The sequence below is a fragment of the Dialister succinatiphilus YIT 11850 genome (assembly GCF_000242435.1).
Taxonomy (GTDB): domain Bacteria; phylum Bacillota; class Negativicutes; order Veillonellales; family Dialisteraceae; genus Dialister; species Dialister succinatiphilus.
On sequence record NZ_JH591187.1, the window covers coordinates 805512 to 863182 of the forward strand.

Here is a 57671-nt window from a genome sequence, read left to right on the forward strand (position 1 = left end):
GCTGCGCCGGACTTCTCCACGGGAAAGCGTGTCACACGATTCTCAGGTCGCTTCGCTTCCTTACGAATCGTGTTCCCTTGCCACCCCTATTCAGGGGGCAGAATAAAGCTCTGAAAAGCAGTTCTTTCATAAGCAGCTCACAGCATAGCGGAGCTTTATAGTGCCCCCTGAACAGGGGGAAAGGTGGTGGCGCCAGCCACCAAAGGGGGAATGCATTTCCTCGCCCGCAGGGCGGTTGTTAAGGTTTTATACAAACTGGCGCCTTCTATAATTTAGAGGCGCCCTACAACAACCCTCGCGCCAAAGGCGCGTCAAACTTAAGCCCCTTAAGAACCTTCGGCCCGAAGGGCCGTCAACCCTCAAGCCCCATAGGGGCTTGCCCATAAAGCGCCGCAGGCGTGTCCTATTTCATCATTTTAGCTATATCTTCAAAAAATTTATTCTTCTGACGATAGCCGATGATTCTTCCCAGTTCTTTTCCGTCTTTATAGAAAATGAAGGTGGGAATCCCCTCCGGGGCAAAGCGGGCTGCCAGGTCTTCTGCTTCATCTACATCGATGTGGCAGAGGCGGACTTCTCCCTTGAATTCTTCTTCCACTCCCTTGAATGCAGGGGCCATGACCTGACAGGGGCGGCACCAGGAAGCGCCCAGTTCCAGAAGAACAAAGCCTTTTTTGTCTATGAATTCTTTATCCAGGTCAGCGTCATTTCTAATTTCTGTGATCATATTGTCTCCTTTACAGGGATAGAATGGTATAAGTTTCGCGGCTGAAATGGGGTTCCCCGGTAATACGAATGTCCCGAAGCACCGTTTTCTGGAGTACGTCCCAGAAGGGGGCCGATTCCAGCACTTTTTTCACGTCCGTAGAGCAGCGGATTTCCAGGTCTCTCTGGAAAGGGCCTTTCCGTCTTCTGTTTTCCAGATCTTCCAATATCCTGTCTGCCGCCGCCCGGGCAGAGAGAATGCGGCCGGTGCCTTTGCAGAGGGGGCAGGTGTTGTAGTAGTACTGCCACAGCCTTTTGGTGGTCCTTTTTCTTGTCATTTCTACAAGGCCCAGGGACGTCATGCCGCACACCACGGTTTTCACATGGTCATCTCTGACTTCCTGCCGCAGGATGCGGAGAAGCTTTTCTTTTTCTTCCTTTTTCTCCATATCGATGAAATCAATCATAATGATGCCGCCGATGCCGCGAAGGCGGATCTGCCTTGCGATTTCCCGGGCCGCATCCTTATTGATGAGGAAGGCCAGCTGGTCATGAGGAATTCCTTTACCCCGGAAAGACCCGGAGTTTACGTCAATCACCGTAAGGGCTTCCGTATAGTCAATGACAAGAGAGCCGCCGGTGGGAAGGGGCACAGTCCTGTCGAAGAGGGCTTCTATCTGTCCATCCACTTTAAATGATTTGAAAAGGCTTTCTCTCTCATCGTAAAAGAGAATCCGGTCTTTGGAAATATCCTTTTCCTCTTCGGCCATGGTAATGAGCCGCTGCCACACGTTTCTGTCATCCACCAGGATTCGTTCCACACCGCCGGTGAGGTAGTCACGCAGGCTTTTCACCGCCAGGTCTCCGTCCCGGTAAAGAAGGGCCGGTCCCTTTTCAATGGCTCCCCGTTTCATGACCACTTCCATTATACGGGTAAGGGACGTCAGGTCTTTTTTGAAATCTTCCTCCTCCGCCGTTTCAGCGGCGGTGCGAACAATGAGACCCATGGCGCCTCCGCAGATGGCTTTCGCCTGGCTTCTGAGGAAGTTCCTCTTTTTTTCATCAGTAATTTTTTTTGAAATCCCGATATAGGAGGAGCCGTAGAGAGCAACGGCATATCTTCCGGCAAAGCTGATTTTCTCCGTCACCAGAGGACCCTTTGTTTCGGTGCTGTCTTTTTCCACCTGCACCAGGAGAGTGCTGCCTTCGGTGTGGGCAGCGCCAGGCAAAGTGTCCCGGGTTCTGAGGAAGGCGTTTCGTCCGATGCCTATATCCAGAAACATGCCGTTTAATGAAGGGACCACATTTTTTATGACCCCCTTGTACACCCGGCCTACAATATCTTCTTCCCCCGCTCTTTCCACGAAGAGATCGGAAAGAATATCATCATCAAGGCACGCAAGCACCGTCTGGTCCGGTCTTACGTGGAGAAGAAGCTGTTTCATTTCATTGTCCTTTCAATAACCCCTGGAAAACGCCTTGATCCGAAAGGGTAAGCCGTTTCCCATCCAGCCGCCGGTAGGTGCCGGTGCGGGAGCAGATAAATTCCCCTTCCGTCCAGGGCATGTGGAAGGATTCAGCCAGCATTTTCCATATATCCTTGGGCTGAACGGTACCTGTATTGCTCCGGATGAGAGAGAAGGTCAGATAGGCCCTGTCTTTGGTAAAGGTTACTTTCATGGGTTCTAAAATCATGGGCTTCACGTCCATTTCCCGCACCTTTTTCGGAGTCACCCTTTTGTAAAGGAAGGAGGAAAGATGATTGAATTCTTCGAGGGCCGCCCTGGCCTCTGCAAAATCCTTCTCCCCTGCCCCCTCCTTCACGGGGCCTTCCATTTCATAGGCATCTTCGTTGAAAACTGCCACAAACTTGGGCCAGTTCTTTTCTGCTTCCACAATAGAATGGATGGTAATCCCCCGGGGAAGCTGGCGGGAAAGCCGTTTCCTCACTTCTTCCGTGGACATGTCCTCTTCCAGTTTGATTTCCAGATACAAAGGATCTGCGGTGACACCTACACCTAAGGCGGAGTCCAGGGAAAGCTTCATATGAGGATTGAACCCTTCGGAAAAAGCAACCGGGATTTCAGAACGCATGACTGCTCTTTCCATGGTGCGCAGGAAATCCAGATGGCCCAGGAAACGGAGTTCCTCACCTTTCGTGATAGATAAAAACAGTCTTTTCATGTGCATTCTCCTCTTTATGATCGATTGGTTTCACATCCAGTACCGGGCATACGGCACAGCCGTTGCAGGACAGGTGGCGGCAGTCATGGGTCAGTACGCCCCGCTGGGCCAGACGCCATTCTTTTCTCAGGTAGTCCTTGTTTACGCCGCAGTCGATATGGTCCCAGGGTTCCGCTTCATACTCGTCCCGTTTTCGGGAAGCGTAAAGGTCAGGGTCCACGCCGCATTCCTCAAACGCATCCATCCAGCGGTCATAATCGAAAAATTCAGTCCAGCTGTCATACTTGCAGCCCTTTTCCCAGGCCTTCAGAATAACTTTGGAAAGCTGACGGTCTCCCCGGGCCAGCACGGCTTCCAGACGGCCGGTCTTGGCGTCATGGTAGGCAAATTTAATATGCCGGTCTGTGAAAAGGCTCTTCAGGTACTGCTGTTTCCTTTCGATTTCTTCCACACTGCACTGGGCCATCCACTGGAAAGGAGTGAAAGGCTTAGGAACGAAGCTGGCCACACTGACAGTGATGCGGCAGTCGTTCCTGCCGCGGATGGTATGGTAGAGCTCTTTGATACGCATAGCCAGGTCTGCAATGCCCTTCAGGTCTTCATCAGTTTCTGTGGGAAGACCCATCATGAAATAAAGCTTCACCTTGCTCCAGCCGTTTTTGAAAGCGTTAGCGCAGGCGCCCATAATATCTTCTTCCGTGACACCTTTATTAATCACATCTCGGAGACGCTGGGTGCCTGCTTCGGGAGCCAGGGTAAGGCCGCTCTTTCTGACCTGCTGGATTTTCTTGGCAATATCGATGGAGAAGGAGTCCACCCGTAGGGAGGGAAGACTTACGGACACCCGGCGGTTCTTAAAGGTCTCCAAAAGATGGTCCACCAGTTCCGGCAGGCAGGAATAGTCAGCGGAAGAAAGGGACATAAGGGAAATTTCATTGTACCCCGTATTCCGGATCAGGGTATCGGCGATTTCCTGCAGTTTCTTTTCGCTCTTTTCCCGCACCGGACGGTAAATCATGCCGGCCTGGCAGAAACGGCAGCCTCTGCTGCAGCCCCGGAACATTTCCAGCACCGCCCTGTCATGAACGATTTCAATGTGGGGCAGAATGGGCTTGTCGTCCACCTTCACTTTGTCAAAATCGGGAATCAGTCTTTTTTCCACAGGGAACTGGACCGCCTCGTCAGTGGGAGCAATGGAGCGGAAAATGCCGTTTTCATAGTAGGACACCTTGTAGAGGGAAGGCGCATAGCAGCCTCTGATGGAAGCCATGCGGCGGATGATTTCCTTCCTGCCTCCCGGTTTCCCTTCCTTCTTCCAGGCTTTGACAATATCTGCCATTTCGCCGATAGCTTCTTCCGATTCGCCGATAAAGAACACATCGAAGAAATCGGCCACCGGTTCTGCATTGTACACGCAGGGACCGCCGGAAACAACGATAGGATCCTCATCGCTCCGGTCTTTGGAGAGGAGCGGAATACCGGAAAGGTCCAGCATATTCAGGATATTGGTATAGCACATTTCAAAGGGCATGGTGAACCCCAGCACGTCGAAGTCTTTCACAGGGCATTTGGATTCCAGAGTATAGAGGGGAATATGTTTTTCCCGCATGAGGGCTTCCATATCCACCCAGGGCGCATAGACCCTTTCCGCCAGCGTGTCGTCTCTTGCGTTCAGCACGCTGTAAATAATTTTCAGCCCCAGATGGCTCATGGCCACTTCATAGACATCGGGGAAAGCCAGGGCCACTTTCACATCTACGCTGTCATGGTCCTTTACCACGCTGTTCCATTCGCCGCCGATATAGCGGGCAGGCTTCTGGATATGCATCAGCCATACGGGATCAATTTTTACAGGATTCATATTCACTCCTAATCAAACATCAGTTTTTTACGCCGCACATAAATATTCATCAAAAGTCCTACACAGAGGAGATTCATCAAAAGGGCACTGCCGCCGTAACTCATGAAAGGCAGCGGAATACCGGTGACCGGCATAATGCCCAGGGTCATTCCCACATTGATAAAAATCTGGAAAAGCCACATGGAAAAAATGCCACAGGCCAGAAGACTTCCGAAGGCATCGCCGGAAGAACGGGAAATCATAAGAGCCCGATAGAGCAGGATAAAGTAGAGGAAAAGCACGAAAATAGCCCCTACAAACCCCAGTTCCTCGCCGATAACGGAAAAGATGAAATCCGTATGGTTTTCAGGGAGGAAATTCAGCTGGCTCTGGGTGCCTGCGAAAAGTCCCTGGCCGATGAAACCGCCGCTTCCGATAGAAATCTTGGACTGGATCACGTGATAGCCGGAGCCATAGGGATCCACCGAAGGATTGAAAAGTACAAGAATGCGCATTTTCTGGTAGCTGTGCAGTACAAAGAACCAGATCAGCGGGAATATGGCCACAAAGGCGATGAAAGCCTTCTTCACCAGGGACATATTAAGGCCGCAGATATAAAGCATGCCGAAGGTAATAGCGCCGAAAACCAGACTGGTACCCAGATCAGGCTGGATAAAAATCAGAAGGGTAGGAAGCGCCATGAGCCCCGCCACAGGAAGAAGGCTCTTCCAGGTGCGGTAACCCTTTTTATTATTGGACAAAAGCCGGGCCAGGCAGATAATCATAATAATTTTTGCAAATTCCGAAGGCTGCAGGGTGAAAGGCCCTATCTGGATCCACCTCTGAGCCCCCAGGGCGCTGGTACCTGCAAATTTTACCACCAGCAGCATCACCGCATTCACCACATAAAGGGCCGGCACGAAGCGGTACAGTTTCCTGTAGTCAAAATAGAGGGATCCTCCTGCCACGGCAAGGCCCAGAAGGAGGAACACCCCCTGCTTGATGACGAAATCAAACTGTCCCGGATGGCCCGGCACATTGGCATGGGTGGCGCTGGCAATGATGAGAAGGGATACCACCGCCAGCCCCAGCACAGTCATGAGGAGGCTGCTGTCAATCCTCCTCCAGTAACGAATCAGATTCATAGTCTCTCATCTCCTCCGCCGCCACTTATAAGCGCTGCTGGAAGAGTGCCAGGAAAGACCGGCCCTTTCAGTTCTCTTATTTCTATCATTTTCTCTTTCTGTTTCTTCCTCATTCTCCCTGTCCGAAAGACGCAGGGAACTCAACCACCGGGCAGCGGGAATATCCTTATCCTTCAGAAGGCAGCGGAGCACATCATAGAGGGCGCGGCCATAGGCACTCTTTTCCCTGAATTCCGCAATCTCTCCCCTGTTTCCCAGGCGGTCTGCCATGATGGAATAGGGAATCACTCCGCCGAAGGATTCTTCGTCCAGCGTATCATAGACTTCCTGGAAAGAAAGTCCGCTTCCTTCCTTTGCGGTGAAACGGTTCAGTACGTATTTCCAGATCTTTCCCTTTCCGATAAGAGGCAGCAGGCGGTCCGCATTCCTTCTGGAAGACCAGGACGGCGCCACCAGAAGAATCACCCTGTCTGACAGGCGGAACGCCGTTTCCACACCCTTTCCCATACCCGCAGGGCAGTCGATGAATATGAAGTCATAAAGGCGGTGGATATCGTCCATCACCGTGTCCATGGCTGCAGGAAATACGGTTTCCCAGGATTCCTTCTGGGACGCCGGCAGGAAATCGAGATGGTCCGTCACCGGAAGCACCGCATCCTCCAGGAAGCATTTTCCCTCTGCCAGGTCGCAGATATTATAAAAGCAGTCATTTTCCAATCCCAGTATAAGATCCATGTTTCGAAGACCCATATCACCGTCTATGAGAAGTACCTTCTTCCCCAGCCTGGAAAGAGTGATGCCAAGAGAAGCAGTAATCAGGGTCTTTCCTACCCCGCCTTTGCCGGAAGCTGTAGACACAATGACTGCCATCAGTGGTTACCTCCATTTTTGTCTTTCTTTTCGTCCTTGTTTTTTCCCGGTGCATAATCGCCTAAATGGAAATAGGCATTCATGATCTGTTTCACCACCGGGGCCGCTGACTCGGAACCGAAGCCTGAATGCTCGAACATGCAGAGCACCACGATTTCCGGTTTGTCGAAAGGCCCATAAGCTACGAACCAGCCATTATCAAGGCCGTTCGTCTCGGCGGTACCCGACTTGCCAGCCATGGCTATGGGATAATTGGCAAAAAGGGCGCCACCGGTGCCGTTTTTCGTCATAACCAGGCGCAGAGCCTGGTGAAGATCATCCAGGGTAGCTTTGGATACCGGCAGGGTGCCCAGCTTTTCCGGCGAATATATCTTAAGAGGGCTGCCGTCCAGCTTGTCGATGCGGTTCACCAGATAGGGTTTGTACCGGAAGCCGCCGTTGGCAATGGAAGAATAAACCATGGCCATCTGGATAGGCGTGGTCAGAGTAAAACTCTGGCCGATAGCGGCATCCATGGTTTCCCCGAGATACCAGTCCTGCTTGAATACTTTGCGCTTGTACTCCTCACTGGCCACATTGCCTTCCGCTTCCCCTGCCAGGTCGATGCCTGTAGGTTTCCCCAGGCCATACTCGCCGGCCATGGCAGAAATACGGTCGATGCCAAGGCGCCGTCCCATTTCATAGAAATAGACATTATCCGATTTTTCCACAGCTTCATAGAAATTGATCCAGCCGAAAGCCTCGCCTTCGGAGTTTCTCTTATCTACCAGCCAGTGCTTGCCGGAGTCAAAAATTCTCTCCTCCGGCGTGGTGACCTTGGCTTCCAGAGCAGCGGAACCTGTAATCACTTTGAACAGGGAGCCCGGAGGATACATGGCTGCAATGGTCCTGTTCTGCATGGGATGGTTCTTGTTGTTGATAATCTTGTTCCACTCATCCGCCGTAATACCCTTGCTGAAATGGTTGGGATCATAACTTGGCCAGCTTGCCATAGCCAGCACCGCCCCCGTATTGGGGTCGATGGCTACAGCGGAAGCGCCGGTGGGGAAAACGCCGGAATGAGCCAGCGTCCTCACCTGGGTTTCCATGGCATCTTCCGCCGCCTTCTGCAGGTTCGCATCCAGGGTGAGACGCACATTGTTGCCGGAAACGGCAGGCGTCCCTTCCACATAGCGCACCGGCTGGCCGGACGCATTGACTTCCACCGTCTTGGAACCGTTCTTTCCTTCCAGGAACTTGTTGTACTGCCTTTCCAGACCTGAACGGCCCACCAGGGTAGCCGTCTTGTAAGGATTCCCCTCGGCATCCCGGTCGTCCGGTCCCGCCTCTCCTACATAGCCCAGCACCTGGGCCCCTGCGGCGCCCAGCGGATACACGCGGAGCGGATTCACTTCGATTTCAATGCCCGGGAAATCATCCTTCTTTTCTTCGATCTGGGTTGCCACATCAATACCCACATCGTTAGCCAGATAAATGGCACCAAAAGCCAGCTTATTATCATCGATTTTCTTTTTAATATCCTCCGGCTTCACCTTCAGAAGAGCGGCCAGACGGTCCAGCTCCTCATCGGAAAGGGTATTCTTCTTCCTTTCCACCGGCATGATGACGCTGTAGGCAGGTCTTGAGCCTGCCATAATGACACCATTCCTGTCATACATGACACCCCGGGCCGCCTGCTGGGGCAGATGGCGGATACGGTTGCCGTCGGCCTCTTCCTTATAATAATTGCCTTCCACCACCTGCATCCAGAACAGGCGGGCGCTCAGGATGAGAAGAAGGATCATGGCCGCATAAATCATACGGCCATACCGCGACTCTTCCCGATTCTTCACCAGCGAATCCAGGATGGAAGGAATACGTTTCTTCACCAACGGGGTTCCTCCTCCCGTTTCAGCATCCAGATGAGAGGATGCAAAGCAAGAGCACATCCCCCATTCATCAGAACCAGGGGAATGCCCAGATAGACGAAATAAAAGAGGGAGGGATACCGACTGCCGGCCCATCCCATGATGACACTGGAAAAACAGACATAAATGACAGAAGCCAGAAGCACCGACAGCAGAGACACATACCAGTGCCGGTTATACCGATCTCTGCCGAATTTCAGAAAAAGCAGAGTAATCACCAGGTAGGGAAGAAGATGGAGACCAAAGAAATTACTGGTCACAATATCCTGCAGAAATCCCCCGGCTCCCGCCAGGATAAGCGCCGATTTCCTGTCCAGAATCACCGCGGACAGAGCAATCACCGTGAGCCATAAATCAGGCTGCATGATACCGTTGAAAAGGAAAGGCAGAAAAGAGGACTGCAGAAGAAATATAACAGCGCTTAAAACCACAAGGCTGTAGGTACTCATCATTTATCACCTGCCTGCTGCTTGTTCGGATTCATAGGCGGTTCGATCTTCGGCGGCTTTACCGTAATGCTTTCAGGGCTTGTCTTCTGGATATGATCGGTAATAACGAAAACTTCTTCCAAATGGGAGAAATCGGCTGCCGGCCGGATCTGGGCGGACTGGGTGCCGCCCTCGGCATCCACATCCACCTGCTCCACCGTGCCGATGACCATACCCTTGGGGTACACGCCGCCGTAGCCCGATGAAACGATAATATCCCCCTTAATCACATCCGCTTCCTTGGGGAGAGATACCAGGGAAAGGTAACCCGGATTGCCGCTGTTGCCGCTCACCATGGAAACCACCCGGGAAGCAGGCCGCTGCACAATGCCTCCGATTGTAGTCCGTGGATCCAGAAGAAGCTGCACCCTGGCTGAATTCAGGTATACCTCACTTACAAAGCCTACAATGCCCGAGGGCACAATGACAGGCATGTATTTCTTCAGACCGCTGTCCTCGCCCCGGTCAATGACCATAGTATGGGTCCAGCCGCCGTAATCCCTTTCAATCACAGAAGCGCCCAGCATATGGTAGCTGGTATAGCCCTGCTTGAACTGCAAAAGACTCCTTAAGCGGATATTTTCCGCCAGGATTTCACTGTAATGATCCTGCTCAGACTTAAGACTTTCATTTTCCTTACGGAGCTCATCCAGTTCCTTCCAGTTCGAAAACACCTGACGGAACAAACCGATGCCGTTCTCCCCCAGCCAGGCAGCCCGGGATACACCGTACTCAAAAGGAGCAGCTCCTACCGACAAAGGCTGGGACACGAATGGAATATACTCCCTGTGCCGCCAGAACCATCCGCAGCCGCCAAGGAAAGCCAAAAGCAGAACAATACTTAACATCTTTTTCTTACTGAAGAATATCAAAATCAAGCTCCCCCAAAGTATTTATCACCATTTTCAATGAGCAGGGAATGGTCCTTGTCCATCATGCACGCCGCAAAACAGCCCTTTGCAATCACCGATGCCGGATCTGCCGGAATGGTGACAGGCATATGAAGACTCTCGGACAGCCAGTCCCTAAGACCGTCAAGAAGGGCACCGCCACCGGAAAGGAGCATGCCGTTCTTCAGGAAATCATCAGCCATCTCCGGCGTAGCCCGGCTCATGACCCGCCGGATCAGAAGAAGCACCGGCTCCATAATGCGCTGCATGACAGAACTCATTTCAGCCACTGAAAGCTCCACCACCACTTCTACGCCGTCGGCATGGCGCCTTCCGCGCACCGTGAAAGCACGGTCGCTTCCCGTGCCCGTCATGGAAAGAATCTCGCTCTTCAGCTTCTCCGCCTGCTCCAGGCCGATCATCATGCTGTATCGGTCCTGGATATGACGGCAGATAGCCCGGTCAATATCATGACCGCCAAAAGAAATCCCTTCCTGGGCCAGAATACCGCCGCAGCCGTAAATGCCCACGTCTGATACATCCCTCCCTATGACCAGGGACAGCGTAGAAGAAGGCACCTGAAGATCCCGTCCCGCACCAATAGCAGCAGCTGCCGGCGAAGGAATGAGATACACCCCCTGGGCCCCTGCATGAATAAGCGCATCCACCAGGGCATGCCGGGTAACTGAGGAAATTTCGGCAGGAATAGCCACCATCAGACTGGGCCTGGAAACAGACCGCCTGAGAGACTTGTTCAAAAAGAAACGAAGCATGGACTTGGTCATATCATAATCAGCAATGACCCCGTTCCTCACCGGCCACTCCAGCGTGTAATTCTCCGGTTCCTTATGATAAATAATCAGCGCCTCCGTGCCAAAACCAAGCACCTGGCCGCTGATATTATCCACCACCGCCGTAGAAGCCTCTTCCAGGAGCACCTTGTCTCTCTGATATATACGAACCTGGGAAGATCCCATATCGAGCCCCAGGCAATTTAACATTGCAGAAAACATACTCATGCATACCGCCTTTTCCAATGGATTCGTATTATTATACCATGGATGGGGCGTGTAAAACAGGGAAAAATGACAGGTCACCGGGGCCTGGAAGTTCTGAAAAGAAAAAGAGTTTCAAGTTCTACGACTCCATGGCATTGGCTTTTCCTCTGACCGTCTTCTCGCTCAAGTAGTCGGCAGTGTCTTTGAAGCATGAGTTTACAGCCCCCGCCGCCAGGAGCATCAACCGTTCCCCTTTCCCCGAATTTCATGTACAACGCCCCATACCAGGCCGCCTGTTTGGCAAAAAAGGGGCTGCGAAAAAATGATCGAACATTTTTTCACAGCCCCTTTTGATTTCACAACTTTACCAGAAATAAACCAGAGCAAAAGCTGCCACAAAGAAACGGTAAATGGCAAAGCCCGTCAGGGTGGAAGTATTCAGGAACTTCAGAAACCAGAGGATGGAAGCATAGGCCACCACGAAGGCAGTGACAAAGCCCACCGCCAGCACGCCCAGGTCACTGACCGAGAGACTTCCGATAACTTTAAGGAGGTCATAGAAGCAGGCCAGGAACATGAGAGGTACTGCCATAATGAAAGTAAAGTCGGCGCCTGCTTTTCGGGAAATGCCCAGAAGAAGACTGCCTGCAATAGTACTGCCGCTCCGGGAAAAGCCGGGCCACAGGGAGAGGCATTGGAAGAGACCGATAATAAAAGACTGTTTCGTGGAAATCTTATCCACATCGGTCACAGCAAATTCCTTTCCCTTTCTTGCCTTTTCCGCCACAATCATGAAAATGCCTCCCAGTACCAGGCCGATGATAACGGTGGTTGGGCTGAAGAGACGGTGCTTGATGAAGCCGTGGAAAAGAAGACCCATGAGGCAGGCCGGGAACATGGCAATGCAGATATTAAATACAGAAGGCCCTTTCCGGCGGAACCAGTGATGGGTATTCAGAATATAGGTAAATTTTTCATGATACACCACCAGCACCGAAAGGATGGCGCCCAGCTGGATAAATACATCAAAAAGGTCTGCCAGGGTTCCTTCAAAGCCCAGCATATGGCCCACAATAATCATATGACCTGTAGAAGAAACAGGAATATATTCCGTAAGCCCTTCTACAATGCCCACAACTAAAGCACAGAAATATTCGTACACTCTAACACCTCAAACGGTTCATTACTTCGTGGGATTCATGGCATTCACAATGCCTTCCACCTTATTCTTTGAAAAATTAATAATCAGTACATCACTTTTCCCTTTGGAAAAATAAATGTAAGACGTCTTCGGCTCGCTGCCGGACACATTCATTTCTACCCGGTGCGGCTTCCCGTAAAGCAGATCCACCGTAGACACATCATCCCCCAGAGACAAACCCCGGGAAGTGACCATTCGGTTATCCGTGAGAAAGAGGGCGGAAATCAGAGAACTCTTCACCGTAAGGCGCACTGCATAACCCGGGAAATAAAGGATTTCCTCCTTGGGATTAGCCATCTTCTTCTCCCATTCCTCAAAAGGATGAGCCTGGAAAGTACTTCCCAGCTCATAGCCAGCCACCTTGAAATCACGGTCTCCCAGGTACAGGGGACCTTCGCCGCTGTCATAGGAAACATCTCCCCTTTTCACTGGAGAAGTGAGCGACGCAAGACGAATGGAAGACACCTTGTCACCGGTGAGAGTCACATCCATTTCCTGCAGGCCTGAACCATAGCGGAAATGAAAAGATTTTCCCCTGCCGTCCCAAAGAACCATAAGGGGCCTGCCATAAGCACGAAGCACATCCTCCCGGCTGCTGCCCACGCCAATCCCCCGGGGCGTCTTTGCGCCTGCACCGGACACATCAATTTCCGATATTCCTTTTCCGGGAAACTTGAAATCCTCCGGCAGATCTACGCGGTGGGAATAGGAAAGAAGAAAAGGCGCTGTCCTCTTTACCGTCATATCTTTAAAGATATAAGAATCCCTGGTATTCTCATGGATGACCTTTTCCGCCGTCCCTCGAGAAGAAAGAGAAGAAATAGAATCTCCCAGAGACACACCGCCCACAGAAAAATCGAAGGCAGAAAGCGTCTTTCCGGAAATCGGGAAAAGGCTATGGGCCTCTCCCCCCTGCTTCTTCTCTGCAGAGTGATTCACGCCGGCCCCTGCCGTCTGATCAGAAACGGCAGCTGCCGCATGGGACCCCTCGGCATAAACAGAAAAACCAAAGGCACTGCAGGCAGAAACACAAATGGCCAGCAGCGCCGCCTTCATTCTATATTTCATGGGCAGTCTCCTTAACAAAATGCAAAAGTACCTGGACGTAAGGGTACTAGTTTATTATGAAGGTGTAAACCTCTTCTGTCAAGGGGGCGGAAAGCCCCGAAGGGCCTACCCATAACCACAGGCCGCATCCCCTGCAATGACATAGAGGCAGGCAGCAGGCGGTCATTTGGTCAATTCCCGTGAAAATGAATGTATACAAAAAAGGCTGTGAAAAAATGTAAACCATTTTTCACAGCCCCTCTTCTTTAATTCTTTCTATACTTATCTACAAAATGACCGATTCGTTTCAGCGCTTCCGCCAGATTTTCCCGGCTGGCAGCGTAGGAAATACGAATGTGGTTCTTTCCCTGAGGACCAAAGCAGGACCCCGGCACTACCCCTACCTTTTCTTCCTTCAGCAGGCGGTCGGCGAATTCTTCGTCATCCATGCCGGTGATGCTGATATCGGGGAAAATGTAGAAGGCCCCTTTGGGCTTGAACACGGAAAGGCCGATTTTCTTCAGTCCTTCGTAGACCATTTCCCTGCGGGCGGCGTATTCATCATACATGGCCTTTACATCGTCATCGCAGTACTTGAGAGCTGCGATAGCACCATACTGGCTGGTGACGCTGGCGCAGAGGATTTCATACTGGTGGACTTTGTAAATCTGCTCCATGATTTCACGGGGTCCGCAGATATAGCCGATGCGAAGGCCCGTCATGGCATAGGATTTGGAGAATCCATTCATGGTGAGGGTTCTTTCCTTCATGCCCGGCAGCGATGCAAAGCAGGTATGGGTGCCTTCATAGGTAAGATCGCAGTAGATTTCATCGGAAATCACCACCAGGTCATGCTTTTGGGCAAAGTCGGCGATTTTTTCCAGAGACCCTCTGTCCATGACAGTGCCGGTGGGGTTATTGGGGTAGCCAATAAGGATAGCCTTGGTCTGGGGAGTCACTTTCTTTTCCAGTTCTTCCACAGTGAGTTTGAATTCATCTTCAGCCCTGGTAGGCACCAGCACCGGTTTGCCCCGGGCGATGGATACGCAGGCAGGGTAAGCCAGGTAAGCGGGATCCGGAATGAGTACTTCGTCTCCCGGATTGAGGAGGGTGGTCATGACGACGCCGATGGCTTCGGAAACGCCTACAGTCACCATGATTTCATCCACCGGATCATAATCCACATGGTATCGGTTATGGAAAAGTTTTGCAATTTCCTGGCGCAGCGGGAGAAGCCCCCAGTTGGACGTATAGGAGGTTTCTTTCCGTTTCAGGCTTTCCATGCAGGCATCAATCACCTTATCCGGAGCCGAATAGTCCGGTTCCCCTACACCCAGGGAAATCACGTCCTTCATGGAGCTGGCCAGATCGAAAAATTTACGAATACCGGAAAAAGGCACCGCTTTAATATTGGATGCCACTTTTTCATCCCAATTCATTCTATATAATCTCCTTCAATATGAAATATGGAAAGGCGCCTTACTTCGTTTCCGCCACTTTCTTTCCCAGTTCCTCGCACTTCTTAAGCGACGGCTCATCGGGATAGCCGTAAGCCAGAAGAGGCTGGGCCGGGAAAGAAGCGCCGGCAAAATGGAGTTCATTGTACCAGGAATTGAGCCAGGCTCCCCGGCTCCATCCGCAGGAACCGAAAATACCCATGATTTTCCCCTTCAAATAGGGCTTCAGTTTATTACAGAAAGGTTTCATCTGGGCCTCTTCAATGACCTCGACTCCCCAGGCGCTGCAGCCCAGGATAATATGATGGTAGGTGTTTCCGATTTCCACAGGATCCACATCGGAAACCGGTGCCAGAAGCACTTCGGCGCCGGTGCTTTTGGCGCCCACTGCCACAGCCTCTGCCATGGCTTCCGTATTTCCTGTGGCAGAGTAGTAAATCACAGCCACTTTTTCTGACATAATGGCCTCCTTTATACTAACAGGGTTTTAAGGCTTCACAGCCTTCTTCCCCTAAAAAAAGAAGCGTCCTTAAAAAAGAACGCTCTTCTTATCTCTGAAATTATGCCTTAGCTACAGTTTCGCCCAGTTTCTTGCATGCTTCCAGTGCATCGTCATCAGGATAGCTGTATGCTTTGACGGGGTCAGCAGCCAGTTTGATGCCTGCTTCGTCAAAACGTTTCTTCCAGTTTTCGATCCAGTCGCCCTGGTTCCATGCATAGGAACCGAAGATGGCTACCACTTTGCCCTTGAGCTGAGGAAGCAGTTCTTCGAAGAACGGTTCGAATTCATATTCTTCCAGTTCTTCATTTCCCATAGCCGGGCAGCCGAGAATAATGTGGTCATAGGCAGCTACATCGGAAGCGGTGGTGTCGCTGACGAAGGAAAGAGTAGTTTCTGCGCCTGCAGCCTTTGCACCTTCTTCTACAGCCTGAGCCATAGCTTCTGTGTTACCGGAACCGGACCAATATACAATTGCAACTTTTGCCATTTAAAATTCCTCCTATCAATATCTAATTGATAAAATGCCTTACTCTTCTATCTTACTGATTCCAGAGCTCCTTGTCAATTTCTAAAAACAATTAATCCCATTCAGTCAGGGATGTGCCTTTTTTAGAAAGATCCAGGAGCGTCACCTTTTTCGGAAATTTCCGTTTCGAAACCATTTTCCTTACGTCTTCCGTAATGTCTGCCCTGTCGCCGTCGGTGTTGAAGATGCCCAGAGTTGTGAAATAACCATCGCACTGGAGAATGATGGTATAAGCTTCATTGTATGTAATACCCTGCTCCGTGGTCTTCACCTTCACGAAGCCCTCCCATCTGGGGTGCCTGCTGTCATTGATTTTCTGCAGGGGCGACGGGCCTTCGAAGACGGCACCCTGTTGAGTCAGCTGCCGGTTCAGCCATGCTGCCATGATGTCCATCTGGGCTTCCGGCTTATCGTCCTTGTGTTTGAATTCCCCGATGTCCTGCAGAAAAGGGATTCCTGCTTCATGGGACATGGCCCATCCGTAGGAAAAGTCAGGGCCCTTCTTCCAGGTCATGGTGTAATACTGGCTGTTAGACATGCCTTTCCGGATGAAGAAGCGCTTCGTGCCGCCGTCCTTCATGAAAGGCAGGGCATTCTGGGCGCCTTCGGTGAAAGTTATGTTTTTCGGAACGTCCATGGTGCCGATGCCCGAAAGACTGAGCTTATCCGCTGCAGAAACCTCCAAGGCGCCGGCAAAGATCAGGAATGCTGCCATGAAGGCCGCCAAAGATGCTCTCTTCATGGATTACGCCTTTGCCTGTTTCTTCTGCAGTTTGGCCCAGGTATCGCGGAGACCTACGATGCGGTTGCACACCAGATGATCTTTGGTGGTGTCCTGGTCAATGATGAAATAGCCTTTCCGGAGGAACTGGAAGCGGCTGCCTACAGGGTATTCCTTAATGGCCGGTTCCGCTTTGCTCTTCATGACAGTAAGGGAGTTGGTATTCACCTTTTCCATGAAGTCCCTGCCGTCTTCCTTGTCATCCGGGGAAATGAGATAGTCGTAGAGCCTTGTTTCCACATCCACCGCCGTGTCGGCGCATACCCAGTGAAGAGTGCCCTTCACCTTGCGGTCGGCGCCGGGTGTGCCGCTTCTGGTATCAAAGTCCACGGTGCAGTGGATTTCTGTAATATTTCCTTCCCCGTCCTTCACTACATCTTCGCATTTCACAATGTAGGCGCCTTTGAGACGGACTTCCTTTCCCGGGGTCATGCGGAAGAATTTATGGACCGGATGCTCCATGAAATCTTCTCTTTCGATGTACAGATTCCGTCCGAAAGGAACCTGGCGGGTACCCATGGATTCATCTTCCGGATTATTTTCCAGGGTCATGTATTCGATCTTATCTTCCGGATAGTTGGTAAGCACTACCTTCACCGGATCGATGACTGCCATAATGCGGGGTGCCTTGGCCTTCAGATCTTCCCGGATGCAGTATTCCAGAAGGGAAACATCCACCAGGTTGTCTGCCTTGGCCACGCCGATGAGATCGCAGAAATGACGGAGAGATTCCGGAGTGTATCCTCTTCTTCTGATACCGCAGATGGTGGGCATACGGGGATCATCCCAGCCGGACACCAGACCGGCCTCCACCATTTTACGGAGCTTTCTCTTACTGGTTATCATGGTGGTCACATTCAGGCGGGCAAACTCGATCTGCCGCGGCTTTTCCTTGCCGTCAAAGGCCTGGAGGCACCAGTTGTAAAGAGGTCTTCTTTCTTCAAATTCCAGGGTGCAGATGGAATGGGTAATGCCTTCCAGGGCATCAGAGAGAGGGTGAGCAAAATCATAAAGTGGATAAATGCACCATTTGTCTCCCGTCCTGTGGTGGGTGGCGTGAAGGATGCGGTAAATAACAGGGTCCCTCATGACAAGGTTCGGAGAAGCCATGTCAATCTTGGCACGGAGGCATTTTTCTCCATCCTTGTACTTGCCTTCCTTCATTTCCTGGAAAAGCTTCAGGTTTTCTTCTACGGAACGGTTTCTCCAGGGGCTTTCCTTCCCCGGATGTTCCAGATCGCCGCGGGTATTATGGATTTCCTCACTGCTCTGATCATCTACATAAGCCAGCCCCATGCGGATGAGCTTGCAGGCAAACTCATAGAGTTCCGGGAAATAGTCGGAAGCAAAATGCACCGGTTCCTTCCATTTGAATCCCAGCCACTTTACATCTTCCAGAATGGAATCCACAAACTCCTGATTTTCCTTCGTGGGGTTCGTATCATCGAAACGAACATTGGTGGCGCCATGATACTTTTCACCAAGCCCAAAATTCAGGCAGATACTCTTGACATGACCGATATGAAGATAGCCGTTCGGTTCCGGCGGGAAACGGGTGAGCACCCTTCCATTGGCATAGACATGATTGGCTATGTCTTTATTGATTTCCGCTTCAATAAAGTTAGCGGCTTCTCTTTTTTCTTCCATAGTAATCTCCTCCATTCATTTGAATCACGGATATTTGTTTTATTATACAATATCTGCCGCTTCTTTTCTATTTCCGCCGATAAAAGCGCATCAAAAAAGACCGGGCAGCCGGTCTTTTTACATTCCTTATTTCACTGTATTCTTCAGAGTGCCGATGGGATCGATGGTGATTTCTACCACATCCCCCTTTTTCAGGAACTGCGGCGGATTCTGTCCCATACCTACTCCCTGGGGCGTACCGGTGGCAATCACATCGCCGGGAAGCAGCGTCATGCCGTCGGAAAGAACCTCGATAAGCCGGGGAATGGAGAAAATCAAATCATTGGTAGACCCCTCCTGGCGGAGATGACCGTTTACCTTCGTGTAAATAGTAAAGGGCACAGGCCAGTCCCCCACCATCACCGTAGGCCCCATGGGGCAGAAAGTATCCAGACTCTTCCCCTTGAACCACTGCACGTGCTTTCTCTGCAGATCCCGAGCTGTCACATCGTTGATAATGGTGTAGCCATACACATACTTCATGGCATCCTCTGCAGCCACATTAGTGCACCGCTTGCCGATAATGACGCCCAGCTCCCCTTCATAATCCACTTCCTTCGTCGCAGCCGGATGACTGTCGATTTCCTCCTCAGGACCGATGACAGATGTGGTGGCCTTCGTAAAGAAAATAGGAACAGCAGGATTCTTCGCATTGGCATTCTGATCAAATTCCTTCACATGGGCCTGGTAATTCTTGCCCACGCACAGAATATTGCGCCGAGGATAAAAAGGCACCTCCAGCCGCACATCCTTCAGAGAAAGAGGCTCGATGGATTTATCCTTCTCATTCATTTCCAAAGCCCTGGCCAGATTCAAAAGCCCCTCCTCGCCGGACTCGATAAACTCCTCCATAGTCTCCCCCAAAGGAATGAAATAAGTCTCCTCCAGATCCTCAGCGGAATAAATGGAAACTCCATCAGAAGCCAGCACGCCCCACTGGCGCTGGCCGTTGTAATTATAAGAAACAAGTCTCTGCATGGTATACCTTCTTTCTATTGGTGATTATGGACATTATATCATGAACAGGAGATGGTTCAAAGAGTTCATTGGCCCCCTTTGCGCTGAGGGCTGCGCCTTTGCATCAAAAGGATGCGGCTTCGCCGCAGATTATGGTAAGCTGCCAGCTGCTATAACCTGCGGCCGCTCCGCGTCCCCCACCACAAAGAACCCCGGTACCTTCCCATCCCCTATGCCCAATGAGTTCGGTGTCTGCATGGTCTACGGCCGCTGCTGTACCGAAGTACGACGGCGCGCGCCATACACGAGTCTCCCGTCATTTCTGCATATGTGGAGCTGATTTAGAGTCCTGGGTTCATTGTGTAGTTCATATCTTTTATCCTTTTTTGCCAAATTGGATGGAAGGAAACAAGGGGATCCCCGCGTGTCTGAAATACCCTTCCCTGCCGGACCTAGGATTGGCAGGAAAGCCTGTGCCTTCAGAATTGCTTTATAAACTTGTTCCTTCTACTAATATAATAGAAAAAATCGCTTTTATGTGAACGTGGAAAATAAAAAAATTAATTTTTTCTTCATTTTACGGAATATGCAAAAGAAATGCAATCATCAATTGGACACACCTGCGGTGTGAGGGTACAGAGGGTTCGCCCCTCACTCTTATTGTCCCACCGCTTGCGGTGGCAAGGGAACTGGATTCGCAAGGAGCCGTAGGCAACTGAGAATCCAGTGACACGCTTCCCAGCGGGGCGGGAAGGTGGTACGCAGTACCAAAGGGGGCCGAGACCGCCGGTCTCAGAAGGTTCAGAGGGAAAGGTTCTTAAGATGGATGGGCCTTCGGCCCAAGGGTTCTTAAGTTTGACGGGGCCTTTGGCCCCGAGGGTTGTGGATTGCCCTGCGGGCAATGCTTATAAAGTCAGCGTTACGGGATTGGCTGTCTGTGTCATATGTAACACAATATCCAGTGCCACCTATTTTCTCGTTTCCCCTTGAGGTGGCAAAGGAACTGGATTTGTAAGAGAGCGAAGCGACCTGAAAATCCAGTGACATGCTTCCCACCGGGGCGAAGTCCCGCGAAGCGGGAAAGGGTGTACGGGGCAGAGCACCGATAGGATGCTCCATCGCGGTCCTGACCGCCAATCGGCGGCCCCCTGAGCAAAGCGATGCATAGCAAACACATTTTGCACTAGCGAACTGGATTTGTAAAGGAGCATCAGCGACCTGAAAATCCGGTGAGTCAGTGACAGCAGCGGTTGATGGAGCGCTAGCGACGCGCAAAATGTGTTCGCTGTGCACGCCGTCAGGCGACGGAGGAACAGCATCAGTTCTACTACTCAAAATACGGACCTATCCTCAGGGCTTCGCCCATATAAAATATAGTACTTCCTTCAGCTTCCCCCATACTGCCTTCCGGTGTGTTTTTTGCACACTCCCTCTTGAGCTTGTTGGGCAAAGATCCGGCACATACCTCCCAGTCCCCAGAATTCCTGCACGCCTTACCTTGTCCATCATGTTCCCTCCGCCTTTTTGTAAGCTAGAGTCTTTTGCTTTTGTTGACATATTATTTTTTAATATATCCAGGTTAACCGGAGAGAGTCAATATAAACATGTATTCAACAGAAAAAGGACTTTGCACTCGTAAGTGCCAAAGTCCTTTTTCTGGGTTTCATAGGGCGCTACAGTGATGAATGAATTCACAGCCCTTAAATTACTGATTTTCAAATTTCTCTATTTCTTCCATCAAGGCAGGAATCAGTTCTTCTTCCGGCACGCTCCTCAGGATTTTTCCTTTTCTGAAGAGGAGGCCGCTGCCTTTTCCACCGGCTATGCCGAAGTCTGCTTCTCTGGCTTCGCCGGGACCATTGACAGCGCAGCCCATGACAGCTACGCGGATGGGTTTCTTGAATTTCTGGATTTTCTCTTCCACTTCCTGAGCCATATGGATGAGATCCACCTGGGTGCGGCCGCAGGTGGGGCAGGAGACGAGGACGGGGCCGTACTGCTGCATGCCCACGGAGCTCAGGATCTCTCTGGCAGCTTTTACTTCTTTCAACGGGTCATCGGTGAGGGAGACACGGATGGTATCGCCAATGCCGTCCAGAAGGAGGCTGCCGATGCCGATGGCCGATTTAATGGTGCCGCGATAGAGGGTCCCTGCTTCGGTGACGCCCAGATGAAGGGGATAGTTCACCTGTTCATGAAGGAGGCGGTTGGCCTTCACCATCATGGGAACGTCAGTGGATTTGACGGAAATGACGATATCGTGGAAGTTTTCTTCTTCCAGGATTTTCACATGTTCCATGGCGCCGGCCACCATGCCTTCCGCCGTGGGATGGCCGCCGTATGCGTCGAGAATGTGCTGAGGCAGGGAGCCGGCGTTAATACCGATGCGGATGGGAATCTGTTTTTCCCTGGCCATGTCCACCACTTTCACTACATTGTCCCGGCTGCCGATGTTTCCCGGGTTAATACGGAGGGCATCAATGCCCTGTTCCATGGCGGTCAGGGCAAGGCGGTAGTCGAAATGGATATCCGCCACCAGCGGCACGTCCACTTTTTCCCGAAGGGCCCCCAGGGATTCGGCGGCCTTTCTATCGGGCACCGCCACCCGGACAATGTCGGCGCCCGCTTTGTGGAGGGCATTGATCTGGGCTGCCGCATATTCTGTATCCACAGGGCTGAAGGTACTCATGGACTGAATGGCAATGGGCGCGCCGCCGCCTATGGCAACGGTGCCTACATGGATCTGTCTGGTTTTTTCCATTTTATCACCTGATTGTTTGGATAAATAACGTATTCATGGACACCTCTTTGATGTGAGGGTTCTTAAGATTGACCGGCCGTTGGCCGAAGGGTTCGTAAGTTTGACGGCCTTTCAGGCCGAGGGTTGCGGTAGCGGCTTCGCCGCAGATAAAAAAGGTTAAGGCTGGTGCCGCAGGTTGTGTAGAAGGGTTGTGTGATCGCCATGGGGCCACTCTGTGGCCCGGGTCCAGAAGGTTCCAAGGGTAGGTGCCTGCTCCGCCCTTGCACACGCCTGCGGCGTGAAGTTCTTAAGATTGACCGGCCTCACGGCTGGAGGGTTCGTAAGTTTGACGGCCTTATTTCATCAGTCCCTGAATATCATTGCTCATGGCGAAGAGGAAGAGTCCCAGAAGAATGGTGACTCCTACGGCCTGTATGTAGTAGAGCGCTTTTTCCGGAAGTTCTCTTCCGCTCACGCCCTCGATAAGAGTCAGGATGAGGACGCCTCCGTCCAGAAGGGGTATGGGGAGAAGGTTCAGGAAGCCCAGGTTCAGGCTGAGGAGGGCGATGAAGAGAAGGAGGGAGAGAAAGCCGGTGTCAGCTACCTGGGCGCTCATGCGGGCGACGCCGATGGGGCCGGCTACGTCTGCTTCGTGGCCGGAAATCATATCGACGAGACCGGTGACCATCATTTTAAGTAGGAAGAGGCAGCGCTCTCCGCCCATAAGGAAGGCCTCTCCCAAGCCTACGTCATGGTGTTCCAGGTAGGGAGAAATGCCGATGATGGGCCGACCATTGTCACCGTCTGTCATCATGATGGTGAGGGTTTTCTCTTCTCCTTCATGGCTCACGGTGACGGGGACGATACGGGTGTCCAGGGTTTTTGTGATTTTTCCGATGTCCGTCCAGGTATCCACTTTCCGGCCGGCCACGGTGAGGATGGTATCCCCCTTCTCTATGCCCTGCTTTTCTGCAGAGGTGCCGGAGAGGACGCCGCCTACGACGGGAAGGTCCGGGAATGTCTGATATCCTGCGTAGAGAAAGGCGCCAGCAAAGATGAAAAAGGCAAGAAGCACATTAAAAACGGAGCCTGCCGCAATGACAAGCAGTCTGGCCCAGACGGGACGGTTCACGAAGGCCCGGGGGTCATCGTTTTTATCACTGCTGTCCATGCCGGCGATGCGGTTGAATCCTCCCAGGGGGATGGACCGAAGGGAATAAAGGGTTTCTCCCCTTTTTATACCGCCCAGTTTGGGTCCAAAGCCTACGGCAAATTCTTCTACTTTCATGCCGGTGAACTTGGCCATCAGGAAATGGCCGCCTTCATGGATAAGGACGATCACTGCAAAAACGAAAATGGGAGCCAGAATATTGACTAACATGGAGCGATCCTCCGGATTTCACTTTCTGCCAGAGCTCTTGCCAGCCGGTCTGCTTCCATAATGTCCTCATAGGAGTGAATTTCACGGGAGATAAACCTAGAAAGGGTTTCTTCCACCACGTCATAAATGGAAAGGAATGAAATACGGCCGGCGATGAAGGCGCGGATAGCTTCTTCATTGGCTGCGTTGAAGGCGGTGCCTGCGGTGCCTCCTTGTTTCCCGGCTTCATAGGCCATTTTCAGGGAGCGGAAAACTTCCAGGTCCGGCTTTTCAATAATAATGGAGGCTATGTCCCGCCAGTTGACGTACTGCCTCGAAGGGGAAGGCAGTCTTTCCGGATAGGTCAGGGCGAACTGGATAGGCAGACGCATGTCGGGATTTCCTATCTGGGCCATAATGGAGCCGTCATCATATTCTACCATGGAGTGGATCAGGCTCTGGGGCTGGACGATCACTTCAATATCATCGTAGTCCACGTTGAAGAGCCAGTGGGCTTCGATGACTTCCAGGCCCTTGTTGAACATGGTGGCCGAATCCAGGGTCACTTTCATGCCCATGTTCCAGGTAGGATGCTTCATAGCATCGGCCAGAGTCACCTTTTTCAGTTCTTCCCTTGTTTTCCCCCGAAAGGGACCGCCGGAGGCGGTGAGGAGAAGTTTATGGATATGCTTTCTGTCCTGTCCCAGCATGCACTGGAAAATGGCGCTGTGCTCGCTGTCCACGGGACGGATGAGGACATGGTGCTTTCTTGCTTCCGCCAGCACCAGACTGCCGCCGGCCACCAGGGTTTCCTTATTGGCCAGAGCCAGTTCCTTTTCTGCTCCAATAGCAGCCAGAGTGGGGGCCAGTCCTGCAATGCCCACCACTGCCACCAGCACCAGATCTACGTCATCCCGAAGGGCGGCTTCAGTAAGGCCCTCCTGCCCGATGATCACTTCAGCCGGTCCTGTATAGAGAGATTTGAATTCCCTGCCCGCTTCTTCATCACAGACTACGACAGCGGCAGGATGAAATTCTTCTGCCTGCCGGAGAAGCTTTTCCACGCTTTTGTTAGCGCAGAGCACCCGGGCATGGAAAAGGTCCGGATGAGAGCGGATCACGTCCAGCGTCTGGGTACCGATGGAACCGGTAGAACCTAATACTGCAATTTCCTTCATAAAAACTCCTTTCACCTAAGCAGGGCCAGCACCGCCGCCAGGGACGGCGCTACAAAAAGCAGACTGTCGAAACGGTCCATCATGCCGCCGTGACCTGGAAGAATGTTTCCGGAATCCTTAATATCACAGGCCCGCTTGATGTAGGACTCAAAGAGGTCCCCAACAGGCGCCATAACGGCCGCCATGAGGGAGAGGAAGAAAGCATGGGTCATGTCGTAGGAAAAACCATAGGCAATGGCCATGCCCAGCACTACGCAGCCCAGAACGCCGCCGATCAGTCCTTCCACTGTCTTATTGGGGCTGATATGGGGCGCCATTTTGTGTTTCCCAAAACTCTTCCCCGCCAGGTAGGCGAAGGAATCGCTGGCCCAGGTGCACACCAGGGCAAAGAGGATAAGGAAAATCCCCGGATCCCCGTTCACTGCCCCTGCGGGAAGCAGCTCCCGGCTGCCCCGGAGAAGGGCCAGGGTGCCAAAGCCCAGGCCGAAATAAAGACTCCCGAAGGAGGTGTACACCAGATTTGTCATTTCTTCCTTCTTAATGGAAAGAATGAGGAAAAGAAGGAGACAGAAGGAAAGGAAAATCACCGCTGTAAAGACCTTCACGGAATAGAAGCCGGCAGACAGCACCACCGCCCCTATGGCAATGGCCGCAGGAATACGGTAGATGCGGATGGAAAGCTGCTTCAGCATGCGATCGTACTCCGCCAGGGCTATGAGGGAAACAAGGAATACCGCTCCCGTAAGGAACCAGCCGCCCAGCCACACCAGGCAGAGCACGGCGATAATTCCCACAATGGCAGTCAAAACACGAACTTTCATAATACCTCCTAGTGATCCTTTTCCGTGAGACCGCCGAACCGGCGGTCCCTTCCGGTGTACCAGTCCACAGCCTTTTCAAGCTCTTCTTTTGTGAAATCGGGCCACAGCACGGGAGTAAAATAGAGCTCGCTGTAGGAAGCCTGCCAGAGAAGAAAATTGGAAATACGGGACTCCCCGCCTGTGCGGATGAGAAGATCCACATCCATGGCATCGGAGGGATAGAGATGGGCTTTCACCGTATCTTCAGAAATAGTAGAAGGATCAATCTCTCCCCTCTCTACTTTTTCGGCTATTTCACGCATAGCATGGACAATTTCCATACGGCCGCCGTAATTGATGGCCACATTGAGCACCATGCCGTCATTTTTGGCCGTGTCCCGCTCGCACTCTGCAATGCCCTTCCGAAGGCCTTCGGAAAGGACGGACGTATCGCCCACAATGTGGACCTGCACATTGTCCTCCACCAGCTCTTTCAACTGGGAAATCAGATAATTTTTAAAAAGCTTCATCAGGAAGCGTACTTCCAGAGACGGTCTTTTCCAGTTCTCCGTAGAGAAGGCGTAGAGAGTGAGCACCTTGATCCCCATATGTCCGGCAGCCCGTACAATGGTCTTCACATTGGCGGCACCTACCTGGTGCCCGTAAGTTCTCTCCCGGCCTCTCTCTCTGGCCCACCGGCCATTGCCATCCAGAATGATGGCCACATGTTCAGGAAATGCCTTTTTATCAGACATATATCATTCCTCGTTTCAGGATACAAAGATTTAATTGCTTGGACACACCTTCGGTGTGAGGGTTGACGGGCCTACGGCCCGAGGGTTGTGGCCGCCTGACGGCGGCGGGTTGTGTTCGCTTTCGCTCAGGGGGCAACGGCCTTTCAGGCCGAGGGTTGTGGATAGCCGCTTTTGGCGGCTATGCTTATGAAGTCAGCGTTATGAGGGAAGGTTCTTAAGATGGACCGGACCTATGGGCCGGAGGGTTCTTAAGTTTGACGGCCTTTCGGCCGAGGGTTGCGGATTGCCCTTCGGTGCACAGCGAACACATTTTGAAGGAGCGCTAGCGACGCGCAAAATGTAGTGAGTCGTTTCCCCTTTAGGGGGCAATGCTTATAAAATCAGCGTTACGGGATTGTCGTTATGGGTCATATAGCTTGATACGCATTCTGCTGACTGGCTCGCTGCGCTCGCCTCCCCCTATCCGGCTTCGCCAGACTTCCCCCGCAGTTCGGTCGGTCAATCGAAAGGAAGGCCCTTTTATGGGCAGGCTAAGGGCCTACTTTGACCGACTTGCACATCCTATGCAGGATGTGCACAGAGGCAGAATAAAGCTAACGCATAGCGAAGAATAAAGTCCCCCCGCCGGGGGGAAGGTGGTGGCGCCAGCCACCAAAAGGGGTGCATTTCCGACGCCCGCAGGGCGGTTGTATGGTTTTCACAGCCCACCGGGTCACTACCGCGGTTTTATACAAACTGGCGCCATCTATTTAAGGGCCTGCCACAACCCTCATAGCCACAGGCCCCTCTAGGAATACGGGAAAGCATGCCCCGATCCCGGCCGCCACCAGCTCACAGGCTAAAACAGTTACATCATAAGAGGGCGCCTTTTATGATGTAAAGGCGCCCAATTATAACCCTTTCAGGGAAAATCCTCTCAGCCCTGCCCGTGAAGAGGTCTCAAACGGACATGATTTCTTTGATTTTTCTTTCGGTCACTGCTTCTACTTCTTTAATCTTCTTGTCAGTGAGCTTCTGAATTTTGTCTTCCGTATCTTTGATGATGTCTTTGGACACGTCGCTGTTCTTTTCTTCTTTTTTGAGGAATACGTTGCCGTCGCGGCGGATGTTGCGGACTGCGACTTTGGCTTCTTCCGATTTCTTATTGACCACTTTTACCAGTTCTTTACGTCTTTCTTCTGTGAGCTGGGGAATGGCCATGCGGATGAGGTTTCCATCGTTCATGGGAACCAGGCCCAGGTCGGACTGGAGGATGGCTTTTTCAATTTCTTTCAACAGAGATTTATCCCAGGGCTGCACTACCAGCATCCTGGCTTCCGGTACGGTAACGGAGGCTACCTGGGTCACCGGGGTGCGGCTGCCATAATATTCTACGAAAATTCGGTCCAGCAGGCTGGCATTGGCCTGGCCTGTACGGATGGAGGTAAATTCGCTCTTCAGGGCGTTGATGGACTTGTCCATTTTTTCGGATAAGGTTTTCAGTTCGTCTTCGTACATAATTATTTCCTTTCAATGAGGGTGCCCAGGGTTTCGCCTTTGCACGCTTTGACAATATTTCCGGGAACGTCGATATTAAAGACAACAATAGGAATATTATTATTCATGCACAGTGTAATGGCCGTGTTATCCATGACAGCCAGCTGTTTCTGCAGTACATCGTTGTAGGTGAGGTGCGTAAACATTTTGGCTTCCGGATGGTACTTGGGATCTGCATCGTATACGCCGTCGGTCTGTTTCTTTGCCATGAGCATAACGTCTGCCTCGATTTCGGCGCTGCGCAGAGCCGCGGTGGTATCGGTGGTGAAATAGGGATTGCCGGTGCCGGCGCCGAAGATGACTACCCTTCCCTTTTCCAGATGCCGAATGGCGCGGCGGCGGATATAGGGTTCCGCAATCTGCCGCATTTCAATGGCGGTCTGCACGCGGGTGGATACGCCCAGTTTTTCCAGTGCATCCTGCAGAGCCACGGAGTTGATAACTGTAGCCAGCATGCCCATGTAGTCGGCGGATGCACGGTCCATGCCGCCCTGGCTGCCTTTCAGGCCTCTCCAGATGTTGCCGCCGCCTACGACTACAGCCACTTCTACGCCCGATTCGCAGGCTTCCTTGATTTCCCGGGCCAGCCTGTAAACCACTTCCGGATCAATGCCGAATCCCTTGTCGTTGGCCAGCGCCTCACCGGACAATTTCAGCATAACTCTTTTGTAATGTTTCGTTTCAGCTTCCATGGTACACCCCCAGAAATAACATAAAAGTTCTCTATTTATTATATAGTAATTTTCTCCCATTTACAAAATAAGAGAACACTAAAAAGTGTCCTCTTATAATTGTTAGGATTACTGATTCAGCTGTTTTGCAACTTCTGCTGCCAGGTCGTCCTGCTTCTTTTCGATGCCTTCACCAAGCTGGTAACGGGCGAAACGAAGAACTTCCGCATTCTTGGATTTCAGAAGTTTGGCAATGGTCAGATCGCCGTCTTTGATGAATTCCTGGTCTACGAGGCATACTTCCTTGTAGTACTTGTTGATTCTGCCAAGAACCATCTTTTCGATGATCTTTTCCGGTTTTCCTTCGTTTCTTGCTTCCACAGCAAGAACTTCTTTTTCGTGTTCGATTTCAGCCTGGGGAACTTCGCTGCGGTCCAGGTAGGAAGGATTAGCAGCAGCAACCTGCATGGCAATGTCCTTGCCCAGTTCGTCGTCTCCGCCTTTCAGTTCTACCAGGACACCGATCTTGCCGCCGCCATGGATATAGCTGTACACTTTGCCCTCAGCGCTTTCATAGCGGACGAAGCGGCGAACGGAAATGTTTTCGCCGATCTTGGCAACCGCTTCCGTTACGGTGTCTTTCACGGACTTGCCGTTCATGTCGGATGCCAGGAGAGCATCCACATCAGCCGGATTTACGGCGATAATCTGCTGTGCAATGGAGTGAGCCAGTGCCTTGAAATCATCATTGCTTCCTACGAAATCGGTTTCGCAGTTGACTTCAACGATGGTACCGGTTTTGCCATCTTCGGAGATAGCGGAAACTACAGCACCTTCAGCAGCTACGCGGCTTGCTTTCTTCGCAGCCTGGGACAGTCCCTTTTCACGGAGAATGTCTACAGCCTTTTCTACATCGCCATCAGCTTCAACCAGTGCTTTCTTGCAGTCCATCATGCCTGCACCGGTTTTAGTACGCAGATCCTTTACCATACTAGCTGTGATTTTCATCTTATGACCTCCATCATAAAATTCAAGGTGTTTGTCTGATTCTTGGGCCGAAGCCCCGGGGCTTTAAGGAAGCCCCTGCCTTACAGGTTAAGATTATTCCTTATCTTCAGCCGGAGCTTCAGCAGTTTCTTCTGCGTTTTCAGCAGCTTCGCCTGCTTCTTCAGCAGCAGCGGCTTCTTCCTGCTGGCCCTGACGGCCTTCGAGAACAGCGTCAGCCATCTTGCTGGTGAGCAGTCTTACAGCGCGGATAGCGTCATCGTTGGCAGGAATCGGATAATCAATGACATCGGGATCGCAGTTGGTATCAACGGTAGCAACAACGGGGATATGGAGCTTGTGAGCTTCGGAAACAGCGATTTCTTCTTTCTTGGAATCGATGATGAAAATAGCTCCCGGCAGTCTCTTCATGTCTTTGATGCCGCCCAGGTTCTTTTCCAGCTTTTCCAGTTCTCTTTTCATAAGGATAACTTCCTTCTTCGGATACTGGTCAGTGGTGCCTTCTTCAAACATCTTTTCCAGTTCTTTCAGACGGTTGATACGGGTCTGGATGGTGCGGAAATTGGTGAGCATGCCGCCGAGCCAGCGTTCGTTGACATAGAACTGATTGCAGCGGGTAGCTTCTTCCTTCACGGAATTCTGAGACTGCTTCTTGGTACCTACGAAGAGAATGGGTTCGCCTTTAGCTGCTACATCACGGATGAAAGCATATGCTTCTTCTACTTTCTTCACGGTCTTCTGCAGATCGATGATGTAGATACCGTTGCGTTCGGTGAAAATGAACCGAGCCATCTTCGGGTTCCAGCGACGGGTCTGATGACCAAAATGAACGCCTGCTTCTAACAACTGTTTCATGGATACAACTGACATAATAAAAACCTCCTGTTAATAACCTCTGCCCGCTTCTTCTCCCGTAACCACCCTGTCAGAGGGCACAGATACGAAATCCACGGACATGTGTACTTGTACTCAAGCTTTTCTATTTTATCAAAAAGAAAGGACACTTGCAAGGGGAAAATTTAACCCGCCTTTCGGCGGGTCAGAGATGTCTGTCAATGTTTGTATATTGAGAGAATCTGGAGGTACCGCCCTTTGGACGAGTTCTCCCTATGGAAGCGCTGATTAAATCATTGTTTGCTTTTATTCTTGAATTTTTATGCAATGTGAGGAATGGGCTGACGCGAATAGCGAGCTATTTAAGGAAGCCCATGACGAAACAGTGCATAAAAATTCTTATAAAAGAAAACTCTATGAATTAATCAGTGCTTCCCTATATAAGGCGGGCAAAGTAAGGTATCTTCTTCAGTCCCCAGGTAATCACAACGCCCAGAGCATAAGCCATGGAAATCCAGATGACCGCATCAATGAAAGGAATACGATACATATATTTCAAAAGAATATGGGTGTAAATTACGTGGGTCAGATTTCTTGTAATTTCTTCAAACAGCATGACGCCGAAAGACATGCTGCCAAAGAATACCAGCGCCTTCCCCGCCTTTTCCGACACATGATGAGTGCTGAACCACCAGCGGCAGGTGCAGAAGACAAAAGCGGTATTCAAAAAGAGGAAGGAATCGTAGAACCGTTCGGAAATGGCCTCGGTCATTCCCCCCGCTGCGATGCCGTGGTACCAGGTCATGGCGCCGGCGGCTGCGGTACCGAGGAGAGCAGCGATTCCCAGTTTCACCAGATTCCTTTTCGTCAGCCAGCTCTGGGGCAGCACGTTTTCAATCCAGTAGCCCATGAGGAAGTAAAAAGTAGGCTCGCTCACCGCCAGGAGAGGATTCAGGAAATAATTCATTTCCGCGCTCCCCTTGAAAATGAGGAAAGACACCATGGGCATCACACCCACAAAGAACAGGTTCAGACCGATGAGGTACAGATAAAGCTTCTCATCCAGTACTTTCACCAGCTTCCTCCAGATGGGAAGCATGAGGAGGAAAGAAATATAGATATATAGGAAATAGTAGGCCGTAGCCAGGTCCGACGTGTAGAGAAGCGTAAAGAACTTGGCTATGTGTCCGGGAATGGACAGGGGCAGGTTATGGTAGAACCACACATAGTTAATCAGGGAAAATACAAAAATCACCTGCAGGAACCGCCATATCCTCTTCTTCCAGATGGTAGAGATAGGCTCCTCTTTTCCCAGAAGAAGGGCGCCGGAAATCATAAAGAAAATGGGCACCGCCGTCTTCACCCAGAAAGGCACAGCCAGATAGAGAGGATAGAAAAATGAAGCGGGCCTCTCAATATATAAAGAAAAGCCGGCAGTCGATGTATGGGTAAACATAACCAGCCAGATGCAGAGGGCTCGAAGAAATTCAATATGAAGTTTCTTTTTCTTTCTGCCGGCAGAAACTGTTTTTTCTGTATTCAATAGGATACCTTCTTTCTGCATCGCCTTTGCGGGCGATGAGGGTTCTTTGGATGGATAGGCTTTTGGGACCCGGGGTTCAAGGGTTAGACAACCCCCTGGGCCGAGGGTTGTGGTGGCGGCTTCGCCTTTGGACACACCTTCGGTGTGAGGGTTCAAAAGGTTCAGAGGGTGGTGGTATCGCCCTCTCGGGCGATGAGTATTATAATGCCGCCTTTCGGCGGTCACGTCCACATCGAGTATCATAATCATTCTGTGAGGGCCAACTTTGCCCGACTTGGAATTCTACGCAGAATTGCCACCCAAAGAAGGAGCCTGACGTTACGTGCTTCCCCTTGTGCCGCCAGTGGTGTATGACGAAGTGCCAAAGCCGCCTTCCCCTGGAAGGCGACAGTCCTGCAGCATTGTCGAATCAGGCTATTTTTCAAGTATAACCTGCACATAAAACGAGCGCCTTAATGTCCGGCAGTGACGCCGAAGGCCCCCTCTTGGGTCCGGGAAAATAGTCTTCTGACGTTTGATACCTCTACTGCCCTACCTGCTCGATCTGTCCGGCAGACAGATGGATGAACTCTCCTGTTCCCTTCTCATATCCTACTTCTTCTGCAATGTGCATGGTTCTTTCATGGCAGGTGAAGAGGAAGATCTGCTGTTTTTTGCCCAGATCCATGAGGAAGCGGAGGGTTTCGCGCTGCCGTTTTTCATCGAAGCGGACAAAGATATCGTCCAGAACGATGGGCAGCGGTTCAATGTGCTCTCCAAAGGAGAGAGCCATGGCCAGGCGGATGGCAAGATAAACCTGGTCTCCGGTGCCGGAGGACCAGATTTTTTCTGTCTTTACGCCGTGCATGCTGTCTTCGATATAAATGTCCTTTCCGTTGTCGGAAATATGAAGGGCATATTTCCCCATGGTCATGTCTTTCAGGAATTCGTTGGCCATTTTCATGATTTCCGGCTGCCGGCCCGATTCGTAAATGGACTGGGCCCGGGTCAGAAGTTCTTCAGTATACATGAGGGTGAGCCATTCTTCCAGAGCCGACTGCAGTTCTGCTTCGATTTTTTCTTTTTTCTGCAGCGCTGCGGTCATGGAATCGTCTCCTGCCAGACGGAAAATTTCGTTGTCAATGGCACCCTGGCTTCTCTGGAGTTCGCCCAGTTCTTTTGTTTCTTCTTCTACTTTTCTGGAAAGTTCGTTATGTTTTTCCATCCACTGGTCGTACTGGCCTGTTTCCAGGGCATGCCAAAGGGTTTCGAATTCTTCTTCCCCGCCAGCATACATACGGAGGTCCTGTTTCACTCTTTCCCATTCCTTGGCAATCTGGTCATGGTGTTCGTGGGCGTTCACTTTTTCTGCAAATTCTTCCGCGTTTCTGGCGTGGACCAGGTTCAGCAGTGTATCCATTTCACGCTGGCAGGAGGCCCAGCCTTCGTCCAGTTTGGTCATTTCCTTTTCGTAGGCGGCGTGCTGGTTGTTCTTTTCCTGCAGCGCTTCCCACTCCAGGCTTCGGCGGTGGTTTTCTTCGTAAATGTCGGCTATGCTGTCGGGATTGACGGCATAGGGAAGTTTCGTGGCAGCGATGATGGACTGGGCCCTTTCAGCAAAGGCGTCAAGTTTGGCATCGATCTGTTCCAGCCGAAGGTCCATGATTTTCCCTTTCCCTTCGGCAGAGTAAATTTTCTGCCACTGTTCCTGGAGAGCAGACAGGTTTTCCGCTCCCGTCCGGGGAAGGCTGTTTTCAGAAAGCCAGTTATTCCAGGCTTTTTCGGCCTTATCCCTTTTTTCTGTAAGGATGCTGCCCTCTTCTTCCCAGTTTTTATGCTGCTGTTCCTGTTTCCGAATGGTTTCCTTTTTCCAGGAAATGGCCTGTCTTTTGGCCTGATCCTTGTAGAAGCCGGATCGTTTTTCCTGCATGAGATTGTGGAAGGCCTTGAGTTCATCCACTGTTTTCGGCGCCTGACCGGGGAATTTTTCGCTAATCTGTTTGCGGGATGCTTCCAGTTCGTCTTTCCGGGCAGCCAGTTTTTCCAGGGTATTTCCTTTTTTATGGACCACATGGCTGTGGAGAACGTAGAAAAGGATGGCCAGGATGGCGGCACCGGCAGAACCGTACATAGCAGCCACTCCGGCTCTGGCGGTGTAGAAGGCGGCAATGCCTGCGGCCGCTGCCAGAAGGAGCACAAGGCTCATCCACAGCCAGGGCGTATATTTCTTATCTTCTCTGCCGCTGATATCATCTATTTCGGACTGTATGTCCGCTTCCTCGTGGAGCACCTGTTCCAGTTCAGCAGCCATGGATTCGATGTTCTGCCAGTCCGACTCCGATTCTTCCTGTTTTGGAAGGACCAGGTCGTCCGAGAGTTTTTCCACTTCCGGTTCCCGCTGCTCCCAGAAATGGAGTTCATTGTTCCGGACGCCCAGGCTGCCGGCAAGGCGGCGTCCTTCTTCCCAGTCCACGCTGGCGCAGGGTTTGTCCAAACTTAAAGGGCGGTCCCAGAGGGGAAGGGAATAGCCTAGATTGACGAAATCCATGCGCCAGTCTGCTTTTTCCTTTTCCATGTTTTCCGCATCTGAAAGGGTCTGCCGCCACTGGCCCAGGTCCACATACAGCTTTTCCAGTTCGTTTTCCACGCCCATCCAGGGGATGATTTCCTCTTTCTTTACGGGCTTGTAGGCGTCCAGTTTTTCCTGGAGCGATTCCTTCTGGTCATGGATGACCTTCATGCGGTTCATGAGCTGGTTCCACTGTTCCTTACCGTTGGAAGGGAACATGGTGACCTGGGAAGACAGGTCCAGCTGGTGTTTCACACTCACTGCCTGCTGGTAGTATTTCCAGGCGCCCAGCCTTTTTTCCAGGCGGTCGTTTTCTTCGTTGTCCCTGTCCAGCTGCTGCTTGAGGGCAGAAGCCTGCTTTTTCATTTCCTCCTGCCTGCGCTGGAGGTCGGAAAATTCCTTTTCCTGATTGGACAGGCCGTCCAGTTCTTTTTCCGCTTCTTCCAAATCGGCGGCCAGCTGGTTGATTTTCCGCTTTCCCTGGGGGCTTCCTGAAAAGAGTTTGGCCTTTTCTTCTTCCAGTTCCGCCTTGGCCGCTGCCAGCTTGTCGCCGCCCTGAAGCATAAAGAAACGGCTTCTCACACGATCATTGGCCAGAAAATTGGCTCCCTGCAGGTCTTCCAGGCCTACGGCGAAAATTTTTTCATAAATGGACCGGTTAAGACCATGCCACCAGGCAGCAGGCAGGTCTTCCGTAAATTTCACATGGTTTGCGTTTTCAAACCACTGCTCTTTTTCATTACGGTATACCCGATAAGTCTGGCCATCGGAGCGGATGAATCCCATATTTCCTTTCCGTCCCTGCCATTTGCCCCGGCCATAGCCGAAGAGCATGTCCCGGATGAAACGGAGCATGGTGGTCTTACCGCTTTCGTTCTCCCCCATCACAATGTTAAGAGAGGTTTGGGAAGGCTGCCAGGAGGCATCGTGGTAAATGCCGTACTGCTGGAGCTGGAGATCGGTAATCTTCATTTTTCCTCCTCTTTCGTCAGCATTTCCGCTCCCAAAAGTTCTGCTTTCCGGAAGGACCGGAGCAGACTCTCGTCGGGAAGGGAATGGAGCAGTTTTTTATATTTCACAAATTCCGGCTGGCTTTCCGCCATGGTCCGGAGTTCTTCCTTTTTCTTGTCCACCGGAAGGTCATTCAAAGCATCGTAGGCTTTGAGGAAATTGCCGGTCACATCAGGCAGTTCCCTTCGCTCCTTCAGATCGATAGACGTGCGGGTCCGATCTTCCAGGCGCACGAACCAGGCGAAGAGATACCGGAACTGTTCTTTGTCGTTCAGGGACTGAAGAATGAAATCCCTGCCGTCCTCGCTGGAGAGTACGGCATGAAGAGGGCCGCTGCCGGTGCACACCAGACGGATGATATTAGGCCTACCTGTCAGTTCCTTCAAACCGCTCCGCCTTTTCGTCACCGCGGAAATCAGCTCTTCTGTCTGGGAATAGGCAGAAATATCCATAGTCATATCCATCCAGCGGATGGTGTCGGTTTCAATAAACTTCAAAGTCACCGTACCATAGGCCCCTACATCCACCAGATAGCAGCCCCTGGGTCCGATTTCCCGAAGGGACAGGCCCTGGGTATTTCCGGGATACACAATGTAGGGAGAAGTGGAAACAGTCTTTCTTGTATGCACATGACCCAGAGCCCAGTAATCCATGCCTACTGCCTTCAGGTCATCCGCCGTACAGGGCGCATAGGGTGAATCAGCGCCGCCCATGTCGGTATGCAGCATGCCGATGGCAAAGCCGTCATCCTTTTCCCGATGAAACTCTTTGGCCAGATTTTCCTTCACATGCCGGGTTTTATAGGAAATCCCATAAATAGTGGCTGCCTTCTCCCCATCCTTCATCAGGGGAATGGAAGTCACCTGATCAGCCGGAAAAATATGGACTGTTTCCGGCAGCGGAATGTCCGCGCGCCAGGCTTCGCCGGGATCATGGTTCCCGTGGACCATAAAAATTTCAATGCCTCCCTGGGCTGCCCGGTACAGTTCCCGGGCAAAGGCCATCTGGGCGGACAAGCTGTGGTGATCCCCGTTGTACACGTCGCCGGATATGAGAATGGCATCCACACGGTTCTCCAGCGCTGCATCCACCACTTTTTCAAAGGCTTTAAACGTAGCCTTTCCTATCTGTTCATTCCAGGGACCGCTGCTTCCCATGCGGATATCGCGGAACGGTTCTCCCAGATGAAGATCAGCACAATGGATAAAAGAAAAATGTTTACCCATAAGTCCTCCTTGTATATGTCTCTGGAGTTTCCAGACTCTAGTTTAAAAGGTAAGGTTCTTAAGATGGACCGGCCCTTTGGTCCCGAAAGTTCAAAGGATTCAGAGGGTGGTGGCGGCTCCGCCGCCAGTTTTGTCGGGGCGCTCTCTTCCTCCGTTTTGCCTGCCCCCTTTCGGGGTAAACGCAGCAAGACGGAAGGGGCGGCCACATGCATCAATTCATGGTGAGGCTTAGCTGCAGGCTCATATTGCGCCCGCTCTGCGGCCCCCCTTACTAGTATTAGCACAGGAACGAGCACGGGAACGATAAAACCCGGGCGCCCCAAAGCGCCCCCTTTCGCATGCGAAAATACTGACACCCGCCGCAATGAAGCAGCCCGCCCTTCACGCCTGACAGGGCATGTCATCAAGAGCGCTTTCCTCCTATTCTATCACATATATAAGCACAAAAGAACTGCGGCAGGGTAAGCCGCAGTTCTCTTTGCCTGATCTCTTACATGGCGTCGTAAATGTCCGCCACCGCATCATATTCCTCGTCCGTAGGCGGCAGGTATACTGCTTCGCCATTTTCGTCCCTGTCGATTCTGGCCAGGATGATGTCCGGCTCTTCTTCGGAGTCTTCCTTTTCAGGAATGGACACAAGCACGGCGAATTCTTTCCCGGCAAAGGGAATCACCGTGTCCTGCACGTAGTCCCTTTCATCGCCGTCGGGACCGGTGATGGTAATAATGATGGGGTCTTCTTTTTTGTCGGTCATAGGTTTATCCTCTGTTTTTCAATGAAAGATGCTGCAGATATCCTTCCAGAATGGCCACAGCTGCCATTTTATCTATGACTTTCTTTCGTTTCTTCCGGCTCACGTCGGCAGCGATGAGCTGTTTCTGGGCCATCACGGTGGTAAGCCTTTCGTCCCAGAAGTGATAGGGAATGTCCGGAAAGGCCTTAGCCAGTTCTTCGGCGAAAGCTTCGGTCCTTTCCACCCGGATTCCCCGGGTGCCATCCATATTCAGGGGCAGACCGATGACGAATTCTTCCACCTGGTACTGGTCAGTAAGCTGCCGGAGCCTTTTGAAATCCGCTTCCCTGGTGGTATGGCGGATAGTTTCCAGGCCCTGGGCTGTCCAGCCGAAGAGGTCACTCACTGCCACACCGATGGTAACGGAGCCTACGTCAAGACTCATGATCCTCATATCAGAGGCCCTTGTGCTTTACGTAGAAACGGACCAGCTCTTCCACCAGTTCATCTCTTTCGATGCCGGAAATAAGCCTTCTGGCGTCATGGCGGCTGGTAATATATGTCGGCTCCCCTGAAACAAGATATCCTACAAGCTGCACCGTAGGATTATGCCCTGCTTCTTTCAAAGCCGCATAAACTTCCTGCAGAACCATGGCTGCCTGCCGATTTTCTCCTTCATCAGCATTGGTATTAAATAAAATCGTTTCATCAGAGACTGACATATATATCCCTCCTTAACCAAGCATGTCAGCAATAGCCGCAACGCCTGCGCCGACTGCCTCTTCCAGCTTCGATGTATCACGGCCGCCGGCCTGCGCTACTGCCGGTTTGCCACCACCGCCGCCGCCGCATACTTTGGCTGCTTTGGAAACTACTTTACCCATATGGACGCCGGCTTTCACCGCTTCCGGAGAAGCCATGCCCACCAGATTCACCTTGTCGCCGGATACGGTGCCAAGAATGAAGGCGCCGCCGGTCAGTTTGGCTTTTACCACATCTGCGGCTTTTCTGAGGTCGTCCATATTATCTGCATGCACCACAGCGCCGAAGAAGGGAACACCCTTCTTTTCCTGGATGTTCTGCATGATGGAACCAAGTTCATCCTTTGTCTGCTGCTTCTTCATGGCTTCCAGCTGTTTTTCCAAGTCCTTCACTTCGGAAAGGAGTTTTTCAATCTTTTCCGGAATGTTTTCCACCTTTCCCTTCAGAAGGGCTGCAGAGTTTTCAAGAAGCGCCCGATCAGCCTTCATCATTTCATAGGCTTTTTTGCCTGTGACTGCTTCGATGCGACGCAGACCGGAACCGATGCCGCCTTCGCTTATAATGCGGAAAGAACCCAGTTCGCCGGAATTTCCTACATGGCTGCCGCCGCAGAGTTCCTTACTGAAATCTCCTACGGAAACAACGCGGACTACGGAGCCATATTTTTCACCAAACAGTGCCATGGCTCCCGATTTCTTTGCTTCTTCCAGGGGCATTTCTGTAATGTTCACCGGAAGGGCATGAAGGATTTCACGGTTTACCGCTTCTTCTACAGCGGAAAGCTGTTTGGAAGAAAGAGGTTCAGGCCAGGTGAAATCGAAACGGAGCTTGTCAGGGAGCACCAGGGATCCAGCCTGGTTGACCTGTCCGCCCAGTACTTCACGGAGCGCTGCCTGCAGCATATGGGTGCCAGTGTGGTTTCTGGCCAGATCTTCTCTTCTGTCCCGATCCACCACTGCTTTCACCGTATCTCCCTCGGAAATGGTGCCTTCACGGACAGTGCCGATAACGTACACAATGCCATCGGGAAGTTTCTTTGTATCTTCTACATCCATCACGCCTTCAGCGCCGGTAATGGTGCCGGTGTCGCCGACCTGGCCGCCGCCTTCCGCATGGAAAGGATTGTTCTGAAGGATTACAGTCACTTCGGTGCCGTCTGCAGCTTCTTTGATTTCTTTGCCTTCTTTACCGAGAAGGAGAAGCTTTGTTTCTCCATCCCTGTCTTCGGTAGTCAGGCTTGCTGCATCCAGTTTGGTGGTGTCCGGAGTAGCCACCTTGGCGGAAACCTTGGCTCTGGCAGCTCTGGCTCTTTCCTTCTGTTCTGCCATGGATGCTTCAAAGCCTTCCTTATCAATGGTGAGGCCCTGTTCCTTGGCGATTTCATCGGTCAGTTCCCAGGGGAAGCCATAGGTATCATACAGCTTGAACACCTTATCCCCGGAAAGGACAGTGCCCTGCTTCTTCTTTGTGTCTTCCAGCATTTCGGAAAGGAGATCCGTGCCTGCATTGAGGGTGGAATGGAAACGGTCTTCCTCTACGCCGGCCACTTTCTTAATAAAGGCCTGTTTGTCCACCAGTTCCGGATACGCCGGTTTCATCATGTTGATGACCACATCGATCATCTGGCCGATGAAAGCGTCCTGAATGCCCAGAAGCTTTCCGAAACGAACAGCCCGGCGCAGGATTCTGCGGAGCACATAGCCCCTGCCTTCATTGGAAGGAAGGATGCCGTCAGCAATCATATTGGTAATGGCTCTGGCATGGTCGGAAATTACCTTCAGAGCCACATCTCCCTGGGCGCTCTGGCCATAGGGCACGCCGGACAAAGCAGAGGCTTCTTCGATAATTGGGAAGAAAAGATCTGTTTCAAAATTATTCTTTTTCTTCTGAAGCACGGCAGCCAGACGTTCAAGGCCGGCGCCGGTATCAATATTCTTCTTAGCCAGAGGCAGGTAGGAGCCGTCTTTCTGGCGGTCATACTGGGAGAAAACCAGGTTCCAGATTTCCAGGAAGCGGTCGCCGTCGCCGCCCATCTGGTTTTCCGGGTCCGTGCCGAATTCTTCGCCCTGGTCATAGAAAATTTCAGAGTCCGGGCCGCAGGGACCTTCCCCGATTTCCCAGAAGTTATCGGACAGCGGATAAATATGGTTTTCCGGCAGGCCGATCATCTTGTGCCAGTAATCATGGGCCTCATGGTCATCGGGATAAATGGTGACATACAGGCGGGACTGGTCCAATTTCAAAACTTCCGTCAGGAATTCCCAGGCCCAGCTGATGGCTTCTTTCTTGAAATAGTCGCCAAAGGAGAAGTTCCCCAGCATTTCAAAGAAAGTATGGTGGCGGGCTGTATGGCCTACGTTTTCAATATCGCCGGTGCGGATGCACTTCTGGCTGGTGGTGACACGATGACGCGGCGGTTCCACCTTGCCTGTAAAGTAAGGCTTCAGCGGCGCCATGCCTGCACCGATTAAAAGAAGACTGGGGTCATCTTTCGGGATCAGAGAGAAGCTCTTCAATCTCAGATGGCCTTTTTGATTTTCAAAAAATGAAAGATATGATTCACGAATATCATTGCCCTTCATGATAAACCCCCTTAATGTAGTTGTGTTCTTCATTATATATGACTGGCACAGTCCATGCAAATAGATATTTGTTTATGATTTAGATTTATGTGAGGCTTTTATCGGTATTTCCGAAGGTTGACGCGCCCTTCTGCAGCCTCTGAATCTTTCAGGTTCAGGGGCGCTCCGTCCCCTCACTGCCCGATTTCCTTTTCCAACCGGATTACAGCCAGCTGCTTTCCCAGGTTTTTATATTTCACCTCATCATAGTTTGCATAATAAATATGCTCTTCCAGATCCCCTTCCACTTCCAGGTTTCCCACAGGATCAATGAATCGGGAATGGCCGCCCAGCTGCACGCCGTGATAGGTGCCTACCATGTTGACGGCGCAGATGCACATACCATTCTCGATGGCCCTGGCCCTGGTAAGCACGTCCCACTGGGATAGATGAACCTTGGGCCAGGAGGCGGGAGCCAGCACCAGGGTAGTGCCGGCCTTGGCCATTTTTCTCCACATTTTGGGAAAATAAAATTCATAACATACGGCCATGCCCGTCCGGACGCCGCCAATGGCCGTATCCATCAGATGAGTGCCCGGCGCCATGAGCTGGGCTTCCAGGTAGCCATAAAAAAGATGCCTTTTGCTGTAATGAGCCTGGATCCTTCCATCAGGGCCAAAAAGGAGTCCCGTATTTTTCACAATCCCCTCTTTTTCAATGGGCAGGGTGCCCGCTTCCAGCGTCACATGGTGATAGGCGGCAAAAGAGGAAAGGCGGTCCAGCAGACCATCATTGACCCTGGTTACCCGATTCTTAAAATCATGGAAATTGTACCCGATGGTCCAGAGCTCCGGCATCACCAGTACATCCGCTGACGATGCCGCCTCCTCCAAAAGGTCAAAGCCGTGGCGGATATTTCTCTCCTTATCTCCCTCTGCCACATCCATCTGCAGCATTGCAATTCTCATTCCATCACCTCAGTATGTACAAAGGGCTGTAGGAAATATGAATCATATTTCTTTACAGCCCTCATTGGTTTCATTTTTCTATCAAAGCACCCTGTTGGCGCCTACATACCGGTCATGCCAGTAACCGTTCTTCATGGTGGCTACAGCCACGCCCCGGCTGCTGGTGGCACTGATGAAATAGCCATCCCCCAGGTAAAGCCCCGAATGGGAAACGCCTTCTTCGTAGGTATTGAAGAAAACCAGATCCCCCGGTTCCAGTGCATTCACTGAAATCTTTCTGCCCGACAGGTACTGCTCGTCAGCGCCTCGGGGAAGGATAATGCCCTTCCTGTTGAAGACATACTGGATAAAGCCGGAGCAGTCAAAGCCGCGGGGCGTGGTTCCCCCAAACTGGTAAGGTACCCCCACATACTTCTGTGCTTCAGCAGTGATGGCACGGACCGTATCGCTCACCGGTCCTGCCTTATGCCATTCCACCCGAGAATCGTCGATGCCTACATAAGGGATAGACGCATTTCCCCTGCCGGATGGCTTGTCTGCCTTTGCCCTGTACATGGTCTTACCCATGAGTGCTTTATAAGTCACGGGACCTACAATGCCATCAGCGGAAAGATGCTTCCTCCGCTGGAACTTCTTCACTGCATTGCAGGTAGCCACATTGAAATTCCCATCAGCCTTGACCTTAAAGCCATATACATTCAGCCTTTTCTGCAGGTTCCGTACCTCCGGCCCCTGGGAGCCGATCATATAATCTGCATGTGAAATTCCTGCTGTCCCCAAAGCAAGCACGCCTGTCAACAGCAGAACGCACAGTCTTCTCTTCATGCCTGCACTTCCCTCGTTTCCACCAAATTCAATCCTTGAAGTCCGGTAGCGCCGGTCTTCTTTTCTGTCAATTTCTTCCCAATTTCATAACTGTCCAATGCAGCATACTAATTTCCTTTATATTTTATCACATTATGGAAGGGATTTCCTCTATGAAATGAAAGAGGGTAGGCAGAAAGGGCCATGACGGGCAGAACCCGAGCATACTTCATATCCCCTCAAAAAGCGTGTCACCGTATATACTCCAAGGCTTCCGACAGATGCCTGATGAAGACCATGGAGTCCAGCATACCGGTGAGGCCATGACTTTTGCAGAAATCTGTCACTTCTTCCCTGTTTCCTTCTGGCAGGAGGAACCGATCGAATTTCATTTTTACCGCTTCCTTCAGCCGGGGCCCGATTTTAGAAACCGGCATCACTTCACCGGTGAGGCCGATTTCCCCTAAAGCCATGAGTCCTCCCGGCAGGGGAATGTCCTTTTTCACCGATACCAGGGCCAGGGCAATGCCCAGGTCTGCCGCTGTCTCCCTGACCCGAAAGCCGCCTGCCACGTTAAGATACACGTCATCAGTGGAAAAGGGAATACGGACCCTTTTTTCCAGTACCGCCAAAAGAATGATCATGCGGTTATAGTCGTATCCGGCAGCAATTCTTCTGGGAATGGCAAGCACCGAGTGCACCGTGAGCGCCTGCATTTCCACCAGCACCGGCCGAAGGCCTTCCATGCATGCCACCACCATGGAGCCCGGCGCTGATTCGCTGCGGTTTCTAAGCATGTATTTTGATGGGTCCTCAATGCCTTTGAGTCCGTTTCCTTCCATCACAAAGAGGCCTGACTCCGCTGTAGATCCGAACCGGTTCTTCACCGTGCGGAGCACCCGGAACTGATAGCTCCTGTCCCCTTCCAGATAAAACACCACGTCCACCATGTGCTCCAGAATGCGGGGGCCCGCCAGATTTCCTTCCTTCGTCACATGGCCCACAATCATGACGGAAATATTGGTTCTTTTCGCAAAACGGACCAGCGCCGAGGTGCAGTCCCGAATCTGGGCAGGACTTCCCATGGGGGAATCCACGCCTGAAATATACATGGTCTGAATGGAATCGATAACCAGCATGGAAGGCTTCAGGTTCTCCGCTTCCTGCAAAATACCGTCAATGCTGCTGCCGGCATAGATATAGCAGTTTTCGTCATTCACATGAAGCCTTTCCGCCCGAAGCTTCACCTGGATTTCCGACTCCTCGCCGCTGCAGTAAAGCACGCTCTCCCCCTGGGAAGCCATGGCATGGCAGATCTGGAGAATGAGGGTGGATTTACCGATGCCCGGCTCGCCGCCCCAAAGAATGACGGATCCTTTCACAATGCCGCCACCCAGAGGACGGTCCACTTCATTCATATGTAGAAGAATGCGTTTGTCTCCGTTGAAATGAATGGCTGAAAGCTTCTGTGGTTTGGCATTGCTCTGCAGATTGGCAGAAAGAGAAGGCCCCAAGCTCTTAGGCGCCATCGTTTCTACCCGCTCCTCCAGCGTATTCCACTCCCCGCACTGGGGACAGCGCCCCATCCACTTCAAAGTTTCCGCTCCGCAGTTGGAGCATATGTATTTCGTATGTACCTTGCTGCTCATAAAGTTCTCCTTCGTGATGGGAAGAAACAGATTCTTCCATGGAATGTGGGCCCCAGGAAACCCTCGCAGCCCCCGGTTTCAGAATCCATAGGGTCCAAAGAGCTCAAAGGGGCGGTATTTCCTCTTGGACGCCGTTTGAAACCGCCCAAATCAGCATATATTGGCGAGACGCCCAATCTCTGTGGCTCCTATTCAAAAACAAAACAAAAAATGGAGCCGTGCGTGATGCACAGCTCCATTATACTACATTCCCCTCATGGGATTATTCCGCTTTAAAGGTGAGTTTGCCTTTTTCATCTTTACCTACATGGAGGACCTTCTTATCTTTCAGTCCGTCCTGCAGGATAAGTTCGGAAATAGGATCTTCCATTTCTTTCTGGATGGTCCTCTTCAGCGGACGAGCACCGTATTCCACATCGGTACCGTCGGCAATGATGACCTTCTTGGCTTCGTCGGAAACGTCCAGGGATACATGGAAGCGTTCCAGTTTGCCTGCTACTTTCTTCAGCATGAGATCTACGATTTCAGAGAGGTTTTCCGGAGTGAGCGGATGGAATACGATGATTTCATCGATTCTGTTAATGAATTCCGGACGGAAAGTCCGTTTCACTTCGTCCATAATCATCTTTCTGATATCTTCGAAGGATTCTTCTTTTTCTTCCTTTTCGCCGGAGGAGAAGCCCAGTTTCTTGCCCATATGGCCTTTCAGGAAATTGGACCCCAGGTTACTGGTCATGATGATGACACAGTTGGTGAAATCCACGGTCCTGCCCTGACCATCAGTCAGACGGCCATCGTCAAGAACCTGCAGGAGGATATTGAAGAAGTCCATGTGGGCTTTTTCAACTTCATCGAAGAGGATGACGCTGTAAGGATTACGGCGTACCGCATCGGTGAGCTGACCCCCTTCTTCATAGCCTACATATCCTGGAGGTGCACCCACAAGACGGGAGACTTCGTGTTTCTCCATGTATTCAGACATATCGAAGCGAATCATGTTCTTTTCACTACCGAACATACACTCTGCCAGTGCCCGTGCCAGTTCAGTCTTGCCTACACCGGTGGTGCCCAGGAAGAGGAAGGAGCCGATAGGACGCTTCGGGTCCTTCATGCCGGCCCTTGCCCGACGAATGGCAGTGGCTACGGCATGGACAGCTTCGTCCTGGCCGATGACTCTCTTATGGAGTTCGTCTTCCAGATGGAGCAGCCGTTCGGAGTCGCTCTTCTTCAGGTTCTGCACCGGAACGCCGGTCCATTTGGATACCACTTCTGCCACATCTTCTTCTGTGACAGTCAGATGATCGTGGTCTCCGCCTTTCCAGTCTTTCTTCAGGGTATCGATTTCAGTCTGCAGTTTCTTTGCCTGATCCCGGTAAATGGCTGCTTTTTCAAAGTCCTGGGCAGAAACGGCAGCTTCCTTTTCTTTGTTTACCGATTCCAGGGCTTCTTCTTTCTTTTTCAGTCCTTCCGGCGTAGAGGATGCTTCCATGCGGACTTTGGCAGCGGCTTCATCGATAACGTCGATTGCTTTATCAGGCTGAAAACGATCGGTAATATAACGGCCCGAAAGTTCTACTGCCGCTTTCAGTGCTTCATCAGTAATTTTGGCTTTATGGAAGGCTTCATAGCGGTCGCGGAGGCCTTTCAGGATTTCCAGAGTGTCCTTCGGAGTCGGTTCGCCCACTTTGACAGGTTGGAAACGACGCTCCAAAGCGGCATCTTTTTCAATGTATTTCTTGTATTCTTTCAAAGTGGTGGCACCGATGCAGCGCAGCTCGCCTCTTGCCAGTGCCGGTTTCATAATGTTGGCAGCATCCATGGAGCCTTCGCTGGAACCTGCGCCTACCAGTGTGTGCAGTTCATCTACAAAGAGAATCCAGTCTTTGTGTTTCTTCACTTCATCAATGACTTTTTTCAGTCTTTCCTCAAATTCGCCTCTGTACTTGGTACCTGCCACCACGGAGGACATGTTAAGGGAAATGATATGACAGTTCTTAAGGATTTCCGGTACATCGTTATTGACAATGCGCTGAGCCAGACCTTCAGCAATGGCCGTTTTACCAACGCCCGGTTCACCGATGAGAACAGGGTTATTCTTGTTACGGCGGGACAGAATCTGGATTACCCGATTGATTTCATCGTTTCTGCCGATAACCGGATCGATTTTGCCTTGTTTTGCTTTTTCGTTGAGGTCCACTGCAAAGCCGTCCAGATCGCCCAGGCTCACAGATTTATCAGATTTGCCGCTGTCTTCGGACAGCACTTTTTCAAAGGCTTTCTGCAGTTTATCCTGGGTAACGCCGAAACTTTCCAAAATGCGGACAGCCAGGCCGCCGCCTTCATGAAGAATAGCCAGGAGCAGGTGTTCCGTACCTACGTAGGAATTTCCCAGTTCGTTGGCTTCTTCTACTGCCATTTCCAGCACTCTCTTGGTCCGGGGTGCTGCATAGACTTCACCGGTGCTGAAAAGAGACCGGCCCTGGCTGTACTGGGAGAGCAGCTGCTCCACTGCATCCACAGTGACGCCCAAGGAATTCAGAATCCTGCCACCGGCGCTGTCTTTTTCATGGGCAATGCCCAGAAGAAGATGTTCCGTGCCGATATAGTCGCTGCCCAGTTTGGCAGCTTCGGAAGCGGCAAATTTCCAAGCGTTTTTCACGCCGTCAGTAAATCTATCTTCCATAATAACTCCTCCTTTGCTTCAGAGTTTTCTACTTTTACTACTATCTGATATATGAATATATACGATAAAGCTGATTCACAGCAGAGTATTTACCATTTCAAATGGTTTTTTCTTACAGGTTTTTGAGCACATCCCGCAGGAGAGCGGATCTCCACTTTTCCATAGCAGTCCGGTCATCCGGCGCGGTGTGGCTGATGAGCGCCACCTGACTGTCGGGAATCAGGGAATATAGACGGTAAAATGTGAGGCCGTCTTCATCGGGAATCATGTCCGCATTAATACCCATGCGGATGAGACCTGAGAGATAAAGGGCTTCTTCCCTGGTCATGCGTCTTGCATATTTCAGGGTGCCCAGGGCTCGCCAGATGCGGTCCCGAAGTTCTTCCTCCGAGCTTTGGAAGGTGTCCTTCCAGAGTTTTTTCTCTTCTTCCGTAATTTCCTGAAGGATTTTATCCAGCTCCGACACGTAGTCCACTTCCCGGATGCCCAGAGACCTGGTGTTTTCCAGAAGGTAGAAGGGCAGGCGCCCGTCGGCTTTTCCCGCCGCCGGTGACAGGTGGAAACCACGGAGTTCCAGAAATTCGGAAAGGCTTCCGATTTTATCGTGCAGGGCAAATCCCGGCAGGAACAGAAGGGAGACCATCTTCATCCCGGAGCCTGTGAACTGGGGCGACGCAGTGAGATATCCGAATTCCTTATCAAAGGCGTAGTCCAGAATATCCGATGCTTCGTCGGCTAGGCGCGCCGTCCTTTTCCAGAGACTGAACACTGTATTGCCTCCGGAAAACCCCAGAAAGGCCAAGTGGTCATGGACATTGGTCCTGATGGCCAGACTTCCGTCTTCATTGAGATAGAGCCGGCTGTTTCCATCCAGGAGCCTACCCTCTTCCGGCAGGAACCCTTTTTCTGAAAGTACATTCCTTTCCTCTTCATTCAGGGATTCCATGCCATAGGGGATAAAGGGCCCGAAGCCGTGATCATTAATATATCTCACCGCTTCATCCAGCTTTCCCGCCGCTTTTGCCTTTTCGGAACCTTGAAGCATGGAGGGGAAACGGGTACTCTTTATATTTCTGAAAAGGGCAAGCCTAGTAAAGATGACCGGATCATCCTTAGAAATCTGGGCCCACCGTGGAAGCTCATTTCCCAATATTTCCTGAAGGGTCATTTGGATGTACCTCCTTTCCCTTTCCCTTCCTCTTCCAGTTTATGGATTTCATCCCGCACTTTGGCAGCCTCTTCATAATTCTCATCAGCCACCAGTTTGGAAAGCTTGTTTCTCAGGCCTGTGAGCTCCGGCGATTCTTCCTTCACTTCCGCTTTCTTCGGTTCATCGCCTTCGTAGCGGTGAGCTCCCTGCATATGCTGAAATGCGGGGCGGAGTTTTTCGCGGAATGCTTCATAGCATCCCGGGCAGCCCAGCAGGCCGTCTTTTTTGAAATCATGATAGGTCTTTCCGCATTCCGGGCAGGACAGGTTTTCGATAGCCGTTCTGGCAGGGCGGAAAAGGGAATCCATAAAACCGTCGTTGAAAAAGGTATCAAAACTGTTTCTGAATAAATCATGACCAAAGAAACCCATGGAGTTATTCACCAGGTTTTCCCTGGCTGCGCATTCCCTGCACAGGTGTCTTTCTGTTCTATGTCCATTGACGATCTGTGTCACATGGACAACTGCTTCTCTTCCATGACAGCGATCACAAAGCATAGTTCATTCTCCTTTCAAAGCCCATTCGACGCGGTGAATCATAGTCTTGGCAGCCTCCCTGCGGTGGCTTTCAGGACAATATTCCAGCATGGTATGGGTCATTGCACAAATCAATCGGTATTCCTGATTGGAAATAATGTCATAATCAACAAGCATGCGGTAATAGCCGTCCAATCCGTTCTCAATGGCTTCTATGCTGTTGGGATTGTCTTTTGGACTGCTCTTTTGGCTGCTTTTTCCCACGCGGTTTGGTGAAGGCGCTTCCCGCCGTGGCGGCGGGTTCTGACTTTTCAGTGAAATCTTGATGTATCCCCCGCTTCCCCTTCTGGACTCCACAACAAACCGGTCATCAGGAGAAAACCTGGTATTGATGACGTAGGTGACCTGAGAGGGGGCACATTCTAACAGATCTGCCACATCTTTCCTCTTCAGGAGCACCTGGTCATTCGTTTCTTTATCAAGCATTTCCAGGATAAACTTTTCAATCCTGTCTGATAACATTGTATTATTCATTTAGCACTCACCACTTTCCTTCATCTCTCAACTTTCGAATCTATTGTACTCCTTTAATGTCAAATAGTCAATAGGTTAAATTAAAAAATTTTACTTTTCTTTTTTATAGGTCGGAAATTATTTTTCTTCGGTTTTATCTATATTATTTGAGAATCATATTCTTATTAAGGCATAAGAAAAGCCCTCTTCCTATGATAGAAAAAGGGCTTCTTATTTTTTATTTTTGACTTTTCTTTTTGACTTTTACCAATTAGGAAACTCATCCTCCACTCCTGCTTCAGCCAGGGCGGAATGAATCACCGATGAAGAAAATCCTCTTCTGAGCAGAAAGGCAGCCGCTTTTCTGTAATTTTTCAAAATGGAAGGCATCACTTTAGCCCTGCCGGCCAGGACGCGAAAGGCGTTGTCCCTTTCCTCTTCCTCCGGAATGCGGTAAGGACAGGGAAGGCCCCGAGCCTTCATTTTCTGAAGGATGTAGTTATTGCCGTAGCAGCGGCGGCTGCGGAAGGACCGGAACACATCTTCCGCCAGACTTTCATCATCCACATACCCGTAATGCATAAGCTTTTTCAGGGTATCTTCGATATCTTTCTCTCCGTAGTTCCGTTCCTTCAGTTTCCGGCGCATTTCCATTTCACTCTGGCCCCGATATTTCAGGAGATGAAGGGCTGCTTCATAGCAGCTTCTCTCAGTTTTCTTCGTCCTGTTCTGATAATACGCCATCTTCGAAATGATCCGGTTCTACTACCAGGGTGTCTCGGATAATCTTGTCGATTTCCTGCGCCACATCAGGATGTTCCTTCAGATAAGTCTTGGCCGCTTCCCTGCCCTGGCTGATGCGGTTTCCTTTATAGGAATACCAGGCGCCGCTCTTTTGGATAATATCCATATTCACCGCAATATCCAAAAGGGTGCCTTCCTTGGAAATCCCTTCGCCGTACATAATATCAAATTCAGCCACTTTGAAAGGCGGCGCCACCTTGTTCTTCACTACTTTAGCCCGGGTCCGGTTGCCGATCACTTCGGTTCCGCTCTTGATAGCTTCAGCCCTTCTGATTTCAATACGCATGGAAGCGTAGAATTTCAGAGCCCTGCCGCCAGTGGTGGTTTCCGGATTACCGAACATAACTCCCACCTTTTCGCGGATCTGGTTGATGAAAATAACGATGGTTCTGGATTTGCTGATAATGCCAGTCAGTTTGCGAAGAGCCTTGCTCATGAGACGAGCCTGAAGGCCTACGGACTGGTCACTGATGTCCCCTTCGATTTCCTGCTTCGGAACGAGAGCTGCCACGGAGTCGATGACTACGATATCCACAGCGCCGCTCCGTACCAGGGATTCACAGATGGAAAGGGCCTGTTCGCCGCTGTCCGGCTGGGAAATCAAAAGGTCCTTCGTATCTACGCCCAGATGATGAGCATACATGGGGTCCAGGGCGTGTTCCGCATCGATAAAGGCTGCCACGCCGCCCAGTTTCTGGGCTTCTGCAATGGCATGAAGAGCCAGGGTCGTTTTACCGGATGATTCAGGGCCATAGATTTCAATGACCCTGCCTCTGGGGTATCCCCCTACGCCGACCGCGATATCAAGGGCCAGGGAGCCGGTGGGAATGACATCAATGTCCAGCTTGTCCCCCATATCCCCCAGACGCATGATGGAGCCTGCACCGAACTCCTTTGTAATCTGGTGCATGGCGCTTTCAAGGGCCTTTTTCTTTTCCGGGCTTAATTCAGTTTGATTTGCCATGGAAATCCTCCTTATGAAATGGGAAAGCAGCTATCTTTCACTTTCCTTATGTATCTTTTATTCTTATTTTACTATATACAGGAAGCTTCTGGAAATCAGGATTTCATCCTTTTCCCATACTGCAGAAGATAGCACAGCGCCTTTTCCGCCGCGCCATAGCGCACGCTTCTCCGAGAGCCGAAGAACTGCTCTTTGTGCACCTCCGTGCCCAGGGGACCGGAAACGCCGATATACACCAGACCCGGATCCTCCCCTCTTTCCCCTTTGCCGGGGCCGGCATAGCCGGTGGTAGAAACAGCTATATCGCTGCCATAAAGAGCACGGGAGCCTTCCGCCATTTCTTCTGCCACAGGGCCGCTCACAGCCGTGAGATGACGCAAGGTATCTTTATTCACAGAAAGAACCTTTTCCTTTGCTTCGTTCCAGTAAGTGACGGCGCTTCCTTTGAAATAGGAAGAACTTCCGGGATTGTCAGTCAGGAATTTTCCGATGAGACCGCCGGTGCAGGATTCTGCCGCACTGACGGAAAGGTGGTTCTCCAGAAGGAAATGATGCAAATCGTTGAGCACATCTCCTTCCAGATGATATCTTGAAAGGGGCATTCTTTTTTCGATTTCCCCCGCCGTTTTTTCTATGAGGTCCATGGTTTCCTTCTCATCTGCTCCTTTGGCAGTGACCCGCACGGCCACATATCCGGGCCTTGCCAGAAGAGCAATGGTGGGATTGGACTGACTGCGGAGAAGGTCCTCTATTTTCTCTTCAATTTCCGCTTCTGTCATATGAACGGCGGAAAGGACAAGGGAGCGGATGATACCCTGGGAACCCAGTTTTTCGGTGAGCCAGGGCATGACATGGTTCCTCATCATGGTCTTCATTTCGAAGGGTGGTCCCGGAAGATGGATAAGGATTTTGCCGCCTTTTTCTACGGCACAGCCGCTGGCCGATCCCGCTTCATTAAAGAACAGGCGAGCACCTTTGGCAAACCAGGCCTGTCGGTCCAGTGATGGAAGATAGGGCCGGTGCTTTTCCGCATAATATATTTTCAGCCGCCGCGATTCTTCTTCTATCCGAACAAAGGGAAGATTCATCGCCCGGGCGCCTGCCTTTTTCGTAATATCTCCCAGGGTCGAGCCAAGACCGCCGGAGGTAATGACAAGGTCCGCCCTGGTGAGGGCATGACGGAAGGCTTCTTCCATGCGACGGGGATTATCCCCTACCACCGTCATATAAGCCACCGTATAGCCATGCTCATTCAGGAAAGCAGCCAGCCACTGGGCATTTTCATTAGCAATTTCTCCCAGAAGAAGCTCCGACCCTGTGGTAATAATTTCAGTAATCATAGATTTTCCTGGAAAGTCAGATTCTTTCCGCAATGAGGTCATAAGCGTAGCCGTCTACGATTTTGACCTTTACAAAATCACCGGGTTTCAAATCTCCCGGATTGTCAATATACACGCTGCCGTCTACTTCCGGCGCCTGGAAGGCGGTGCGGCCTTTTGCCTGCGTGTGGCCTTCTCCATCGTCCACCAGTTCTTCCACCAGGGCTTCTGTTTCCACGCCGATGAGGTCTTCGTTGTTTTCTTCAGAAATTCCCGCCTGAATAGCCATGAGTTCATGGTACCGATTTTCCTTTACATCTTCTTCAATCTGGTCGGTCATTCTGGCTGCCGGTGTGCCATCCTGGGGAGAGAATTTGAAGGCTCCCATGTCATCAAAGCGGACTTCCCTGATGAAATCACAGAGCTCTTTGAAATCTTCCTCCGTTTCTCCCGGGAAACCCACCATGAGGGTGGTACGGATAGTCATTCTGGGGGAAGCGGCCCGAAGCTTGTGAAGCAGGGTTCTGATGCTTGCAGAAGAATCCCTTCTGTGCATGCGCTGCAGCACGGAATCGCTGATATGCTGGAGAGGAATGTCCACGTACTTGCAGATTTTATCTTCCTTCAAAATCACGTCCAGCAGCTCATCGTCAAAATAAGTGGGATACAGATAGAACAGACGGATCCATTTCACCCCTTCAATCTTTACCAGCTCCCGAAGAAGGGCGGCCAGGTTTGTTCCGTTCTTCAAATCCCTGCCATAGCAGGAAAGGTCCTGTGCAATGAGGTTGAATTCCCGTGTACCCTCAGCAGCCAGTCTTCTCACCTCATGAACAATGGAAGGAATGGAACGACTGTGCATGGGTCCTCTCACATAGGGAATGTAGCAAAATGTGCAGCCATTGCTGCAGCCTTCTGCAATTTTCACATAGGCGGAATACTTTGGTGTCAGGGTCTGCCTTGGAATGAGTTCCTCATTGGCGCAGGGATTGGTATCAAAGCTATACACCTTTTCATCCTTTTCATAGGATTCATTCACCGCGTCCAGAATGTGCTGCCAGGAATCGGTACCAATAAATACATCAACTTCAGGGATTTCCTTTCCCAGCGCTTCTTTATACTGCTGGGTCAGACATCCTGCAGCCACCAGCTTTTCACATTTTCCTGTTTTCTTGTATTCCGCCGCCTTCAGAATGGTCTCCACCGATTCCTCTTTGGCGGGGTCGATAAAGGTACAGGTATTAATAATAATTACCTGTGCTTCGGATAAATCCTCAGTGAGCTCGTAGCCTGCCTTTTCCATAATACCTACCATCATTTCCGTGTCCACCAGGTTTTTGGAACATCCCAGGCTTATAAATCCAAGTTTCTTTTTCAACTGTTCGTACCTCCAAAACGTATCTTCTCGCCCCACTGTGTGAGGAGATCCTTTCTTCCTTCATCGAAATATACTTTTTCCAGATTCCAGAATTCCAGGGAATGGCCGCCGCTGTCCGGTGCCATATTGAAATCATTGACATATACATAATAATACTGGTTTTCTTCCATTCTTGCCTTGTATTCGGAAGAAGTGAGAAGCCAGTTCAAAAGTTTCTGGGCTCTGCCCGGATAGGCGGCATCAGCAGAAATACCGGCACCGAAAAGGTACCAGGGGGAGCCATCCTCCGGATACATAATGACCACAGGAAGTTTTTCCTGACGGCTGCGGACAGCCTCATTCAGACCGGAAATACCGATATCGCACTTTCCCATGCCTGCCATGCGGGAAGGCGTGGACAGGTATTTCCCGTACTGTACGATATGGTTCTGGGCCTTACCCAGAAGGGAAAAGGTCTCCCCGATGCCGAAGTGCTCAGCCAGACACATGAGTAAATCCTCAGCCATATCGGCGGCAATGAAATCGGTCATAGAAAGGCGCAGAGAATTCCTGGTAAGCACCTCATTCCAGCTATAGGAAAAGGCCGGATGCTTCCTGACATAGTCCTCGTTCACCGCAAACACCACGGGATCTACCCAAAGGCCTGTCCAGTAGCATTCTTCATCTTTGAAAAGATTCAGCGCCGTGTCGGTCTGGGCGGAAGCATAGGGAACAAGCATATTTTCTTTTTTCATCTTCATGAGAGAATCCTGAGATGTAATGTACAGATCCGCCGCTGGCATATCGCTGGCATCCTGCCTGCTCTGAAGCTGGGATTTGGACAAATACACCACGTTCATCTTCAGTCCGCTTTCCTGGAAGAAATCATTGCCAAGAGCTTCCAGCATGCCTTTCGGCATATCCGTATACACTGTCACATACTCGGAAGGATTCATTTTTTCCGCCTTCACTTCCGCCTGCTGCCGCGCAAAACGGAGAATCCCGAAGAACGCAAGGGCTGCCATCAGTAAAAATAGAAAAACAGAAGCCAGTCGTTTCATGGAACCACCTCTTGCAGAATTATATCATAGAAGTACCAGCTCATTCACAGAATTCCCTTTTACAGGGATGAAAAAATTGTCCTTCAGCCGGCACTTTCACCGCCTGCCCGGACCCCGCCTTCTTCGGTCTCTGCCTTTTGAGGTTCTGCGGGTCCGCCGTTTTTCATCTGTTCGAAGAGATCTTGGGCCTTTAGTTTATCCATGAGGATATCCCGGGGCTTAGCTCCTTCGGCAGGTCCAACGATGCCAAGGCGCTCCATGGAATCCATAAGCCTTCCTGCCCTGGTATAGCCGATGCGGAAGCGGCGCTGAAGAGCAGATACGGAAGCTCTCTTCGTATCAAGCACCCATTCTGCCGCTTCTTCCAAAAGGCTGTCCTGCTCTTCTTCCTCTTCAGCCCCCGTATTTTCATTCTTTTCAGGTACTGACAGGTCTATAGGTTCATATGTGACCGGCGCCTTTTCCTGTTCCATACATTCTTTTCTTACATAATCCACCACTGTCTCCACTTCCTCATCGGAAATGAAAGCACCCTGAATACGGACTGTGGTCAGAGCCCCGGCCTGTTTAAAGAGCATGTCCCCCTTTCCAAGAAGGGTTTCTGCACCTCCTTCATCAAGGATGATGCGGGAGTTCAGCGCTGATTCCACCATGAAGGCAATACGGCTGGGAATATTGGATTTGATAACTCCTGTAATCACATCGGCCGAAGGACGCTGGGTAGCCAGGATAAGATGAATGCCGGCAGCCCGGGCCTTCTGGGTGAGGCGCTGAATCAGCACTTCCACTTCCTTGGCCGCCACGTTCATAAGGTCTGCAAATTCATCTACTATGATAAGAATATAGGGCATTTTCTTATCGGGATTCTGCTTATTATATCCCTCAATATTTCTGACCCTGGCCCCGGCAAAGAGCTGGTAGCGCGCTTCCATTTCCCGGACGGCCCAGTTCAGAGCGCCTTCAGCCTTCTTCATATTGGTAATGACCTCCGTGCGCAGATGAGGAATACCATTGTACACGGAAAGCTCCACCACCTTCGGATCAATGAGCATAAGTTTCACATCTTCCGGCCGGCTGTGGTAAATAATACTGGTAATAATGGAATTAATGCACACCGATTTACCGGAACCCGTAGATCCGGCTATGAGAAGATGAGGCATTTTAGAAAGGTCTGTGACTACCGGCTTCCCCGTAATATCCTTACCCAGGGCCACCAGAATGTGACCTTTCCCATTTTTAAATTCGCTGCTGTCAAGTACATCCCTTAAAGGAACAGAAGCGGACCGGGAATTCGGGATTTCAATACCCACCGCCGACTTGCCGGGAATCGGCGCTTCAATGCGAATATGGGTGGCTGCCAGGGCCATGGCCAGCTCATTGGACAAACCTTCGATTCTGCTTACCCGGACTCCCACCTCCGGCCGAAGTTCAAACCTGGTCACCGTAGGGCCTACGCTGGCATGGATGACCCGGGCCATGACACCGAAACTCTTCAGAGTAGATTCGATAATGGATGCATTTTTAGCCACATCGCTCTGACTCTCCCCTTTGGCATGGTCCGTGTGCAGCAGGGACAGGGGCGGAAATTTGTACTCCTTCTTCACAATGCCTGTCACCGGTGGGCGGGAAGGCGTTCCTTCTTCTGCCGTTGGAGATGAAGGAGTTTCCTCACTTGGAGTTTCGTTTTCCTTTTCCATTTCCTCCTCTTCCGGTTCTTCACTTTCAGCAAGGGGCACCGGAGGCGGCATCATTTCCTCATCTGCCGGTTCCCTCTCCTCTTCTTTCATCGTGTCCGGAGGAGTTTCCTTTACCGCCCCTTCTTCTACGGCTTCTTCCTGAGGTTTTTCCGAAGCCGCTTCTTCCAGAAGCGTTGGATCCTGAGGCAGTGCCTCTTCCGTTACTTCTTCTACTTCCGGTTCCTCTTTCTTTTTCTTCTTGAAGATAAATTCAGTCGGCTTATCCTTCAGTTCCTCCAGCCGGGCAGCAGAACGGGCAGCATCCAAAGCTGCCTTTTTATCCCGGATTTTCTGGGCCATGCCGCCCAGTCTCTCCCCGGTTTTCTCGCCGATTTTCTGGGCTTTGGTGCCCACCTTTTCCGCTCCCCTGGACAGGGACCAGTGGGTAAGGAGGAGAACATCCACCACCATGAATCCAAGAAGGAGAATAGTGGTTCCGATTTCTCCCAGAGCCAGATGGAAGAAAGAGGTAAGGCTCCCTCCGATAATGCCGCCATAGGAAAGAATTTCAGAAATTTCCATTTCCCTGCCTTTAGGCACATAGTAATGATGTACCAGACAGAGGAAAAGAACGCACAGAACAGCCAGAAGCACATTTCTCCGGCTCATAGAGATTCCCCGGGATGCCAGGGCATACCGAGCGCCGAACAGGACCAGAAACAGTGCCGCTGCCGGTGCTGCCAGGCCAAAAAGGAAATGAATGCCGTCGCTCACCCATTTCCCCATAATACCGGTGCCTCCACCAAAAAGGCTGATAAAGGCAAAAATGCCAAAACAGAAGATAACGATGCCTGATATTTCATAATTTTTAGATCCATCATGGGTCCGCCGTCTGGCGGAAGTGGTCTTCTTCTTCATACTGTCAATAACTCACTCCTGTTTTTTATTTGTCCGCTCTTCCCACCGGTGGGAAAGGGAAGCCTCTTCCCCGTTTCTCACAGGCTTGTAATAGACATGGCCTTTAAGCTCATCGGGAATATACTGCTGGTCCACCCAGCCGCCGAAATCATGGGGATATAGATAGCCGTTTCCATGTCCCATTTCATGGGCGCCGCTGTAATGAGCATCCTTCAGATAGTCGGGAATAGACCAGTCAGACCGGGTCTTTACTTCGGCCAGGGCATTGTCGATGCCCATAACAGCGCTGTTGCTCTTCGGCGCCAAACAGATGTAAAGCACCGCCTCCGCCAGAGGAATCCTTGCTTCCGGGAGCCCCACCATTTCCGATGCCTGCGCTGCTGCCACCGCCACCTGAAGGGCCCGGGGATCCGCCAGCCCCACATCTTCGGCGGCACAAATCATAATGCGCCGGGAAATAAAGGAGGTCTTCTCTCCCCCATTAATCATGCGTGCCAGATAATGAAGAGCCCCGTCGGGGTCGCTTCCCCGCATGCTCTTAATAAAAGCGGATACAATGTCATAATGATAATCACTGTTCTTATCATATACGGAAGCATGGTCTCCTGCAACCTCTTTGATTTCTCTATCCGTCAGAGTCCCCTTCATGGGAAGAAGGGAAGAGGCCTGTTCCAGGAGGTTCAGGGCCATGCGGATATCACCGGATGCATAGGAAGAAATGGTTCTCAATACATCATCCGATGCCTGATATCCATAGTTTCCAAGCCCTTTAACTTTATCCGTCAACGCCCGGCGCAGGATTTCAATTTCCGCACTTTCCGG

The 57671-nt window shown here is 51.2% G+C and carries 48 protein-coding genes (1 of these 48 only partly in view); all 48 read right to left on the reverse strand.

Annotated features, from left to right (window positions below; genetic code table 11):
• Positions 1-403: 403 nt before the first annotated feature.
• Positions 404-727: a thioredoxin family protein gene (locus HMPREF9453_RS03545; protein ID WP_008859200.1), complete on the reverse strand. Its 324-nt coding sequence runs from the start codon at positions 725-727 to the stop codon at positions 404-406.
• Positions 728-737: 10 nt separating this feature from the next.
• The gene (locus HMPREF9453_RS03550) at positions 738-2150 is read right to left on the reverse strand and encodes an Rne/Rng family ribonuclease (RefSeq protein ID WP_008859201.1); all 1413 of its coding nucleotides are present in this window, start codon (positions 2148-2150) and stop codon (positions 738-740) included.
• Between the two features lies 1 nt (position 2151).
• Complete coding sequence (locus HMPREF9453_RS03555) at positions 2152-2889, reverse strand: TIGR03936 family radical SAM-associated protein (RefSeq protein WP_008859202.1); 738 nt, start codon at positions 2887-2889, stop codon at positions 2152-2154.
• On the reverse strand, positions 2855-4750 hold the full coding sequence (locus HMPREF9453_RS03560) for a TIGR03960 family B12-binding radical SAM protein (RefSeq protein WP_008859203.1): 1896 nt from the start codon (positions 4748-4750) through the stop codon (positions 2855-2857). Before HMPREF9453_RS03560 ends, HMPREF9453_RS03555 begins: the two co-directional genes overlap by 35 nt.
• 8 nt (positions 4751-4758) lie before the next feature.
• The gene (gene rodA, locus HMPREF9453_RS03565; RefSeq protein WP_008859204.1) at positions 4759-5874 is read right to left on the reverse strand and encodes a rod shape-determining protein RodA; all 1116 of its coding nucleotides are present in this window, start codon (positions 5872-5874) and stop codon (positions 4759-4761) included.
• A gap of 6 nt (positions 5875-5880) precedes the next feature.
• Complete coding sequence (locus tag HMPREF9453_RS03570; protein WP_008859205.1) at positions 5881-6744, reverse strand: AAA family ATPase; 864 nt, start codon at positions 6742-6744, stop codon at positions 5881-5883.
• Positions 6744-8612, reverse strand: coding sequence for a penicillin-binding protein 2 (mrdA, locus tag HMPREF9453_RS03575; RefSeq protein WP_008859206.1), 1869 nt, complete (start codon positions 8610-8612; stop codon positions 6744-6746). Before mrdA ends, HMPREF9453_RS03570 begins: the two co-directional genes overlap by 1 nt.
• Positions 8609-9103 carry a rod shape-determining protein MreD gene (mreD, locus tag HMPREF9453_RS03580; RefSeq protein ID WP_008859207.1) on the reverse strand — a complete coding sequence of 165 codons (495 nt, stop codon included), beginning with the start codon at positions 9101-9103 and terminating at the stop codon, positions 8609-8611. The genes mrdA and mreD overlap by 4 nt, the downstream gene beginning before the upstream one ends.
• Positions 9100-9987 (reverse strand): rod shape-determining protein MreC, encoded by an 888-nt coding sequence (gene mreC / locus HMPREF9453_RS03585; RefSeq protein ID WP_040379870.1) that lies wholly within the window; start codon positions 9985-9987, stop codon positions 9100-9102. Before mreC ends, mreD begins: the two co-directional genes overlap by 4 nt.
• A gap of 26 nt (positions 9988-10013) precedes the next feature.
• Positions 10014-11030, reverse strand: coding sequence for a rod shape-determining protein (locus tag HMPREF9453_RS03590; RefSeq protein ID WP_232217313.1), 1017 nt, complete (start codon positions 11028-11030; stop codon positions 10014-10016).
• Between the two features lie 361 nt (positions 11031-11391).
• Positions 11392-12189 carry an undecaprenyl-diphosphate phosphatase gene (locus tag HMPREF9453_RS03595; RefSeq protein ID WP_008859210.1) on the reverse strand — a complete coding sequence of 266 codons (798 nt, stop codon included), beginning with the start codon at positions 12187-12189 and terminating at the stop codon, positions 11392-11394.
• Positions 12190-12210: 21 nt separating this feature from the next.
• Positions 12211-13296 (reverse strand): hypothetical protein, encoded by a 1086-nt coding sequence (locus HMPREF9453_RS03600; protein WP_008859211.1) that lies wholly within the window; start codon positions 13294-13296, stop codon positions 12211-12213.
• Between the two features lie 245 nt (positions 13297-13541).
• Entirely contained in the window at positions 13542-14714 is a 1173-nt protein-coding gene (locus HMPREF9453_RS03605; RefSeq protein ID WP_008859212.1) for a pyridoxal phosphate-dependent aminotransferase, read from the reverse strand.
• Between the two features lie 40 nt (positions 14715-14754).
• Positions 14755-15192 (reverse strand): flavodoxin domain-containing protein, encoded by a 438-nt coding sequence (locus HMPREF9453_RS03610; protein ID WP_008859213.1) that lies wholly within the window; start codon positions 15190-15192, stop codon positions 14755-14757.
• A gap of 100 nt (positions 15193-15292) precedes the next feature.
• The gene (locus HMPREF9453_RS03615) at positions 15293-15721 is read right to left on the reverse strand and encodes a flavodoxin (protein WP_008859214.1); all 429 of its coding nucleotides are present in this window, start codon (positions 15719-15721) and stop codon (positions 15293-15295) included.
• 91 nt (positions 15722-15812) lie between these two features.
• Positions 15813-16502, reverse strand: a complete 690-nt coding sequence (locus HMPREF9453_RS03620) for a hypothetical protein (protein WP_008859215.1) — start codon at positions 16500-16502, stop codon at positions 15813-15815.
• A gap of 3 nt (positions 16503-16505) precedes the next feature.
• Positions 16506-18188, reverse strand: coding sequence for a glutamine--tRNA ligase/YqeY domain fusion protein (locus HMPREF9453_RS03625; protein WP_008859216.1), 1683 nt, complete (start codon positions 18186-18188; stop codon positions 16506-16508).
• Between the two features lie 126 nt (positions 18189-18314).
• On the reverse strand, positions 18315-19205 hold the full coding sequence (locus tag HMPREF9453_RS03630) for a fumarylacetoacetate hydrolase family protein (protein ID WP_008859217.1): 891 nt from the start codon (positions 19203-19205) through the stop codon (positions 18315-18317).
• A gap of 1684 nt (positions 19206-20889) precedes the next feature.
• Positions 20890-21945, reverse strand: coding sequence for a flavodoxin-dependent (E)-4-hydroxy-3-methylbut-2-enyl-diphosphate synthase (gene ispG / locus HMPREF9453_RS03635; RefSeq protein ID WP_008859218.1), 1056 nt, complete (start codon positions 21943-21945; stop codon positions 20890-20892).
• A gap of 334 nt (positions 21946-22279) precedes the next feature.
• A complete protein-coding gene (gene rseP, locus HMPREF9453_RS03640) occupies positions 22280-23305 on the reverse strand; it encodes an RIP metalloprotease RseP (protein WP_008859219.1) in 1026 nt (341 codons plus the stop codon).
• Complete coding sequence (locus HMPREF9453_RS03645; RefSeq protein WP_008859220.1) at positions 23299-24462, reverse strand: 1-deoxy-D-xylulose-5-phosphate reductoisomerase; 1164 nt, start codon at positions 24460-24462, stop codon at positions 23299-23301. The genes rseP and HMPREF9453_RS03645 overlap by 7 nt, the downstream gene beginning before the upstream one ends.
• A gap of 11 nt (positions 24463-24473) precedes the next feature.
• On the reverse strand, positions 24474-25283 hold the full coding sequence (locus tag HMPREF9453_RS03650; protein WP_008859221.1) for a phosphatidate cytidylyltransferase: 810 nt from the start codon (positions 25281-25283) through the stop codon (positions 24474-24476).
• A gap of 8 nt (positions 25284-25291) precedes the next feature.
• A complete protein-coding gene (locus HMPREF9453_RS03655; RefSeq protein ID WP_008859222.1) occupies positions 25292-26017 on the reverse strand; it encodes an isoprenyl transferase in 726 nt (241 codons plus the stop codon).
• A gap of 939 nt (positions 26018-26956) precedes the next feature.
• Entirely contained in the window at positions 26957-27514 is a 558-nt protein-coding gene (gene frr, locus HMPREF9453_RS03660) for a ribosome recycling factor (RefSeq protein WP_008859223.1), read from the reverse strand.
• A gap of 2 nt (positions 27515-27516) precedes the next feature.
• Entirely contained in the window at positions 27517-28245 is a 729-nt protein-coding gene (gene pyrH / locus HMPREF9453_RS03665; protein WP_008859224.1) for a UMP kinase, read from the reverse strand.
• 108 nt (positions 28246-28353) lie between these two features.
• Positions 28354-29232, reverse strand: coding sequence for a translation elongation factor Ts (gene tsf, locus HMPREF9453_RS03670; RefSeq protein ID WP_008859225.1), 879 nt, complete (start codon positions 29230-29232; stop codon positions 28354-28356).
• Positions 29233-29325: 93 nt separating this feature from the next.
• A complete protein-coding gene (gene rpsB, locus HMPREF9453_RS03675) occupies positions 29326-30099 on the reverse strand; it encodes a 30S ribosomal protein S2 (protein ID WP_008859226.1) in 774 nt (257 codons plus the stop codon).
• A gap of 400 nt (positions 30100-30499) precedes the next feature.
• Positions 30500-31606, reverse strand: a complete 1107-nt coding sequence (locus HMPREF9453_RS03680) for an acyltransferase (RefSeq protein ID WP_040379872.1) — start codon at positions 31604-31606, stop codon at positions 30500-30502.
• 523 nt (positions 31607-32129) lie between these two features.
• Positions 32130-35126 (reverse strand): AAA family ATPase, encoded by a 2997-nt coding sequence (locus HMPREF9453_RS03685; RefSeq protein WP_008859229.1) that lies wholly within the window; start codon positions 35124-35126, stop codon positions 32130-32132.
• On the reverse strand, positions 35123-36391 hold the full coding sequence (locus HMPREF9453_RS03690) for a metallophosphoesterase family protein (RefSeq protein WP_008859230.1): 1269 nt from the start codon (positions 36389-36391) through the stop codon (positions 35123-35125). The genes HMPREF9453_RS03685 and HMPREF9453_RS03690 overlap by 4 nt, the downstream gene beginning before the upstream one ends.
• A gap of 490 nt (positions 36392-36881) precedes the next feature.
• The gene (locus HMPREF9453_RS03695; protein ID WP_008859231.1) at positions 36882-37145 is read right to left on the reverse strand and encodes a DUF1292 domain-containing protein; all 264 of its coding nucleotides are present in this window, start codon (positions 37143-37145) and stop codon (positions 36882-36884) included.
• Between the two features lie 4 nt (positions 37146-37149).
• Positions 37150-37578, reverse strand: a complete 429-nt coding sequence (gene ruvX, locus HMPREF9453_RS03700) for a Holliday junction resolvase RuvX (RefSeq protein ID WP_008859232.1) — start codon at positions 37576-37578, stop codon at positions 37150-37152.
• A 1-nt stretch (position 37579) separates the two neighbouring features.
• On the reverse strand, positions 37580-37846 hold the full coding sequence (locus HMPREF9453_RS03705) for an IreB family regulatory phosphoprotein (RefSeq protein ID WP_008859233.1): 267 nt from the start codon (positions 37844-37846) through the stop codon (positions 37580-37582).
• A 12-nt stretch (positions 37847-37858) separates the two neighbouring features.
• Complete coding sequence (gene alaS / locus HMPREF9453_RS03710; RefSeq protein ID WP_008859234.1) at positions 37859-40468, reverse strand: alanine--tRNA ligase; 2610 nt, start codon at positions 40466-40468, stop codon at positions 37859-37861.
• A 173-nt stretch (positions 40469-40641) separates the two neighbouring features.
• Positions 40642-41415 carry a nitrilase-related carbon-nitrogen hydrolase gene (locus HMPREF9453_RS03715; RefSeq protein ID WP_008859235.1) on the reverse strand — a complete coding sequence of 258 codons (774 nt, stop codon included), beginning with the start codon at positions 41413-41415 and terminating at the stop codon, positions 40642-40644.
• Positions 41416-41496: 81 nt separating this feature from the next.
• On the reverse strand, positions 41497-42240 hold the full coding sequence (locus HMPREF9453_RS03720) for a C40 family peptidase (protein ID WP_008859236.1): 744 nt from the start codon (positions 42238-42240) through the stop codon (positions 41497-41499).
• Positions 42241-42470: 230 nt separating this feature from the next.
• Positions 42471-43868: a DNA repair protein RadA gene (radA, locus tag HMPREF9453_RS03725; protein WP_008859237.1), complete on the reverse strand. Its 1398-nt coding sequence runs from the start codon at positions 43866-43868 to the stop codon at positions 42471-42473.
• A gap of 262 nt (positions 43869-44130) precedes the next feature.
• Entirely contained in the window at positions 44131-46551 is a 2421-nt protein-coding gene (locus HMPREF9453_RS03730) for an ATP-dependent Clp protease ATP-binding subunit (protein WP_008859238.1), read from the reverse strand.
• A gap of 112 nt (positions 46552-46663) precedes the next feature.
• Positions 46664-47719, reverse strand: a complete 1056-nt coding sequence (locus tag HMPREF9453_RS03735) for a hypothetical protein (protein ID WP_008859239.1) — start codon at positions 47717-47719, stop codon at positions 46664-46666.
• Positions 47716-48258, reverse strand: coding sequence for a UvrB/UvrC motif-containing protein (locus HMPREF9453_RS03740; protein ID WP_008859240.1), 543 nt, complete (start codon positions 48256-48258; stop codon positions 47716-47718). The genes HMPREF9453_RS03735 and HMPREF9453_RS03740 overlap by 4 nt, the downstream gene beginning before the upstream one ends.
• Before the next feature lie 3 nt (positions 48259-48261).
• The gene (locus HMPREF9453_RS03745) at positions 48262-48771 is read right to left on the reverse strand and encodes a CtsR family transcriptional regulator (protein ID WP_008859241.1); all 510 of its coding nucleotides are present in this window, start codon (positions 48769-48771) and stop codon (positions 48262-48264) included.
• Between the two features lie 243 nt (positions 48772-49014).
• Positions 49015-49494 carry a regulatory protein RecX gene (locus tag HMPREF9453_RS03750; protein ID WP_008859242.1) on the reverse strand — a complete coding sequence of 160 codons (480 nt, stop codon included), beginning with the start codon at positions 49492-49494 and terminating at the stop codon, positions 49015-49017.
• Positions 49460-50518, reverse strand: coding sequence for a recombinase RecA (gene recA, locus HMPREF9453_RS03755; RefSeq protein ID WP_008859243.1), 1059 nt, complete (start codon positions 50516-50518; stop codon positions 49460-49462). Before recA ends, HMPREF9453_RS03750 begins: the two co-directional genes overlap by 35 nt.
• A 95-nt stretch (positions 50519-50613) precedes the next feature.
• Entirely contained in the window at positions 50614-51858 is a 1245-nt protein-coding gene (locus tag HMPREF9453_RS03760; protein ID WP_008859244.1) for a competence/damage-inducible protein A, read from the reverse strand.
• 16 nt (positions 51859-51874) lie between these two features.
• Positions 51875-53215 (reverse strand): 30S ribosomal protein S12 methylthiotransferase RimO, encoded by a 1341-nt coding sequence (gene rimO, locus HMPREF9453_RS03765; protein ID WP_008859245.1) that lies wholly within the window; start codon positions 53213-53215, stop codon positions 51875-51877.
• Positions 53212-54255 carry an ABC transporter substrate-binding protein gene (locus HMPREF9453_RS03770; RefSeq protein WP_008859246.1) on the reverse strand — a complete coding sequence of 348 codons (1044 nt, stop codon included), beginning with the start codon at positions 54253-54255 and terminating at the stop codon, positions 53212-53214. Before HMPREF9453_RS03770 ends, rimO begins: the two co-directional genes overlap by 4 nt.
• A gap of 83 nt (positions 54256-54338) precedes the next feature.
• The gene (locus HMPREF9453_RS03775; RefSeq protein WP_008859247.1) at positions 54339-56849 is read right to left on the reverse strand and encodes an FtsK/SpoIIIE family DNA translocase; all 2511 of its coding nucleotides are present in this window, start codon (positions 56847-56849) and stop codon (positions 54339-54341) included.
• Positions 56850-56861: 12 nt separating this feature from the next.
• Positions 56862-57671, reverse strand: the 3' portion of a protein-coding gene (locus HMPREF9453_RS03780) for a replication-associated recombination protein A (RefSeq protein WP_008859248.1). It continues 504 nt past the right edge of the window; 810 of the gene's 1314 nt are visible here — the last part of the coding sequence; the start codon falls outside the window, past its right edge — the gene reads right to left on this strand; its stop codon occupies positions 56862-56864.

Bases quoted from the DNA above. Each gene is read 5' to 3' on its own strand.
- HMPREF9453_RS03545 (WP_008859200.1), bottom strand. From the start codon at position 727: ATGATCACAGAAATTAGAAATGACGCTGACCTGGATAAAGAATTCATA.
- HMPREF9453_RS03550 (WP_008859201.1), bottom strand. From the start codon at position 2,150: ATGAAACAGCTTCTTCTCCACGTAAGACCGGACCAGACGGTGCTTGCG.
- HMPREF9453_RS03555 (WP_008859202.1), bottom strand. From the start codon at position 2,889: ATGAAAAGACTGTTTTTATCTATCACGAAAGGTGAGGAACTCCGTTTC.
- HMPREF9453_RS03560 (WP_008859203.1), bottom strand. From the start codon at position 4,750: ATGAATCCTGTAAAAATTGATCCCGTATGGCTGATGCATATCCAGAAG.
- rodA (WP_008859204.1), bottom strand. From the start codon at position 5,874: ATGAATCTGATTCGTTACTGGAGGAGGATTGACAGCAGCCTCCTCATG.
- HMPREF9453_RS03570 (WP_008859205.1), bottom strand. From the start codon at position 6,744: ATGGCAGTCATTGTGTCTACAGCTTCCGGCAAAGGCGGGGTAGGAAAG.
- mreD (WP_008859207.1), bottom strand. From the start codon at position 9,103: ATGATGAGTACCTACAGCCTTGTGGTTTTAAGCGCTGTTATATTTCTT.
- mreC (WP_040379870.1), bottom strand. From the start codon at position 9,987: ATGTTAAGTATTGTTCTGCTTTTGGCTTTCCTTGGCGGCTGCGGATGG.
- HMPREF9453_RS03590 (WP_232217313.1), bottom strand. From the start codon at position 11,030: ATGTTAAATTGCCTGGGGCTCGATATGGGATCTTCCCAGGTTCGTATA.
- HMPREF9453_RS03600 (WP_008859211.1), bottom strand. From the start codon at position 13,296: ATGAAATATAGAATGAAGGCGGCGCTGCTGGCCATTTGTGTTTCTGCC.
- HMPREF9453_RS03605 (WP_008859212.1), bottom strand. From the start codon at position 14,714: ATGAATTGGGATGAAAAAGTGGCATCCAATATTAAAGCGGTGCCTTTT.
- HMPREF9453_RS03610 (WP_008859213.1), bottom strand. From the start codon at position 15,192: ATGTCAGAAAAAGTGGCTGTGATTTACTACTCTGCCACAGGAAATACG.
- HMPREF9453_RS03615 (WP_008859214.1), bottom strand. From the start codon at position 15,721: ATGGCAAAAGTTGCAATTGTATATTGGTCCGGTTCCGGTAACACAGAA.
- HMPREF9453_RS03620 (WP_008859215.1), bottom strand. From the start codon at position 16,502: ATGAAGAGAGCATCTTTGGCGGCCTTCATGGCAGCATTCCTGATCTTT.
- HMPREF9453_RS03625 (WP_008859216.1), bottom strand. From the start codon at position 18,188: ATGGAAGAAAAAAGAGAAGCCGCTAACTTTATTGAAGCGGAAATCAAT.
- HMPREF9453_RS03630 (WP_008859217.1), bottom strand. From the start codon at position 19,205: ATGCAGAGACTTGTTTCTTATAATTACAACGGCCAGCGCCAGTGGGGC.
- ispG (WP_008859218.1), bottom strand. From the start codon at position 21,945: ATGGAAAAAACCAGACAGATCCATGTAGGCACCGTTGCCATAGGCGGC.
- rseP (WP_008859219.1), bottom strand. From the start codon at position 23,305: ATGTTAGTCAATATTCTGGCTCCCATTTTCGTTTTTGCAGTGATCGTC.
- HMPREF9453_RS03645 (WP_008859220.1), bottom strand. From the start codon at position 24,462: ATGAAGGAAATTGCAGTATTAGGTTCTACCGGTTCCATCGGTACCCAG.
- HMPREF9453_RS03650 (WP_008859221.1), bottom strand. From the start codon at position 25,283: ATGAAAGTTCGTGTTTTGACTGCCATTGTGGGAATTATCGCCGTGCTC.
- HMPREF9453_RS03655 (WP_008859222.1), bottom strand. From the start codon at position 26,017: ATGTCTGATAAAAAGGCATTTCCTGAACATGTGGCCATCATTCTGGAT.
- frr (WP_008859223.1), bottom strand. From the start codon at position 27,514: ATGTACGAAGACGAACTGAAAACCTTATCCGAAAAAATGGACAAGTCC.
- pyrH (WP_008859224.1), bottom strand. From the start codon at position 28,245: ATGGAAGCTGAAACGAAACATTACAAAAGAGTTATGCTGAAATTGTCC.
- tsf (WP_008859225.1), bottom strand. From the start codon at position 29,232: ATGAAAATCACAGCTAGTATGGTAAAGGATCTGCGTACTAAAACCGGT.
- rpsB (WP_008859226.1), bottom strand. From the start codon at position 30,099: ATGTCAGTTGTATCCATGAAACAGTTGTTAGAAGCAGGCGTTCATTTT.
- HMPREF9453_RS03685 (WP_008859229.1), bottom strand. From the start codon at position 35,126: ATGAAGATTACCGATCTCCAGCTCCAGCAGTACGGCATTTACCACGAT.
- HMPREF9453_RS03690 (WP_008859230.1), bottom strand. From the start codon at position 36,391: ATGGGTAAACATTTTTCTTTTATCCATTGTGCTGATCTTCATCTGGGA.
- HMPREF9453_RS03695 (WP_008859231.1), bottom strand. From the start codon at position 37,145: ATGACCGACAAAAAAGAAGACCCCATCATTATTACCATCACCGGTCCC.
- ruvX (WP_008859232.1), bottom strand. From the start codon at position 37,578: ATGAGGATCATGAGTCTTGACGTAGGCTCCGTTACCATCGGTGTGGCA.
- HMPREF9453_RS03705 (WP_008859233.1), bottom strand. From the start codon at position 37,846: ATGTCAGTCTCTGATGAAACGATTTTATTTAATACCAATGCTGATGAA.
- alaS (WP_008859234.1), bottom strand. From the start codon at position 40,468: ATGAAGGGCAATGATATTCGTGAATCATATCTTTCATTTTTTGAAAAT.
- HMPREF9453_RS03715 (WP_008859235.1), bottom strand. From the start codon at position 41,415: ATGAGAATTGCAATGCTGCAGATGGATGTGGCAGAGGGAGATAAGGAG.
- HMPREF9453_RS03720 (WP_008859236.1), bottom strand. From the start codon at position 42,240: ATGAAGAGAAGACTGTGCGTTCTGCTGTTGACAGGCGTGCTTGCTTTG.
- radA (WP_008859237.1), bottom strand. From the start codon at position 43,868: ATGAGCAGCAAGGTACATACGAAATACATATGCTCCAACTGCGGAGCG.
- HMPREF9453_RS03730 (WP_008859238.1), bottom strand. From the start codon at position 46,551: ATGGAAGATAGATTTACTGACGGCGTGAAAAACGCTTGGAAATTTGCC.
- HMPREF9453_RS03735 (WP_008859239.1), bottom strand. From the start codon at position 47,719: ATGACCCTTCAGGAAATATTGGGAAATGAGCTTCCACGGTGGGCCCAG.
- HMPREF9453_RS03740 (WP_008859240.1), bottom strand. From the start codon at position 48,258: ATGCTTTGTGATCGCTGTCATGGAAGAGAAGCAGTTGTCCATGTGACA.
- HMPREF9453_RS03745 (WP_008859241.1), bottom strand. From the start codon at position 48,771: ATGAATAATACAATGTTATCAGACAGGATTGAAAAGTTTATCCTGGAA.
- HMPREF9453_RS03750 (WP_008859242.1), bottom strand. From the start codon at position 49,494: ATGGCGTATTATCAGAACAGGACGAAGAAAACTGAGAGAAGCTGCTAT.
- recA (WP_008859243.1), bottom strand. From the start codon at position 50,518: ATGGCAAATCAAACTGAATTAAGCCCGGAAAAGAAAAAGGCCCTTGAA.
- HMPREF9453_RS03760 (WP_008859244.1), bottom strand. From the start codon at position 51,858: ATGATTACTGAAATTATTACCACAGGGTCGGAGCTTCTTCTGGGAGAA.
- HMPREF9453_RS03770 (WP_008859246.1), bottom strand. From the start codon at position 54,255: ATGAAACGACTGGCTTCTGTTTTTCTATTTTTACTGATGGCAGCCCTT.
- HMPREF9453_RS03775 (WP_008859247.1), bottom strand. From the start codon at position 56,849: ATGAAGAAGAAGACCACTTCCGCCAGACGGCGGACCCATGATGGATCT.